Raw genomic sequence first — 57,671 nt, 5'->3', positions numbered from 1 at the left:
TCCTATCGAGCTTATCGAGCTCGCCGCCGCCATAGCCTATCTGCTCGCCGCTGGCATCCAGCAACCTGCCGCCCAGCGCCTGAACCATGCCGGCGCCGCCATCATTGGTCGCGCTGCCGCCGATACCGATAATGCAGTGCTCTACCCCTCGGTCCAGTGCGCTTTTAATCAGCTCGCCGGTACCAAAAGACGTAGTAAGAAGCGGGTTTCGGTCGCCGGAGCGAACCAGTTCCAGTCCGCTGGCCGCCGCCATTTCAATAAAAGCGCACTGTTTGTCGCCCGACAAGCCAAAGAAACCGTCTACCGGTTCGCCCAACGGACCAGTAACCCGGACATTGACTATCTCGCCGCCGGTGGCGGCGACCATCGCCTCCACAGTACCCTCTCCGCCATCGGCGACTGGCAGTTTGACGTAAAGGGCATCGGGAAATACCTCGCGAAATCCATTTTCAATCTGCGTCGCGACTTCCAAAGCAGATAAACTCTCTTTATAAGAATCCGGTGCGATTACTATTTTCATAAACTACCTGCGCCTGTTGAGCCTGAGCCGGCGAAATGGCATCTTCGCCGGCTGATAGAGCGCCCGTCAGGCGCCCAGCCGGATTAATGACGTTTGACTTCTACCTTGGCCAGCTTTTCATAATAACAGGCGAGAGCACTGTGATCCGCGGTACCCAGGTCGTCTTGCTTCAGGGCCTGCATCATTTCCATGACCGCCGCGGTCAGCGGCAATTGAGCACCGACGCCATGGGAGGTATCAAGGGCATTGGCCAGGTCTTTGATATGCAGATCAATGCGGAACCCGGGCTTGAAGTTGCGATCGAGCACCATCGGCGCTTTGGCTTCCAGTACGGTACTGCCGGCCAGTCCGCCGCGAATCGCCTGGAACACCAGTTCAGGATCCACACCGGCTTTGGTTGCCAGCACCAGCGCTTCGGACATCGCGGCGATGTTCAGCGCCACAATCACCTGGTTAGCCAGTTTGGTCACGTTACCGGCGCCAATGTCGCCGGTATGCACTACCGATCCGGCCATTGATTTAAGCAGATCGTAGTAACGATCAAATATCGCTTTATCACCGCCGACCATCACCGACAGGGTGCCATCGATAGCTTTAGGTTCACCGCCGCTGACCGGCGCATCCAACATCAGAATCTGTTTTTCAGCCAGTGCCGCGGCAATTTCACGGCTGGCCAGTGGGGCGATGGAGCTCATGTCGATCACTACGGTGCCGGCTTTAGCGCCTTCAATAACGCCGCCCTCACCCAGCACCACTTCTTTAACGTGAGGGGAATTCGGCAGCATGGTGATGATAACGTCAACCTGTCCGGCCACTTCACTGGCGCTTTGGGCCGCTACGGCACCTGCGGCGACAACTTCAGCGACCGCTTCCTGGTTGCGATCAAGTACCACCAGAGAATAGCCCGCTTTGAGCAGGTTTTTGCTCATTGGTTTTCCCATGATGCCCAAGCCAATAAATCCAATTTTCATGTCGCTTACCTCATTCTTTTCTGATGAAGCGCGCCAGGGCGCGCCAGTTACATTATTGCTTGAATTTGTCGCACAGCGCCTGCGTCGAGCTTCTGAATACGCCCAAATCGCTACCTACCGCGACAAAACGCGCGCCCCACTCCAGATAACGGCGGGCATCGACTTCAGCCGGGGCCAGAATGCCGCTGGGTTTCCCCTGGGCTTTGGCGCGGGCAAAGATATGGCGGATGACGTCCTGTACTTCAGGATGGTTTGGCTGTCCCAGATAACCCAGCGCCGCAGATAAATCGCCCGGTCCGACAAAAATACCGTCCACGCCGTCTACCGCCGCGATGGCGTCAATATTGTCCACCCCTTCCTGGCTTTCGATTTGGGTCATGACGGTGATATTTTCATCAATGATGGAGAAGTATTCCGGTACCGTACCGTAGTTGTTGCAACGATGAGAAACCGAGACGCCGCGGATGCCCGCCGGCGGATAACGGGTAGAAGACACCGCACGCAATGCCTGCTCTTCGGTTTCAATAAACGGAATCAGGAAATTATAAAAACCGATATCCAGCAGGCGTTTAATAATCACCGGCTCATTGGTCGGCGGCCTGACTACCGGCGCGCTATGGCTGCCCTTAAGCGCCATCAGCTGTGGTACAAATGTGGTGATATCGTTGGGCGCATGTTCTCCGTCCAGTACCAGCCAGTCGAACCCCGCCAGACCCAAGACTTCAGTTGATACCGGGTTCGCCAATGCGCACCAGCAACCAATCAGGGTATCGCCTGCCAGCAACTTCTGACGAAAACGATTTGGCAGTAATGGATTATTCATAATTGACCTCTTTGCAACATTACGTAAACGTTGGGACCCGGCCTGCAGGCCGGGTCTCCCCTATCAGGATTTAACCAGTACCAGGCGTTTGATTTCACCGACCACTACCAGGTAGCAGAACATTGCCGCCAGTGCTGAACAGCCGACGAAAATCAGCGCCGCGTTGAATGAATGTAATTCTTTAACCATATAACCGATGGCCAGCGGGGTCACGATTGACGCCACATTGCCGAACACGTTGAATACCGCGCCGCACAGGCCGACGATTTCTTTCGGCGCGGTGTCAGCGATAACCGGCCATCCCAGTGCGCCAAAACCTTTACCGAAGAAGGCCAGCGCCATCAGTGCAACCACTATTACCGTGTTGTCAGTGTAATTACACAGGATAATACTGGTCGCCAGCAGCATCCCCAGCACGATAGGAATTTTTCGCGCCACGGTCAGTGAATGGCCGCGTTTGAGCAGATAGTCGGATACCACGCCGCCCATCACGCCGCCGACAAATCCGCACAAGGCGGGAATCGAGGCGACCAGGCCAACTTTCAGGATGGACATGCCTTTATCCTGAACCAGATAAATCGGGAACCAGGTCAGGAAGAACCAGGTGATACTGTTAATGAAATATTGACCGAAGAATACACCCAGCATCATGCGGTTGGTCAGCATCTGCTTGACGTAGTCCCATTTAGGCCCGTCCTTGCGTTTGCCGGCCGATGGCGCATCCATATCCACAACCGCGCCGCCGGCGGCGATATAATCCAGTTCCGCCTGAGAGACGTGCGGGTGTTTGTTTGGGTTATGCAGGAATTTCACCCAGATGATGGTCAACACAAAACCCACAATACCCATCACGGTAAACACATGTTCCCAGCCCCAGGCATAGGTCAGCCAGCCCAGCAATGGCGAGAAAATGGCCAGGGCAAAGTACTGGGCCGAGTTAAAGATGGCTGAAGCGGTGCCGCGCTCTTTGGTCGGGAACCAGGCGGCAACGATACGGGCATTGGCCGGGAATGAAGGTGCTTCAGAGAAGCCCAGCATAAACCGCAGAATAAACAGCGTCATGGCCGCATAGGCTATCGGGAAAAAGCCGACAAAGCCCTGCAGGAAGGTGAAGAAAGACCAGAAGAACAGACTGTAGGTATAGACGCGTTTGGATCCGAAGCGGTCAAGCAGCCAGCCGCCAGGGATTTGCATAATCAGATAAGCCCAGCCGAAAGCCGAAAAAACCAGTCCCATCTGGCCGGCATCCAGGCCGAGGTCACGCGCGACATCAGTACCGGCAATTGACAGAGTGGCTCGGTCAGCATAATTGACCGCCGTTACCAGGAATATAATAAATAATATTATGTAGCGCACATGCGTTTTGGCGTTACTTTTTGTCTGAGTTGTAATGCTCATAGGATACGCTCTAGTAGAAGATGACAATGCCCGACAATATGGCCAGCTATTAAATGATTTGCGGGACATCATCATGGAATTAATGATTTCCTCCGAAGAGGCGTTTCATTTCACCGTATTGCCACTTTAATACTTATTTTCGATGGCAGGCATAGTTTAGGAAACCTGGTTTCAAATAGCATTATGCAAGTGACCAATGTTCCCATTGCTGAGGTGTCGTTTTTGCGGCATAAGCCCAATGCGACGCGACCTGTATCACGCTATTTCAACAGCATGAAACCATTAAAGGAAATTAGTGATGCAGGTCACTATTTCTTCAGCATTCGCCTGATAAATTCGCCCGCATCAGGGGTAAACTCAGTCACATGCACAATGAATGACCTTACTAATATGACTATAATACTGGCATTAACCGTGTTGTTATCGTCATCATATTGAGCAGTGGCGCAAAGAATTTTATTTTTTATTTCGGAGTGAGCTATGTCATCTACGATTATCACAACCGCTGAAAGAGCATTCTATATTAAAGTGCATGAAAGCGATAACGTCGCCATTATTGTAAATAATAACGGACTAAAGGCTGGCACCCAATTCCCGGATGGACTCACCCTTATTGAACATATTCCTCAAGGCCACAAAGTGGCGCTGACGGATATTCCCGCCGATGGCAATATCATTCGCTACGGCGAAATAATTGGCTATGCGCTGCGTGATATCAAACAAGGCAGCTGGATTGATGAGTCCCTGGTTAAACTACCCGAGGCCCCTGCCCTAGAGACCCTGCCGCTGGCCACTAAAGTCCCGGATCCGCTGCCGCCGCTCGAGGGCTATACCTTCGAAGGTTACCGTAATCCGGACGGCAGTGTCGGTACCAAGAATTTACTGGGTATCACCACTAGCGTGCACTGCGTCGCCGGAGTCGTTGAATATGTGGTCAAGCTTATCGAGCGCGACCTGCTGCCTAAATACCCCAATGTCGATGGCGTGGTTGGACTGAATCATCTGTACGGCTGCGGGGTGGCAATCAATGCGCCGGCGGCGGTGGTGCCGATCCGCACCATCCATAATATCGCCCTGAACCCGAATTTCGGCGGTGAAGTGATGGTGGTCGGCCTGGGCTGTGAAAAGCTGCAGCCAGAACGCCTGCTTGAAGGTACCCCTGACGCCATTCCTATCGCCCAGGAAGGCGCCAGCATTGTGCGCCTGCAGGATGAAAAACATGTGGGCTTCAAATCGATGGTTGACGATATCCTGGCGGTCGCTGAAAGCCACCTGCAGCGGCTGAACCAGCGCAAGCGTGAGACCTGTCCGGCATCGGAACTGGTGGTTGGCATGCAGTGCGGCGGCAGCGATGCGTTTTCCGGCGTCACCGCTAATCCGGCGGTAGGCTTTGCCTCCGACCTGTTGGTACGCTGTGGCGCCACGGTGATGTTTTCCGAAGTGACTGAAGTTCGCGATGCTATCCATTTGCTGACACCGCGCGCCGCCGATGAACATGTCGGACGCCGTCTGCTGGAGGAAATGGCCTGGTATGATGATTACCTGAGTGCCGGCCAGACTGACCGCAGTGCTAACCCCTCTCCAGGTAACAAGAAAGGCGGTCTGGCCAACGTGGTGGAAAAAGCACTGGGTTCGATCGCCAAGTCCGGTACCAGCGCTATTTCCGAAGTGCTTTCACCGGGCCAGCGCCCGACCAAGCGCGGCCTGATTTACGCCGCCACTCCTGCCAGCGATTTCGTTTGCGGCACCCAGCAATTGGCCTCAGGCATTACCGTGCAGGTATTTACCACCGGGCGCGGCACCCCTTACGGACTGGCGGCGGTACCGGTTATCAAGATGGCGACCCGTACCGCATTGGCGGACCGCTGGTATGATTTGATGGATATCAATGCCGGTACCATTGCTACCGGCGAAGCGACCATCGAGGACGTGGGCTGGCAGCTGTTCGAATTTATCCTGGATATTGCCAGCGATCGTAAAAAGACCTGGTCTGATCAATGGGGCATTCATAATGCGCTGTCGGTGTTCAACCCGGCGCCAGTGACCTGAGAAAACGTCAGTCACGCGGGTGCAGCAGCAGCAAAAAGCCGGCAATATGCCGGCTTTTTGCTGTGTCGTCTGGGGTACTGCGGTTGCGGTTACCCTCTGCCCTGTTAACGCACCAGCGCCGGACGCTTGTTATCGAAGGACCAGCCCGGGACCAGGTATTGCATGCCGATAGCATCATCCCGCGCCCCCAGTCCATGCTGCTGGTAAAGCGCATTGCCTTTCATCAGTTGGTCCTGGTCAAGCTCTATCCCCAGGCCTGGTTTTTCAGGCACCTTCACTTTGCCGCCTTGAATGCGCAGCGGTTCGCGGGTCAGACGCTGATTGCCCTCCTGCCAGATCCAGTGAGTATCGATAGCGGTGATTTTTCCCGGTGCCGCCGCCGCGACCTGGGTGAACATCGCCAGGGAGATATCAAAATGGTTATTGGAATGCGATCCCCAGGTCAGTCCCCATTCATGGCAGAGCTCGGCGACGCGCACTGAGCCCTGCATGGTCCAGAAATGCGGATCGGCAAGCGGAATATCGACCGATTGCAGCGCCAGGGTATGGCCCAGTTGGCGCCAATCGGTGGCTATCATATTGGTGGCGGTCGGCAGGCCGGTGGCACGCTTGAACTCGGCCATGATTTCGCGGCCAGAGAAACCTTGCTCAGCGCCGCAGGGATCTTCGGCATAGGCCAGTATTCCGCGTAACTGCCTACCCAGGGTAATGGCTTCATCGAGCGACCAGGCACCGTTGGGATCAAGGGTAATGCGTGCCTGGGGAAAGCTGTGCGCCAGCGCGGTTACCGCTTCGGCTTCTTCTGCACCAGCCAGTACGCCCCCTTTAAGTTTGAAATCATTGAAACCATACTTTTCCTGGGCAGCCTGTGCCAGCCTGACTATCGCCTCAGGCGTCAGCGCAGCTTCATGGCGCAGTCGGTACCATTCGCAACGCTCATCGGGCTGCTGCCGATAGGGCAGGTCCGTTTGGCGGCGGTCGCCGATATAAAACAGATAACCCAGCATATCGACTTCGCTGCGCTGCTGGCCATCGCCCAGCAGGGCCGCCACCGGCACCCCTAAAAATTGGCCCAGCAGGTCGAGCATGGCCGCTTCTATGCCGGTGACTACATGAATGGTGATCCGCAGATCGAAGGTTTGGCTGCCGCGACCGGCGGCGTCGCGACCGGCAAACTGCGAGCGGACCGCCTGCATGACGTTTTTATACTCGGCAAGCGTTTTACCGACAACCAGTGGGGCGGCTTCCTCCAGCGTGCGGCGAATGAGCTCCCCGCCGGGGATTTCCCCGACTCCCTGCTGGCCGGCGTTGTCGGTCAGCACGACGATATTGCGGGTAAAGAACGGCGCGTGGGCGCCGCTGAGATTTAACAGCATGCTGTCATGGCCGGCGACCGGAATCACCTTCATGGTTTTTATGACGGGTGTCATGTACATTCCTCAGGCTGATAAAGCCTGGCTGATCCGTGGGATTGGCTGCAATCAGTCAGGGAAGAGATAATCGACTGTAGCGCTGCGCGGTAATGCTGTCATTGTGCAGCCGTCATAGGGTTATTATGCAGACGACCAATATCAGCGGTTGAGTCAGCGGTTGTCAGCGGGCAGGCGGGCCCTTTCTCCGCAGATGCCTCCTGCCTTTTTTTATCGGTAATGTGACCTTGCCTGCAAACTTGGAATGATATCCTTCGAGATTGTGCGTTTGCACAATGTATGACAACGCATCGCTGAGTATGCTGAGAGTCAGATCGATTATCATGGGATGAGCGGGGATGGCGACGTATCATCTTGATGCCAGGTTGGCTCAGGAAATTGTAGCAAGAACAATGCAGATTATTGATAGTAATATCAATGTGATGGATGCCCGCGGCCGGATCATTGGCAGTGGGGATCAAGAGCGTATCGGTGAGCTGCATGAGGGCGCCCTGCTGGCGCTGTCCCAGGCCCGTATAGTCGAGATCGATGAAGGCGTCGCCAGGCATTTGCATGGTGTTAGGCCGGGCATCAATCTGCCGCTGAAGATCGACGGGACGATAGTCGGGGTTATCGGTTTGACCGGTAATCCCGGCCAGTTGCGTACCTATGGCGAGCTGGTGTGCATGACGGCGGAGATGATGCTGGAGCAGGCCAGGCTGCTGCATATGCTGGCACAGGACAGCCGGCTGCAGGAGGAGCTGGTGTTGAATCTTATTCGCGCGGAGGAGGTGACGCCGGCGTTGAGTGAGTGGGCGCAGCGATTGGGGATTGATATTCATCAGCCGCGGGTGGCCGCGTTGGTTGAGGTGGACAGCGGTCAGTTCGGGGTGGACAGCGCAATGGCAGAGCTGCAGCAGTTGCAGAATCTGCTGACCACGCCGGAGCGTAACAACCTGATTGCGATTGTGTCGCTGACCGAGATGGTGGTGCTGAAGCCAGCGTTGAACAGTCACGGTCGCTGGGATGCTGAGGAGCATCGGCGGCGCGTGGATACGCTGTTTTCGCGAATGACCGAGAGCGGCAGGCTGCGGGTGCGGATTGCGTTGGGCAATTTTTTTACCGGCCCCGGCGGGATAGCCCGTTCATGGCGCACCGCCTGTACGACGATGGCGGTCGGTAAGCAGCGTTTGCCTGAGGAGCGGCGTTATTTTTATCCTGACTTGATGCTGCCGGTGCTGCTGGACAGTTTAAGAGGCGGATGGCAGGCGAATGAGCTGGTGCGTCCGCTGGCGAAGCTTAAGGCGATGGATGGTAATGGGTTGCTGAGACGGACGCTGATTGCCTGGTTCAGGCATAATGTGCAGCCTACTCCGACGGCCAAGGCGTTGTTTATTCATCGTAATACGCTGGAATACCGGTTGAATCGCATTTCGGATATGACCGGGCTGAATCTGTCCAATTTTGACGACCGGTTGCTGCTGTATGTGGCGCTGCAGCTGGATGATGACGCTTGACAGCCCGCGTTGGCTTGCGCCGATTCGACCCATTCGGGAGGTTTGCCGTTTAAACCGACATAGCCCGGCCTAAGACGCCGGGCTATGTCGGGCACGCAGTATTTACTGGGCCAGCAAGTAGAGGCTGGCGTCTCCGCGCTTGATGTTGAGCGCCAGGACAGCGGGTTTGCTGTCCAGGACTTTGCGCAGCTCGGCGATATTTTGTACCGGCTGCTGGTTGAGTCCGAGGATGATGTCGCCTTTTTTCAGGCCGATGCGTTCGGCCTTACTGCCGGCTTTGACGTTGTCGACCTTGACGCCTTTTTCGCTGCCGGTTTCGGTGTTGCTGAGTTCAGCGCCTTCGATACCGATATAGACGGCGGCGGAGTCGAGCTGGGATTGGGTGCTTTGTTCCAGGGTAACGGTGACATTGACCGGTTTGCCTTCGCGCAGCAGGCCGAGCACCATTTTGGTTCCGACCGGCTGGGAACTGACTTCTGCCCGGAAGGCGGCAAAGCTGGAGATGGCTTTTCCGTTCATGGTGACGATAACGTCACCTGCTTTGACGCCGGCCTTGGCTGCAGCGGAGTTCGGCAATACCTGACTGACGAAGGCCCCGCGTTGAGCATCGACTTTCATGGCTTTTGCCAGGTCGGAGGTGAGCTCCGCACCGAGGATGCCAATTTCACCGCGGCGTACTTGACCGTAAGCCACCATTTGCGTAGTCAGGTTTTTTACCATGTTGCTGGGGATGGCGAAGCCAATGCCGATATTGCCGCCGCCGGGGGCGAGGATGGCAGTATTGATGCCGATGAGTTCGCCATTAAGGTTCACCAGGGCGCCGCCCGAATTGCCGCGGTTGATGGCCGCATCGGTCTGGATGAAGTTTTCGTAATTTTCGATATTCAGTCCGCTGCGCCCCAGGGCTGATACGATGCCTGAGGTGGCGGTTTCGCCCAGGCCGTAGGGGTTGCCGATCGCCACGGTATAATCGCCTACCCGTAACTGGTCGGAGTCGGCCATTTTGATGGCGGTCAGGTTTTTGAAGTCTTTTAACTGTACCAGCGCGATATCGGAACGCGGATCTTTGCCGATGACGGTTGCGTCAAAGCGGCGGCCATCGCCGAGCTGGACCTGGATTTTTGTGGCGTCATTGACCACGTGGTTGTTGGTGACCACATAGCCTTTGGCGGCGTCGATGACCACCCCGGCACCCAGGGCCTGAAACTGCTGGCGAGCGGGTGCGTTCTGGGCGCTATCATCACCGCCATCGGAACCCTCAGTACCGTCCCCTCCCTCTGCGCCGCCCTGGCACAAGGGTGAGGCTTGAAAAGGCGATCCATCCTGGCACAGGGGCGAGTTCTGGCCGAAAAACTGCTGGAATTGTTCGGGGATACCGGCGGGGCCGGCACTGGCCGCCGGCAAGCTGCCCTCAACGCTGATGCTCACCACGGAAGGCATGACTTTCTCCAGCATCGGTGCCAGCGTCGGCATCTGCTGACCGCCGGTCGGCGCCTGACCCGGCGTTTGTTGCCCACCCATGGGTGCCTGACCCGGCGATGGCTGACCGCCGGTGGGGGCCGGCTCTGCCGCTGGCTGGCCGCTGGCGGCGGAGGCGGTTTCGGCCGCTGAGGCCGGCAGCAGATTCATCGTCAAACCTAAACTTAATACCAGCGCACTCAGGACTAGATTTGCTTTTTTCATTAGTGATTATCTCGATTAATCGTGCAGGCCAGACTCTGGCCGATCGCAATGGTTTATGATGAGATTTATCAATTAACCCTAAGTTCATTGTCAAAAAAGCGGCAAAGGTAAAAAATTATTGGCGGCCTTTACAATTCATCATGCTGCTTGACGGTCAGTCCGCCGCCATCAGACGGCGGTATTCATCCCAGGCGTAGAGGTCGGTCATACCGCTGATATAGTCCTGGATAAGCCGCGCCCGATAATAGAACTCCAGCATCTCCCATTGCGAGGTCGGTCGGGTCTTGATGCTGTCCATTCCCTCAGTGTAGGCCATACGGTGCTTGGTTGGCAGTTTATGGAGCAGTCTGGTCGCTATCGGGTAGCCACGGTGATAATCGTTTTCCATCAGCGAACGGAATTCAGTCTGCGGCATTTCCATTAATGGATTGTAGATTTCCAGCAGTCCGCTGATAACCCGATATCCCTGCAGCTCAAGCAGTTCCACTTCCGGGTGGTTAAACACATGCTTGAAGGCCACATTCTTGAATATTTTCAATAACCTGTATGCCGGACTGGAGTCCTCCAGCAGTGCCTGGTTAAAGCATCCACTAAAGATAGGCTCCAGGTTGTCCAGAAAACGATCTGCCGCGTGCGGCACCAGGCGGGCAACCGCATTCACCCGCAGAAACATGAAGAATTGATCGCCGCTGCGCAGACCCCGGTTGCGCTGGATCTTGTCATAGGCCTGGGTGACTACGCGATCGAACAGATCATTTTTTTCGTCCCTGCCCCACTCTTGCTGCAGGTGCAGATAGAGTTGTTCGACGGTGAATATTTTCTTCTCCACCGCATCTTCCAGGTCGGCGATGCAGTAGGAGATATCATCGGCGGCTTCCATTATGTAGGTCAGGGGAAAGCGGTGAAATTCACCCAATGACAATTGCTGGCGCAATGTTTTGACATACTCCTCTTCCGCCAGGTAGTAGCCCGGTTTCTTCATCAGGTAATCAAAGGCGGGCGGAATCGCTCCCTGCCAGTAGGCCGGACGGGTGTACTTGAGAATGCAACCGACCTGGGCATAGGTCAGATTAAGCTTAAGCAGGCTGTGCACCATGCGGATAGCCTGGGCATTGCCCTCGAAATGGCAAAGGTCCATGCGGATCCTGCTGCGCAGCAGATTGTCCTGATCCTCACCGGCGCGCAGGCGCAGGCATTCGATCTGGCAGCGGTCATTACCCGGGGTGATGCTGTCCAAGCCTGCGCTGTCCAGCCGCTGATTGAACCAGTTATTGATCGCTGACTCGCCAAAGTGGCCAAAGGGAGGATTACCGATGTCGTGCATCAAACAGGCCATTTCAACAATGCTTTCAAACGGCGCCTCCAGTTGAGCCAGTCCCAGGGCGCCAAGTCGGTTGTCGCGTCTGAGCCGGTAGAGTACCTCTTTGGCGATATGGCGGCCGACCTGCTGAACTTCCAGCGAGTGGGTCAGGCGTGAGCGCACCGCGGCATTACGCTCCAAGGGAAAAACCTGGGTTTTCTGCTGCAGGCGCCGTATGGCGGCGGAGTTGATGATCCGCCCTCGATCGCTCTCGAACTGGCGAATGATGGCATAATCATCCTTTGCCGAGATAGTGGCGCTGTAAGGGCGCTGGTAGCTGATTTTCTGGCTAAAGTCGATGGCGGACATCATTTTCCCTCGGATAAATTCCCTGGCTACCGTGATACCAATACCACCGGTTAAACGCAACTGCATTGGCAATTATTTCCCCGCCTCAGGCATAATAGGGATACGCGCCTGGAAAGCTGTGTATTTCTTCGTTACCCTCCAGGCATCAATTTATAAAGTCAGTAATGGGAATAATTATGAGAGTAGGCATCATCGGCGCCATGGAAGAGGAAGTCACTCTACTGCGGGACCAGATTTCCGATCGGCACACCTGGCAATGCGCGGGCTGTGAAATCTACAGCGGCAAACTGAATGGTGTGGACGTCGCCCTGCTGAAATCCGGTATCGGCAAGGTGTCGGCAGCGTTGGGAACTACCCTGCTGCTGGACCACTTCAAACCTGACATGGTGATCAATACCGGTTCCGCCGGCGGCCTGGATCCCTCGCTGAAAGTGGGCGATATCGTGGTTTCCCATGAGCTGCTCTACCATGACGCAGACGTCACCGCATTTGGCTATGCCCCCGGCCAGATGGCCCAGTGTCCGGCAACCTTCCCGGCCGCCTCTTCGCTAGTGGTTGTGGCAGAGGAATGCATAGACCGGCTGGGTCTGCATGCGGTTCGTGGTCTGGTGGTCAGCGGCGATGCGTTTATCAACGGCGCCGAACGGCTTAACCACATCCGCACCACTTTCCCCGAGGCAATCGCCGTTGAAATGGAAGCGACCGCCATTGCCCATGTCTGCCATCAGTTTGCCGTGCCGTTTGTGGTCGTACGTGCCATTTCCGACGTTGCTGATCAGGCATCCCACCTGAGTTTTGAGGAATTTCTCACCGTAGCCGCCAGGCAATCGACCGCCCTGGTGATGGCGATGCTGCAGGAATTGGCCGGCCAGCAATAATGCGCAGGGTGTCCCGCCTGTTGCTGGCGCTGGGGCTACTTGCGGCGGCCCTGCCGACTCTTGCGGCGCATCGGGTCATTAGTCTTGCCCCTCATACGACTGAATTAGCCTATGCCGCCGGGATGGGCGATGTCCTGGTGGCCGTTAGCGCCTGGTCAGATTACCCGCCGCCGGCCCGGCAACTTGAGCAGGTTGCGTCCTGGCAGGGGGTGAATATTGAGCGGATCATGGCGCTTAAGCCGGATCTTATCCTGGCGTGGCGAGGAGGTAATCCACAGCGGGCCATGGAACAACTGGCGGCGTTTTCTATTCCCGTAGTCTATATCGACCCGGGCAGCATCGCCGATATTGCCCGAGCGCTGGATAACCTGGCGCGTTACAGTCCCCATCCGGAACAGGCGCACCAGGCAGCCAGGCAGTTACTTAAAGGTGAAGCCGAGCTTAAACAGCGTTATGCCGGCCTGCGCCACAGGCGGGTATTTATGCAGTTTGGCACCCAGCCGCTGTTTACCGCCGCCGGCGATACGCTGCAAAGCCGGGTACTGTCGCTGTGCGGTGCCACCAATGTGTTCAGCCACAGCCCAGTTCCCTGGCCCCAGGTTGGCCGCGAACAGGTGCTGCTGCGTAAGCCAGAGGCTATTGTGACCATCGGTAATCAGGACCGAAGCGAAGCCATACGGCAGTTTTGGGCACCTCATCTCAAGGTGCCGGTGATTACGATAAAAGAGGACTGGTTCAGTCGCGCCGGCCCGCGCATGCTTGACGGGGCGGAACAACTTTGTCAGGGCATGGCGGCACTGGACGGTTCCACGCTTGATGCCAAAAAGACAGAGGAATAAACATGCTGTACTGGCTTGATGTGCTGGGCACCGCGGTATTTGCGATTTCCGGCGTTTTGCTCGCCGGCAAGCTGCGCATGGACCCTTTCGGCGTGCTGGTGCTGGGGGTAGTGACCGCTATCGGCGGAGGAACGATCCGCGACATGGCGCTGAACCACGGCCCAGCCTTCTGGGTCAGGGATCCTACCGATCTGGTGGTGGCGATGGTCACCTGCTGCGTGACTATCATGGTGGTCCGCCATCCGCGTCGACTGCCGAAATGGATACTGCCGGTATTAGATGCCATTGGACTGTCGGTATTTGTCGGTATCGGCGTCGACAAGGCATTCCTCAGCGGAACCGGTCCGCTGGTGGCAATTTGTATGGGCGTCATCACCGGCGTAGGCGGCGGCATCATCCGTGACATATTGGCCCGGGAAATCCCGATGATCCTGCGAACTGAAGTCTACGCGACCGCCTGTATTGCCGGCGGCATCGTTCACGCCACCGCTTTTTACCAGTTTGGTATCAGTTCGATAGATGCAATGGTAATGGGGATGGGAGTGACGCTTGCGATTCGCCTGGCGGCGATCCGCTGGCACCTGAAATTACCGACCTTCGAACTGGACTCGTCCAGCCAGGACAGCAAACAGCGTTGAACGATGAAACAACCAGCCGATGTTACCGGCGCGTCCGTACCGCACCGGAAGCCATTGCTGGGAGCAGAGCAGATTCAGATACTGAACGAAGAACCACACCCACAGGTGGTTTTGGCGTTCGGATTGGTGACGATAAAGCGCGAACCTTCCAGGCCTTCGGTGTAATCAACCGAACCGCCCAGCAGATATTGCAGGCTCATCGGGTCAACCACCAGGGCAACGCCCTGTTTTTCAATGGTCAGGTCATCTTCGTTGATATTATCATCGAAGGTAAAGCCATACTGAAAGCCGCTACAACCGCCACCGGTAATGTAAACCCGTAACTTCAGGTTAGGATTTTCTTCATCCGCAATCAGATTTTTAACTTTGCTCGCCGCTGAATCGGTGAATTGTAAGGGTAACGCTGCAGTTTCACTCATCTAAGTACTCCAACCATGATTATCAGGACCGGAAAACATCACCTGATAGAGAGTAGTATTATCCCCCACCAACCGGCTACGTTCAAGTATTGCTCATTACGCCAGGCTTTTTTGCCGACGCGTGCTGTTCTTTCCGCATCTTTTGTCATTTCCCCACCGGCCGGCAGGCGATGACGCCGGCGCCAATCGGCTAACAAACAGTGCTTATTGCCGGTCAGTTTATTACACTAGACTCATCAGCATTGTTGTTTTCAGCCAGGAGCCCTGTAATGAGTCATTCCGAAAGTCTGTACGCCAAAGCGCGTGAAGTTATCCCCGGCGGCGTCAATTCGCCGGTGCGCGCCTTTAGCGGTGTCGGCGGTACGCCGCTGTTTATCGAACGGGCGGACGGTGCCCGCCTGTATGATGCCGATGGCCAGGGCTATATTGATTATGTCGGTTCATGGGGGCCGATGGTGCTGGGGCATAACAATCCGGTGGTACGTGAAGCTGTTATCGAGGCGGCGGGGCGAGGCCTGAGTTTTGGCGCGCCCACCGCCAAAGAAGTGGACATGGCCGAATTGGTCACCCGTCTGGTGCCTTCCATGGACATGGTACGGATGGTCAACTCCGGCACCGAAGCCACTATGAGCGCTATCCGCTTGGCCCGAGGTTATACCGGCCGGGACAAAATCATTAAATTCGAAGGCTGCTACCACGGCCATGCCGATGGGCTGCTGGTGAAAGCCGGATCGGGCGCGCTTACCCTCGGGCAACCCAGCTCACCCGGCGTACCGGCCGATTATGCCCGCCATACGCTGACTTGCACCTATAACGATCTGACCAGCGTCGGTCAGGCGTTTGAACAATATCCGGCCGACATCGCCGCTATTATTGTTGAACCGGTAGCCGGCAATATGAACTGCGTGCCGCCGCTGCCGGAATTCCTGCCCGGACTGCGTAAGCTGTGCGATGAGTTCGGCGCTCTGCTTATCATTGATGAAGTGATGACCGGCTTTCGCGTGGCCCTGGCCGGCGCGCAGGCCTATTATGGCGTAACGCCGGACCTGACCTGCCTGGGAAAAATCATCGGTGGCGGCATGCCGGTTGGCGCGTTTGGCGGACGTCGTGAAGTGATGGCGGCCCTGGCCCCCACCGGGCCGGTTTATCAGGCCGGTACGCTTTCGGGTAACCCGATCGCCATGGCGGCCGGCTTCGCCTGCCTGACCGAAGTGGCCCGTCCGGGAGTACATGCTCGACTGACGGCGTTAACCGACCGTCTGGCCGAGGGGCTGCTGTCAGCCGCAGAGCAGCAGGGCATCCCGTTGGTGGTGAACCATGTGGGCGGCATGTTCGGAATTTTCTTTACCGATTCACCGACCATTACCTGCTATCAAGATGTCATGTCCTGCGACGTCGAGCGCTTCAAAACCTTCTTCCACCTGATGCTGGCGGAAGGGATTTATTTAGCGCCCTCGGCGTTTGAAGCCGGCTTTATGTCGCTGGCGCACACTGAAGAAGATATCGACCATACCGTGGCCGCCGCCAGCCGCAGCTTCGCTGCACTGCAGCACGCATAAAGTTATCACTGGCGGCACAGTCGCTGATTGACGCCGCCCCCGATTATCTGCCGACCGGCTTTAGGGGGCGTTCAGCAGATTCAGGACTGCCGACGCAGCAGATAGATAAAATACGGCGCACCGATAAATGTCGCCAGCAAGCCCGCCGGTATCTGGTCAGGGAACATAATCATTCTGCCGCACCAGTCGGCGAACACCATCAGTACCCCGCCGATCATCGCCGCCAGCAGCATCTGTGGTATCGGCTTGTGCATGCCCAGCATTCGCGCCATATGCGGCGCCATCAGGCCGACGAAGCTCAGCGGTCCGACCGCCAGCGTCGCTCCGGCGGTTAGCACTGCCGCCAGCAGCAGCATGGTCAGACGGGAGAAGGTCAGCCCCAGACCCAGCGAACGGGCGGCAGCCCCCCCGAGCGGCAGTAGGGTCAGCCAGCGCCGGCACAGCGGCACCGCCAGCATCAATACCAGCGCCAGCACCGCGGTCAACACCGCCTGCGGCGCCTGGATGCCATAGGTCGATCCGGAAATCCAGGTCAGCAGGCTGCCCAGGCGCGGATCACCACTTATCATCAGCAGGGTAATCAGCGTGGTAAACAGCGTACTGAGTGCAATGCCGGCCAACAACATGCGCTGGGCCGAGAAATGCCGCTGTCCCGACACCAGAATAATCAGGCCAAGAGTAATAGCCGCACCCAGGCTGCCTGCCGGCAACAGCCAGGCAAAGGCATCTCCAGGCACCAGGAACAGCATCAGCACAATGCCGGCGGAGGCACCGGCGCTAATACCCAGCACTTCCGGGCTGCCCATCGGGTTGGCGGTAAGCCTTTGGATCAAAGTACCGGCAATCGCCAGCATCACGCCTGAGCTCAGGGCCGCCAGAATGCGCGGCCAGCGCCAGGGAAGCAAGCCCCTCAATTCACTGCCGCCGGCCCAATGCCAGCCATAGCCATTACGTCCCAGCATCAGGGCAGTCATCACCACTGCAATAAGCAGTATCAGACCGGCGGCCATCCACAGCAGCGACCATTGCGATCGGGAACTGCCCTCAGCGGCGGCAGGGCTCACCGCCGTAGCGGGGGCGACGCTATGGCGTAATCGCGGCAACAGCCACAGCAGCAGTGGTGCGCCAATCACCGCAGTCGCCGCGCCGGTGGGCACTTCACGCCACACACCGGCCAGCCACACCAGAGCCTGGTCGGCAAACCACAGCAACAGTGCGCCGATAAGCGGCGCCAGCAACAACCGGTGTATCAGCCGCCGGGCCCCCAGTAGTTTGGCAATCAGCGGCGAGAACAGGCCGATAAACCCGACGATGCCCACCGCATTGACCAGTTGCGCGCTCAACACAATCGCCAGCGCCAAGGCCGCCAGACGCGCCACATTCAGCCCCAGCCCCAGGTTCCGCGCCACCCCATCGTCTACGCCCAGCAGGATCATCGGGCGCACCAGCAACAGCGCCAGCAGCAGGGCAATGCCGAGTCTGGGCAGCAGGAAACCTACCGTTTGCCAGTCCTGCTGATTCAGGGCGCCGCTGCTCCACAGGAACAGATTTTCCAACTGCTGGTAATGGAATAGCGTCAGCAGGTTATTGACCGCACTGCCGTACAGGCTTAATACCAACCCGGCCAGAATGAGCGTCACCGGCGACATACGCCGCCCCCAGGCAATACCAAACACCAGCAGGCTGACAATAATGGCGCCCGCCATGGCGGCCATCTGCTGACTGATTTCGCCCCCCGGCAGCATGCCTAAAGTGACCACCGTCACCCCAAGCTGGGCGCCGGTAGCCACGCCAAGCGTCGCCGGTTCGGCAAGAGGATTACGCAGTACTTGCTGAAACAGCACCCCCACCAGCCCCAGACCTGCGCCAATCAGGATTGCGACCGCCATGCGCGGCAGCAGACTGTAGTAAAACAGAATCCTGCCGACATCGGTCCCGGGCGGCTGGCTGATGGCGTCCAGCCAGCGTTCGGCCGGCAGCACCTGGCCGGCGTTATAGCCGCTCAGAGCCAGGGCGGCCAGCAACAGTAGTGTAAGCATCGTCACCGGCAGCGCTCTGGAGGGGGTTTTTAACGGCATCGAGCCGGCCGTCTTAGCGCCGGATTGATGGGATAGATTCACACTCATGACCAGCGCCCTTCCAGTTGTTCCAGCACCCGGGCAAAACGCAGCGCCGCAAACGTGGCGCCGTAAAGCCAGACCGCCGGCGCCTGCTGGAAGCTGTTTTCTCTGATGAACGGCATTGCCTGCCATAAAGGCGTGCGGGATACCCGCTCAAGCCGCTGGCGATCATCATGTTGAAAATAAATCGCGCGGCAGGATGGCAGCGTGACCAGCCGCTCGATGCCGACAATTGCCGACCCCCAGAAATTGGTTTCTCCCTGCCAGACATTGTCGATAGCCAGTTTATCCAGCACCTGCTGGAACAGGCTGTTATTGCCCAGCAGCAGCACATGCCTATCGTCCAACAGGGAAAACATCAGCAGCGGCTGACGACGATAAGAGGCCAAAGCCGGCACCAGCGCATCCATCTGCCGGTCAAAATCGGCCAGATGATGACCGGCTGCGTCAGGAATACCCAATTTTTGAGCCAGCGAAGCCAGCGATAGGCGTGCCATATCCAGCGGTTTTCCTTTATCACTGGAAAACGAAAAACTCATGGCGGGGGCAATCGACGACAGGACCGCCGGACGCGGGCCATAACCTTGGGAGTACAGAATCAGGTCAGGTTTGAGGGACGTAATCAGTTCCAGATTAGGTTCGGTACGTTTACCCACGTCGAGAATATCCGCCGACAGCGCCGGTTGCTGCACCCATATCCGGTAGTCAACCTGCTCGGCAACCGCCAACGGCGTTACGCCCAGCGCATACAGCAGTTCTACCGGCAGCCATTCCAGGGCAATAATCCGCTGGTAAGCGCTCTGTGCCGACGCCTGGCGGCTGCCCAGGCCCAGCATCAGCGGTGACAGCGCCAGCGCCGTCAGCAGGCGGCGGCGAACCAGGTCAGGTGGCAAGAAAGGTAAATTCATCAGTAGACAAAGCTCACCGGTGCGCCGCCGCTCGGGTGCGGCAGAGTCCCCATCGGGATACCGTAGATTTGCTCTAGCACCTCACTCTGCATTAACTGATCCGGGCTGCCGCTGGCAATGATTTTCCCCTGACGTAGCGCCGCCAGACTGTCACAATAACGCGCGGCCATATTGATATCGTGCAGCACGGCAATCACCGTCAGGCTGCGTTCCCGACTCATGCGTTTGATAAGCGCCAATACATCGACCTGATGAGCGATATCCAGCGCCGAGGTGGGCTCATCCAGCAGCAGGCAGCGGCTGTCCTGGGCGACGGTCATCGCCAGCCAGGCACGCTGACGCTCGCCACCGGACAGGCTGTCCACCAGCCGTTGGGCGAAAGGACGCAACCCAACCAGGTCGATGGCATCCTCTACCTGCTGTCTATCGGCCGGAGTGAAGCGGCCCAAGGCGCCGTGCCAGGGATAGCGGCCCAGGGCGACCAGTTCGCGCACCGTCATGCCTTCGGCCGCCGGCAATTGCTGGGGCAGATAGGCCACCTGACGGGCAAAGGCCTTGCTGTCCCATTCTCCGGTCGGTTTGTTATTGAGTAATGCCGCACCGCTGCTGGCGTCCTGCTGGCGGCCGAGAATCTTCAGCAACGTTGATTTGCCTGAGCCATTATGGCCAATCAGCCCGCAGACCTTACCGGCGGGAAAATCAAAAGTTAGCGGATGCAGCAGCACCCGGCCGGGTACCGCGAAACTGACCTCTTTCAGCGAGAAGGTAGCCGTCTGAAGTGATGTTGAATCATGCATAAGTCAAAGGATCTTCCGCCGGTCTGTTCAGGCGCAGGTATCAGAGCGGATCGACTGATGCTGACGCAGATCTGGCCTGAAAGCCGCTGAAGTTTTCCGAATTAAGTAAATGATAATTATTCAAAACGACAATGATAGGCGTAATGGAAGAGTGACTGCAAGAGGAAAAACGGCCCCGATTAACGGGGCCGTTGAATTACTTACCGAACATGTCCTTGATCCAGCCGGCAACGCCTTTGCCATCCTCTTCCTCTTCCTTGGGCGGCGGCTGCTGACCGGCAGGCTGCTGGCCCTGGGACTCGAAGGGATTCGCCTCTGGGGTCGGAATCACTTCACTGGCCTGGCAAAGGGACTGAGGGTCCTCGGTCCATACCGGAATAGTTCGCAGACTACTGCCGCCGTTGCAGATAAAATTACCTGCATAGTCGATAGTCATCTGATTGATACCTTCAGGCGGAACCAAGTCCAGGGCTAACGGCGTCTGGTTTTCCAGATAGCGGCGGTAAAGCGTTAGCGCACCATTGGCGCCGGTCAGTTTAGCCGGACCATAGTTATCGCGTCCAACCCACACCACCGCCACTTCTTTACCATCGACGCCGGCGAACCAGCTGTCGCGCAAATCATTGGTAGTGCCGGTTTTGGCCGCCAGGTGATAGGAAGGAAACTTGACTGACAGGGAGCGGGACGTGCCGCGCGCCACACCCTGCTGCATGCTGTATAGCGTCAAATAAGCCGCCTGGGCGGGTACCACGCGTTCAGCCTGAGGGAAGCTCTGGTACAGCACCTGGCCGTCTTCACTGATCACCGACCGCACCGCCGACAGCGTCGCCCGGTTACCCCCTCCGGCGATAGTCTGATACTCCTGCGCCACTTCCATCGGCGTAAGGCTGATAGCGCCCAGCAGCATCGAAGGCATCGGATGAATCACCTCATTGGGAATACCCAGGTTAAGCAGTGTCTTGGTGATGTTGTCGAGGCCGACCGACATGCCCAAATTGACCGTCGGCACGTTAAGCGATTGCGCCAGGGCATCCACCAGCATCACTTTGCCGCGGAACTGGCGATCATAGTTTTTCGGCATCCAGTCAGAGCCGTTGGGCTGCTTGAGTGAAATCGGCTCATCGGCAATCCAGGTATTCAGGCGATAACGGTCAGGTTCACTTAAGGCGGTCAGATAGGTCGGCGGCTTAGCCAGCGAGCCGACCGGGCGACGCGCCTGGATGGCGCGGTTGAAGCCGGCGAACTGTGGCTGGGAACCGCCGACCATCGCCCGCACTTCGCCACTGAAGCGATCAACCACAACCATGGCGGTTTCCAGATCGTTCACGCCGCGCCCGGCCCGCAGTGCCGGCACCCCGACTTCGACTGAGCGTTCAGCGGCGTCCTGGGAAACCGGATCCAGCGTGGTGAAAATTTTCACCCCGGACAAATCGTTAACCTTATCGCCCAGCTTATCCTGCAATTCCTGGCGCACCATCTGCATGAACGCCGGCTGCGGCGTAATCACCCCGCCGCGGGGCTGCACCCCGAGCGGACGAGCGCTGAGCATATTATAAAGTTCGGTATCGATAACTTGCTGGTTCTGGAGTAATTTCAGCACCAGGTTACGACGCTCCAAAGCAAGTTTGGGATTGCGCCATGGGTTATAGAGCGAAGCCCCTTTCACCATGCCGACCAGCATCGCCTGCTGATCCAGGCTGAGTTCATCCACCGGACGACCAAAGTAATAGAGGCTGGCCAGCGGGAAACCGCGGATCTGATCGCTGCCGCTCTGGCCCAGGTACACCTCGTTCAGGTAAAGCTCAAGGATCCGATCTTTGCTGTAGCGATAATCAAGGATGATCGCCATATACGCTTCGTTGATTTTGCGCCACAGCGAGCGTTCATTGGTCAGGAACAGGTTCTTGACCAGCTGCTGGGTCAGCGTACTGCCGCCCTGAACCGCGCGGCCCGCGGTGACATTGGCCAGGAATGCGCGCCCGATAGACATGACGCTGATACCGTCATGCTGGTAAAAATGGCGGTCTTCGGTGGCAATCAGCGTATCCACCAGCAGATCCGGGAAGCCGGCGCGCGGGACAAACAGCCGCTGTTCGCCTTTGGGCGACTGAAGCATGGTAATCAGTCGCGGATCCAGCCGGAAGAAACCGAAACTGCGCTGATTTTCCTGATTCTGGATCTGCATCAAGCGATCTTTTTCGAACAGCAGCCGGGCATGGATCTGCCCTTCTTTGCCATCCGGGAAATCGAATGGCCGGCGCAACATCTCTATGCTATTGGCTTTAACGGTAAACTCGCCCGGACGGGTAATGCGGGTGACCTGACGGTACTGCATGCCCTCCAGCAAATTGACCATTTCGCTTTGACTGTAGGCCATACCGGGTTCGAGGTTGACCATCCGGCCATATACCGCCGCCGGCAGCTGCCATACCTTGCCGTCGATGCGGCTGCGCACCTGGGCATCCAGGTAAAAGCCGTAGATCACCAGCAAAATGACCAGCACCACAAACACTTTGATTATCAGTCCCAATAGGCGACGGCGCTTGCGCGGCGGGCGAGCGCTTCCTTTTTGACGTGGCACTACGGCTTTCTCCTCATGAACATAGTCATCATCATCCTGAAAATCGTGATTATTGCGGTCATAGTCATCCTGCCTTTTACGCCCAAAGAATGGCTTGCGGGTCGGTTTACGGGCCGGCGGTTTTCCATGACGTCCGATAGGTTCGCGGTCATCCCCAGACATCGTTGTGATTCTCCATACTGCTGACGGCTGCGCCGTCCACTCTGGTCCCCTGCCGAAAACGTCGGAACAGGAAACCTCTTAAATTAGCGCTGCAGATACTTTTTGGTCCGGCGGGTGGGCAATGCCTCCGCCGGGTTATCCGGCCAGGCATGCTTGGGATAACGTCCTTTCATTTCTTTTTGCACCTGCCGATAGGCTCCCTGCCAGAAACCGGCCAGATCGCCGGTTATCTGCAGCGGATGCTGAGCGGGCGAGAGCAGCTCCAGCACCAGGGCTACGCGCCCCTGCGCCACTGAAGGACTCTGCTTTTCACCGAACATCTCCTGCATCCTGACCGCCAGTACCGGCGGCTGGCCATGCTGGTAGCGTATCGGCAATCGACTGCCGGTGGGCACAGTGTAGTGGCTTGGCAGCTCACTATCCAGCCGTTGACGTGAAGACCAGTCCAGCAGCCCTGCCAGCGCCTGGCTGATATTGACATTTTTAAGTCCGCGCACATCATGCACCCCGTCAAGCCAGGGCATCAGCCAGCGCGGCAACGCCGCCAGCAAAGCGGCATCATCCACCGCCGGCCACGGGTCTTCGGGCAACCAGTCCCGGGCGCACAACAGACGCTGGCGAAGCGAGAGCGCCGGGGCATCCCAGTTGAGCACCGACAGCCCCTGCTCTTCTATCCAGTTCAGCAGCGCCTGCTGCATCACCTCGGCCGACGGCCTGGCCTGGGGCTGCTCGCGCCAGACCAGCCTGTCCAGCTGTTCGCGCCGCAAGACCCGCAAGCTACCCTTCTCCCGATCCCATGCCATGGTGGTGCTTATCGTCAGCCAATCGGGAAACGCCGCTATCAGTTTATCGATATCCAGCGGTACCGCCAGACGAATACGGGCGTCTGGCGCCTGGCTCTGCTGCAACAGCCCGGGGGCAATCAACCACTCCATGCCGGCCAAGGCTTCATCGGCAGACAGGGCCGCGCCAAGGCCGCAAGCCAACTGGTAACGGCCATCGGCATCACGCCGGCGGGCGATCCGGTCGCGAAATCCCCGGGCCAACAGCGTCTGCAGCAACTCCCCGTCGTCAGTATGCGGCAAATCGGACCGGGGGGATGACCGGCCGGCCAGTTGTCTGGCGCGCCGCTGCCAGTGCGGCAATGGCTGGGCCAGATGATCGCGCAGATCAGTTGAGCCACTGCGCGGCGGCTCTTCCAGAATGGCCGCCAGCAAAGCAGCACTGGCGCGATGCTGCCGGTTATCGCCGGCATAATACAACATCGCCGCCAGCCGCGGATCGCAGCCGAATTGAGCCATCGCCCGCCCGGCTGCGGTCAGCCGGCCTTCGCCGTCCAGAGCGGTCAATGTTTTCAAAAGCGAAATCGCCGCTGCCAGCGCCGGGGCCGGCGGCGAGTCAATCCAGGCCAGGGAGCTTACCTGTGGACATCCCCACAGCAGTAATTCCAGGTAAAGCCCCCCAAGGTCGCTTTGCAAAATTTCCGGCTGATGATGTTCCGGCGCGCGCTCCGCATGGGACTGGCTATACAGATGCCAGCAGACGCCGGCGCTGAGGCGGCCGGCGCGGCCGGCTCGCTGAATCATCGATGCCTGGCTGATGCGCCTGGTCTGCAGCCTGCTCAGGCCGCTGCGGGCATCGAATTCAGTCGCCCGTTCAAGACCACTATCGGCCACCAGTGAGATGCCATCAATGGTCAGGCTGGTTTCGGCAATATTGGTCGCCAGAACCACCTTGCGACGGCCCGGCGGCGATGGGCGAATCGCCCGCTGTTGATCTTCCAGCGACAGCGCACCATAAAGCGGACAAAGATCGACATCATCGCCGATCCGCGATGCCATCAGCCCCTGGATCCGATGAATCTCCGCCACCCCCGGCAGGAACAGCAGCAGTGATCCCTGATGCTGGTCCAGCATGGCGCAGACCGCCGATGCGATGGCTGCGTCAGGTCTTGCCTGCGCAGGCAACGGATGATAAACCCGCTCGACAGGGAAACTGCGGCCTTCAGAGCGAATAATCGGCGCGTCGGGCAACAGATCGAGCAGGCGCCGATCGTCCAGCGTTGCCGACATGATCAAGATTTTCAGATCAGCCCGCAGCCCCTGCTGCACATCAAGCAGCAGCGCCAGCGCCAGATCGGCCTGCAGGCTGCGCTCGTGAAATTCATCCAGAATAACCAGCGAGACGCCGCCGAGCTCCGGATCTTGCTGCAGCATACGCGTCAGGATACCTTCGGTCACCACTTCCAGGCGGGTCTCGGCGCCGCTGCGGCTTTCGGCGCGCATCCGATATCCCACCGCCTGGCCGGGGGCTTGGCTGAGCTGGGCCGCCAAGCGAAGCGCCACGTTTTTAGTCGCCAGCCGGCGCGGTTCCAGCATGACTATTTTACCGGGAAGCCCGGCGCGTCGCAGGATTTCCAGCGGCAGCCAGGTGGATTTGCCCGCGCCGGTGGGCGCATGCAGCAGCACTTGGGGCGCGCGCTGCAATGCATCCAGCAATTCCTCTACTACGGCACTGACCGGTAATGACGCCACGCTATCTCCGTTAAAAGGATTAACATTCTGGGGCGGGCATTGTAGCATCGCTTCTTTGTGAAACAGAATCATTGCAGCCTGCAGCGACATTGGCGCCACAGGCCCGAGCGGAGTCAGAGGATGGTTCCCGACCACAGAAATCGGCAGATGACCGCCAGACGTTTGTTTTTCGCCCTGGCGCTGCCCGAACCGCTGCGCCAGAACATCATCGCCTGGCGCGCCGATGCATTTCCAATCAGTGCCGGCAGACCGGTGGTCTGCGCCAATTTGCATCTGACGCTGGCATTTCTGGGCGACACCAGCCCCGGACAGGAGAAGGCCCTGCGTCAGGCTGCAACACGACTGACACAACCCTGCTTTAGTCTGCAGTTTGACGATTGCGGGCACTGGCCTCGTTCGGGGGTGATCTGGCTTGGCATGCGGCGGGCACCGCGTGAACTGCTGCAGCTGGCTGGCTGGCTGCGTGCACAGGCGGCACGCCAAGGCTGTTATCAAAGCCCGCTGCCTTTTCACCCCCATGTGACGCTGCTGCGCCAGGCCAACGAAGCGGTTGCCCTGCCGCCCGCAGCGCCGGGCTGGTTGGCTCAAGCAGTCAGTTTTGGTCTTTATGCTTCTGAGTTTGACAAAGGCCGTCCCCGGTATAAGCTGCTGGATAGCTGGCCATTGCAACGGACATGTCGTCAACCGGCCGATTAATGGAACACCATGGAATTCAGTCCTGAGTTAAAGCCAGCCCGGCTGGTGCAGCGTTATAAACGCTTTCTGGCCGATGTGATCACCGCTGAAGGCGAGGAACTGACCATACACTGCGCCAATACCGGCGCGATGACCGGCTGTGGAGCTCCGGGAGATACCCTGTGGTATTCCACATCGGACAATCGCAAGCGCCGTTATCCCCATACGTGGGAACTGACCGAGACCGCTGCGGGTCACCGGATCGGGGTAAATACCGGCCGGGCTAATGCCTTGTTGGGCGAGGCGATAGCCCTTAATCGCATCCCGGCATTGTGCGGTTATGAAAACTATCGTTCCGAAGTGAGGTATGGCGCAGAAAATAGTCGGATAGATTGGTTATTATCAGCGGAAAATCGTGCCAACTGCTATATTGAGGTCAAATCCGTCACATTACTGCAACAACAATGGGGTTATTTTCCAGATGCAGTGACGTTGCGGGGCCAAAAACATATACGTGAATTACAAGCAATGACGCAACAGGGGCATCGTGCAGTGCTTTTTTTCGTGGTGCTGCACTCGGGCATTGATCGAGTCGCTCCCGCAAGGCACATTGACCCGCGTTATGCAGAATTGATATTGCAGGCACAGCAGAACGGCGTTGAGATTATGTGTTACGGGACGCAGTTATCACCGCACGGTATCCGGCTTGACGCCCCATTACCGTTATTTATTTCGTGAGTGCCAATCGGTGAAAAGCGCACTAAAATGCTCAACTTTTCCACAGGTTACCACTTCGCCAAATACGCCTTTACTGATGCACTTGTCAAGTAGGCGACGGGAATAATTGCCATCCTAGGCGTCATCTGTTATTTATAGCGGCCTGTTTTTTCCCCACGTTGGGGATCGATAGTGCGTGTTAAGAAGGAGAAGCAACATGCAAGAAGGGCAAACCCGTAAGACATCCTCCTTGAGCATTCTCGCCATCGCAGGGGTGGAGCCATACCAGCAGAAGCCTGGCGAAGAATACATGAATGATGCTCAGCTTGTGCACTTCAGGCGTATTCTCGAAGCATGGCGTAATCAATTAAGAGATGAAGTAGGACGTACCGTTTCCCACATGCAGGACGAGGCAGCAAATTTTCCCGATCCGGTCGATCGTGCCGCTCAGGAAGAAGAATTCAGCCTCGAATTGCGTAACCGAGACCGAGAACGCAAGCTGATCAAGAAGATCGAAAAAACCCTTAAGAAAGTGGAAGACAAAGATTTTGGCTACTGCGATTCTTGTGGGGTTGAAATCGGTATTCGCCGCCTGGAAGCGCGGCCGACCGCCGATTTGTGCATCGACTGCAAAACCCTGGCCGAAATCCGCGAAAAGCAGATGGCTGGGTAATCATCATCCGGGATTGCTGCGGTTCCGCCCAGGGACCGGCTCAACGGGGCTGCAGTAAACCGAGCGGAAAGCCTTTCCAGATTAATGTCTGTACACAGCTCATATAAGGGGCGTTTCGCCCCTTCTCCCTCCGGCGCGCTTCATTTCGGCTCGTTGGTCGCCGCTCTGGGAAGTTATCTCCAGGCCCGCAGCCAACAGGGGCAGTGGCTAGTGCGTATCGAAGATATCGACCCGCCCCGAGAAGTCCCCGGCGCCTCAACAACCATCCTGCGTCAGCTTGAACACTATGGCCTGCACTGGGACGGCGAGGTTTGGTATCAGTCTACCCGCCATCAGGCCTATCTTGCTGCCCTGGACGATCTCAGGCGTCGTGGCCTCAGCTACTGCTGTCGCTGCACCCGCAGCCGGATACAGCAACTGGGCGGCTTCTATGACGGCCACTGCCGCAGCCTTCGCCTGCCGCCTGAACAGGCGGCGATACGCTTGCGCCAGATAAGGCCGGTATATCGCTTTCACGATCGGTTGCGCGGCAGTATCGAGGTGTGCCCACAATTGGCCGATGAAGATTTTATTATCCGCCGCCGCGATGGTCTGTTTGCCTACAACCTGGCGGTAGTGGTTGATGATGCCGCCCAGGGAGTTACCGAGATCGTTCGCGGAGCCGATTTGATTGAACCGACGGTACGCCAGATGGCGCTCTATCAACAATTGGGTTATAACGTACCGGGATATGTGCATTTACCCCTGGCGATGGCGGCAACCGGCGGCAAGCTTTCCAAGCAGAACCACGCGCCGGAACTGCCGCTGGACGATCCACGCCCGGTGCTGGCTGCCGCCCTGCGTTTTTTGAATCAACCCGAGCCGCAAGGCTGGCGCGATATAACGACCGGGAGTATGGTAGAATCGGCGATAGCGAACTGGTCCCTTGAAGCGGTACCGTTTTCGCCTTCACTTGATAAGGACAACCTACCCGCCCATTCTCAAAGGTCGCGGGGTGAGCTATGATTAGCCGCTATTTTTAGTTGCTCCTGTTTATTTGTTACTATTGAGGTGTACTATTTTTACCCGAGTAGCCAACTTCTGCCGCAAGGTGCTTCATCGCGAAAGCACAGAAGCGGCACCAGAGGATAGACGCCCTTTGACGATTATCCCCCGAGACCAACACTCCATCTCGCGTAAAGAGATCAGTGAAAATGCATTAAAGGTCCTTTACCGTCTGAACAAGGCCGGTTACGAGTCCTATCTGGTTGGCGGTGGCGTCCGCGATCTGCTGCTCGGCAAAAAGCCGAAGGATTTTGACATCACCACCAACGCCACCCCCGAGCAAATGCGGAAGTTATTCCGTAACTGCCGCCTGGTTGGCCGGCGTTTCCGCCTGGCCCACGTGATGTTCGGCCCTGAAATCATTGAAGTTGCCACCTTTCGCGGCCACCACATGGGCCAAGAAGCGGAAAATACCGCAAGCGAGATCAAGGTGCCGGCGGCGGCGGTACAGGCACAGAACGGCATGCTGCTGCGCGACAACATCTTCGGCTCTATCGAGGAAGATGCCCAGCGCCGCGACTTTACCGTCAACAGCCTCTATTACAGCGTGGCGGATTTCAGCCTGCGCGACTATACCGGCGGCCTGCGCGATTTGCAGGAAGGTGTTATCCGCCTTATTGGCGACCCGGAAACCCGCTATCGCGAAGATCCGGTGCGGATGCTGCGCGCGGTGCGCTTTGCCGCCAAGCTTGGCATGACCATCAGCCCGGAAACCGGCGAGCCTATTCCGCGACTGGCCTCGCTGCTGCATGATATTCCCCCTGCCAGGCTGTTTGAAGAATCCTTGAAAATGCTGCAGGCCGGATACGGCGAATCAACTTACCGGCTGCTGTGCGAGTATCAGCTGTTCCAGCCACTGTTTCCGCTTATCAGTCGGAATTTCACCGAAAGCGGTGACAGTTATATGGAACACATGGTCACCCGGGTGCTGCAAAATACCGATCAGCGTTTGCATAACGACATGCGCGTTAATCCGGCCTTCCTGTTCTCTGCGATGCTGTGGTATCCCCTGCTGGAACATGCCCAGAAGCTGACTCAGGAAAGCGGTCTGACCTATTTTGATGCCTTTGGCCTGGCGTTGAACGATATTCTGGATGAACAATGTCGCTCATTGGCTATTCCCAAGCGGCTGACCACCCTGATGCGCGATATCTGGCAACTGCAGTTGCGCCTGTCCCGCCGCCAGGGCAAACGCGCCTACAAGCTGATGGAACACCCGAAATTCCGCGCCGCCTATGATCTGCTGGCGCTACGCGCCGAAGTGGAAAATAACGGCGAGTTGCTGCGTCTGACCCAGTGGTGGGGCGAATTCCAAGTCGCGCCGCCGCCGCGCCAGAAGCATATGCTCAATACGCTGGGCGATGACGGCCCTTCCCGCCCAAGACGCCCGCGCCGCCGCACGCCGGTGCATCGTGACCCGGCCTGAATCCAGGGTCTGGTTGGCGCTGGGCAGCAATCTTGCCCAGCCGCTCAATCAGGTCGATGCAGCCTTATCCGCCCTGGCGGCATTGCCCGCTACCCGCCTATCTGCCTGCTCCTCCTATTACCGCAGCCGTCCGCTGGGTCCCCAGGATCAGCCTGCTTATCTAAATGCGGTGGTAGAACTGCACACCTGTCTGGCGCCGGAAATCCTGCTCGACCACACCCAGGCCATCGAGCTTTCCCAGGGCCGCGTCCGCAAGGCCGATCGCTGGGGTCCGCGTACGCTGGATCTGGATATCCTGCTGTTTGGCGAACAGGTTATCGACACCGCCAGGCTGACGGTGCCGCATTACGATATGAAAAACCGCGAGTTCATGCTCTATCCCCTGGCGGAACTGGCGGCTGACCTTCATTTTCCCGATGGAGAAGCGCTGTCTGACCGGCTGGCCCGGGTGCCGCTGAATGGCCTTGAATTCTGGGATGATCAGCATCGACTGCAGCGGTGGTAATCCCGCCTGCCTATTAAATCATGCCCTTAAAACGGCTATTATTGCGGCAACGCTACCACCGCCTCCATCATTCCATTAGAATAACGCGCCTTGCTTGTAACTTCACTTTTGCCGCTACCGGCCCGAGGTGTGATGACAATGACTACCCTTATCCAACTGCGTCAATGGAAACAGCAACAGAAAAAATTTGCTTCGCTTACCGCCTATGATGCCGGCTTCGCCCGACTGTTCGAACAACAGGGCGTCAAGGTGATGCTGGTGGGCGATTCACTGGGCATGACCATGCAGGGCCACGACTCGACACTGCCGGTCACTCTTGAAGAGATGGCCTATCATACTCGCTGCGTCCGGCGGGGAGCGCCTGACTGCCTGTTGCTGGCCGATCTGCCGTTCATGACCTATGCCACCCCCAAGCAGGCGTTCGACAGCGCGGCACTGCTGATGCGGGCCGGTGCCAACATGGTCAAAGTCGAGGGCGGCAGTTGGCTGACGCAAACCGTGCAGCAACTGACGGAACGTGCGGTGCCGGTATGCGGACATTTGGGGCTGACCCCGCAATCGGTTAATATCTTTGGCGGTTATAAGGTGCAAGGGCGAGACGAAGAGAGCGCTGAGCGACTGTTGCTGGATGCCCTGGCGCTTGAACAGGCCGGCGCCCAGTTGCTGGTGCTGGAATGCGTACCGGTTTCACTGGCCGCCAGAGTGACCGAATCGCTGTCGATACCGGTTATAGGCATCGGCGCCGGCAGCGTAACCGACGGCCAGATTCTGGTGATGCAGGATGCGCTGGGCATTACCGGTGAAGGCGCGCCCCGCTTCTCAAAAAACTTCCTGACGCAGGACAGCGATATTCGCGCCGCCGTTCGCCAGTATGTACAGGACGTTGAACAGGGCGTCTTCCCAGACGCTGAACACAGTTTCCAATAGCTGACGGTCAAGGAGATCGGACGGTGTTAATCATTCAGAACCCGGTAATACTTCGGCAGACCGTCAAGGACTGGCGGCAGGCGGGTAAACGTATCGCCCTGGTGCCGACCATGGGCAACCTGCATGACGGCCATATGACGCTGGTGGATGAAGCCCGCGCCAGGGCCGATATTGTCGTCGTAAGCATTTTCGTCAATCCGCTGCAGTTTGACCGCCCTGAGGATCTGGCCGCTTATCCCAAGACGCTGCAGGAAGACTGTGAGAAGTTGACCCAGCGCGGCGCGGATATGGTTTTCGCCCCAACGGCTGCGGTAATTTATCCTGCCGGGCTCGACAGCCAGACCTTCGTCGATGTACCACGCTACTCAGGCATCCTGGAGGGCGAAAGCCGGCCCGGGCATTTTCGCGGCGTGTCTACCATTGTCAGTAAACTGTTTAATCTGGTGCAGCCGGATCTGGCCTGCTTCGGGCAAAAAGACTATCAGCAATTGGCGCTGATTCGCCAGATGGTGGTCGATTTATCCTATGATATCGAGATTGTCGCCGTGCCGACGGTGCGGGCCAAAGATGGTCTGGCGCTGAGTTCACGCAATGGATACCTTACCGCTGAACAGCGGGCGCTGGCGCCTGCGTTGGCGGCCGTTATGAACCGGCTGGCGGGGCTGCTGCGGCAGGGCGAACGCCATATCGATGAATTGCTTGAACAGTCAGCCAGTGAGCTGGCAAAAGCCGGATTACAGGCCGATGCACTGCATATCTGCGATGCCGAAACACTCAGGCCACTGACCGTCGATAGCACCCGCGCGGTAATACTGTTTGCCGCCTGGCTGGGCAAAGCCAGACTGATTGATAATGTGATAGTCGACCTGACTGAATAACAGCCCCCAGCTATCACAATTTTCGTTAACATCCCCTTTGGGGAGTACCGAGGCCACGTTTTATGATACGCACCATGCTACGCGGAAAGCTGCACCGGGTTCACGTCACTCAGGCGGATTTGCACTATGAAGGCTCCTGCGCTATCGATCAGGATTTTCTCGATGCGGCGGGGATTCTGGAGTATGAAGCTATTGATATTTACAATGTCACTAACGGCATGCGCTTTTCCACCTATGCCATTGCCGCCGAGCGAGGCTCGCGGATTATCTCGGTCAATGGAGCTGCCGCACGCTGCGCCTGCGTGGATGACCTGTTGATTATCTGCGCTTACGTACAGCTGAGTGACAGCGAAGCACGCAGCCACAAGCCCAGCGTGGCCTACTTCGACGCCGGCAATATCCTTAGGCGCACCGCCAAGGCCCTGCCGGTGCAGGTGGCCTGAGATTTTCGCTCACATATGGTGGGGTCAGTTGATATGGGGCCAGTTGATGGTGGGGCCAGCTGATGGTGGGGCCAGCTGATGGTGGGGCCAGCTGATGGAGGGGCCAGCTGATAGTGGGGCCAGCTGATGGTGGGGCCAGCTGATAGTGGGGTCAGCTGATAGTGGGGTCAGCTGATAGTGGGGTCAGCTGATAGTGGGGTCAGCTGATAGTGGGGTCAGCTGATAGTGGGGTCAGCTGATAGTCTGGTCAGCTGTTAGCCTTATCTGCTGATGGTCCGGCGGCTATCTGGCTGATGATCTGGCACATAGAGTATCAGAGGGCCGGTGACCATGCATGGTGACTGAAGCTGAGCGGCGGCTGGGCTAGTCCAGGGGACCTGAGGGTCCCCTGGTTGCTTGCTCAGGTACGCAACCCGCTACCGCGCTGGATCAGATACCAGCACAGCAGGTAAAACACAATAATAAATCCGACCAGGACCGACAGGGTAAACGCCAGCGGCACATCGCTGATGCCGAGGAAACCGTAACGGAAGCCGCTTATCATGTAGACTACCGGGTTCAGCTTGGAAACCGCCTGCCAAAACGGCGGCAGCAGCGTCAGGGAATAGAATACCCCGCCCAGATAAGTCAGCGGTGTCAGCACAAAGGTCGGGATAATGCTGATGTCATCAAAGCTTTTGGCAAAGACCGCATTCAGCAGACCGGCAAGTGAAAACAGCACTGCTGTCAGTACCAGCGTCACCGCCACCATCCACCAGGCATGGACCTGGAACGGCACAAAGAACAGCGAAATCGCCGTCACCAGGATCCCCACGCAGATGCCCCGGGCCACGCCGCCGCCGACATAACCGGCGATGATCACATGGGTCGGCACCGGCGCCACCAGCAATTCCTCAATGTTTCGCTGGAATTTTGCGCTAAAAAATGACGAGGCCACATTGGTATAGGCATTGGTGATTACCGCCATCATTATCAGTCCCGGCACGATAAACTGCATATACGTAAAGCCGTGCATATCACCGATGCGTGAACCGATAAGGTTGCCGAAGATAATAAAATACAGCGTCATGGTGATGACCGGCGGCACCAGGGTCTGGATCCAGATACGGGCAAAACGGTTGATTTCTTTACGCCAGATACTCTTAAGGGCAATCCAGTACAGCTGCATCATGCTTTCAAACTCCGGGTGGCTCGGTCATCCTTAACCAGGGTGACAAATAATTCTTCCAGACGGTTGGCTTTGTTTCTCATACTCAACACCTGAACCCCTTGGGCGCTGAGCTGGCTGAACAGACTGTTCAGGCCCTGCTCACGCATCACTTCCACCTCCAGGGTACTGGTATCCAATAACTGGTTGCGATAACCATTCAGTTTAGGCAGCGCGCTTTTGGGGGCCAGATCTAGGATAAAGGTCTCGGACTTAAGCTTGCCCAGCAGCTCGCGCATAGAGGTATTTTCCACCAGCTCGCCATGCTGGATGATGCCGATATTGCGGCACAGCATCTCGGCCTCTTCCAGATAATGGGTGGTGAGGATAATCGTGGTTCCGCTTTGGTTCAATTCGCGCAGAAATCCCCACATCGAGCGACGCAGCTCGATATCCACCCCGGCAGTCGGCTCATCAAGGATCAAAAGCTTAGGCTCATGCATCAGCGCTCTGGCTATCATCAACCGTCTTTTCATACCGCCGGACAGCATCCGGGCCCGTTCATCGCGCTTATCCCACAGGTCCAACTGACGGAGGAATTTCTCCGCTCTGTCCGCGGCGGCTTTCCGTTCTACGCCATAGTAGCCGGCCTGGTGAACCACTATCTGGTAAACCGTTTCGAACTGATCGAAATTGAATTCCTGCGGTACCAGGCCGAGCTGGCGCTTAGCGTTGACGATATCTTTATCGATATCGTAGCCAAACACTTTTACCTTGCCGGCTGATTTGTTGACCAAGGCGCTGATGATGCCAATGGTGGTGGATTTCCCCGCGCCATTCGGCCCCAGCAGGGCATAAAAATCACCTGCTTCCACGTTCAGGTCGATGCCTTTCAGCGCCTGTACGCCGCCTGCATAGACTTTGGTCAGTTTCTCCAGTTCAAGTGCATATGTCATAACTGAGGGGTTGCCTTATTCATAATGGGTTTTACGAATTTATTTTAAAAATTGCGTTGTTGGCCTATATTAACCCATCGCAATACGCTAGTTATGGGCTATTAATAGCAATGAAAGATATCGATACACTGATAAGCAACAACCAAAACTGGTCCAATCTTCTGGTGGAAGAGGACCCGGGATTCTTTGAACGTCTGGCATTAGCCCAAAAACCCCGCTTTCTGTGGATTGGGTGTTCCGACAGCCGCGTTCCCGCAGAAAGGCTGACCGGACTCGAGCCCGGTGAGTTATTTGTCCATCGTAACGTCGCCAACCTGGTCATTCATACCGACCTTAACTGCCTGTCTGTCGTTCAGTACGCGGTCGACGTGCTGGAAGTCGAACATATTATTATCTGCGGTCACTATGGCTGTGGCGGCGTACAGGCCGCTATCGACAATCCCGAACTGGGGCTGATTGACAACTGGCTGCTGCATATCCGTGATTTGTGGTACAAGCATAGCTCACTGCTGGGAGAGCTACATCCTGAAGATCGCATTAACAAGCTTTGTGAGATTAACGTTATCGAGCAGGTCTACAATCTGGGGCACTCCACCATCATGCGTTCAGCCTGGCATCGTGGACAGAAGGTGACGATCCACGGCTGGGTATACGGTATCCAGGATGGCCTGCTGCGCAATCTGGATGTCTCCGCCACCAGCCGGGAAACGCTAGAACAGCGCTACCGGCAGGGCGTCGCCAACCTGCAGCATAATCACCGCTGAAAGCCTCAGGCGTGCCCGGCCGGCACGCCATTATCCGCTGCGGACCCTACTGCCAGCCGACCCGATCAGTCCTGCGCGACCAGCATTGTCACTTTACCCACATAGGGTAAATGACGGTAGCGTTGAGCATAATCTATGCCGTAGCCCACAACGAACTCATCAGGAATGGCAAAGCCGACCCACTCGACATGCACATTGACCTCACGGCGGTCAGGTTTGTCCAGCAAGGTGCAGATAGCCAGGGATTTCGGCTGGCGCAGCTCAAGAATTTCACGCACCTTACTCAGGGTGTTGCCGGAATCGATAATATCTTCGACGATGAGCACGTCCTTGCCGCGGATATCTTCGTCCAGATCCTTGAGGATTTTTACATCACGGCTGCTGCTCATGCCGCTGCCGTAACTGGAGGCGGTCATGAAATCTACCTCGTGGGGCACCGTCACTGCCCGGCACAGATCAGCCATAAACATGAATGAGCCTCGTAACAGGCCAACCAGCACCATTTCACTGCCGCTGTCGCAGTAGTGGTCACTGATTTCCTTTCCCAGGGCGGCGACTCGGCGGGCGATTTCCTGTTCGGAAATCATCACTTCCACGGTATGTTTCATTATGGATACACATCAACTCAATTCATTCGGGATAACCGATTCTACCATATCCGGCAGGCTCAATGCGATTGTCGCCAGGCTGGCGGGACAGCGGCTGAAACCTGTTCCATACTTGATAGTGTATTGACGCGAAATCCGTCCGCCGACAACAATCTCTAGGGCGGAAATCATGAATCATGATAACGTTTAATTCCATTGAGTGATCGGGTCTTTTGCTATGAAGAAAACTGCGTTAGTCATGCTGCTGTTGGGATTGCTGGGTTTACCCATGGCATCGCAGGCATTAACAGAATCCGAGGCAGAAGACATGGCGGATCTGACCGCTGTATTTGTTTACTTGAAAAATAACTGTGGCTACAGCGATATGCCCAATGAACAAATTCGCCGCGCCATCCAGATTTTTGCCCTGCAGAACAAATGGGACATGACCAATTATGGCGCTTACGACATGCGCGCGCTCGGTGAAGCCAGCTATCGCGATTTAAGTGGTATCGCCATTCCCACACCGAACAAATGCCGGTCACTGGCCAGCAACTCATTGAGTTTACTGGCTTACGCTCGCTAACCAGACTACTGCCGCAGTTGGACGAAATTTAACCGTGCATCCCGGCTTAGAGTCCGCTATTATACCGCGCCGCTTTTTCACGGCAGTTTGCCCCAAGGAGCAGCCTGATATGTCACAAAAAGAAACCTGGTTTGAAACACTGCATGACCATTTCGGTCAGTACTTTACCGTAGATAATATCCTTTACCGGGAAAAAACCGATCACCAGGATTTGGTCATTTTTGAAAATGCCGCTCTGGGTCGCGTCATGGCTCTGGATGGCGTGGTTCAGACCACTGAACGCGATGAATTCATTTATCATGAAATGATGGCCCATGTGCCGCTGACAGCGCATGGCAATGCCAAGAACGTGCTGATCATCGGCGGCGGCGATGGCGGCATGCTGCGCGAAGTCAGCCGCCATCCGGGCGTTGAGCAGATTACCATGGTAGAAATCGACGCCGGCGTGGTGTCATTTTGTCGTCAGTATTTACCCGGCCACAATGCAGGATCATTTGATGATCCGCGTTTTGAACTGGTGATTGATGATGGCGTAAATTACGTTTGCCAGACGGCTAAAAAATTCGATGTGGTGATCTCCGACTGCACCGATCCTATCGGTCCGGGCGAGAGTCTCTTCACTTCTGATTTTTATCAGGGGTGCGCGCGAATTCTCAATGAAGGCGGTATTTTCGTTGCCCAGAACGGCGTATGCTTCCTTCAGCAGGACGAAGCGGTAAACAGTCATCGCAAGCTCAGCAATTACTTTGACGATGTCAGTTTTTATCAGGCCGCCATTCCGACCTATTATGGTGGGATCATGACCTTTGCCTGGGCAAGCCAGAACCCGGCCCTGCGCCAGCTGGACAGCGCAACGCTTGATAAGCGGATTAATGCTCTGGGCCTTAAATGCCGTTATTATAATTCGGCAATCCACACCGGCAGCTTTGCCTTGCCGCAATATCTACTGAATGCCCTGTCAGCATCATGCTGAATGTCATTTATAAGGGGGTGAACCAAATTGCAGAAGCTAAAACTACACGGCTTTAACAATCTAACCAAGAGCCTGAGTTTTTGTATTTACGATATTTGTTACGCCAAAACGGCTGATGACCGTGACGGGTATATCGCGTACATAGACGAACAATATAATGCCAACCGGCTTACCGAAATCCTCAGCGAAACCTGCTCAATGATAGGCGCTAATATCCTGAACGTCGCGCGCCAGGATTATGAACCGCAGGGTGCCAGCGTGACCATACTGGTCAGCGAAGAGCCGATTGACCCGCAGAGCATCGATAAGTCAGAGCATCCCGGGCCATTGCCTGAATCTGTGGTCGCGCATCTGGACAAAAGCCATATCTGTGTACACACCTATCCGGAAAGCCATCCCGAAGGCGGATTATGCACTTTCAGGGCTGATATCGAAGTATCGACCTGTGGCGTGATTTCGCCGCTAAAAGCGCTCAACTATCTGATTCACCAGCTTGAATCAGATATCGTCACCATGGATTATCGGGTACGTGGATTTACCCGCGACGTCAACGGCGTTAAACATTACATCGACCACGAAATCAATTCGATCCAGAACTTCATGTCGCGGGATATGAAAGCCCTCTACCACATGATGGACGTGAATGTTTACCAGGAAAACATCTTCCACACCAAGATGATGCTGAAGGACTTCGATCTCAAGCATTACTTGTTCAATGCCAAACCGGAAGATCTCAGCGCTGACGAGCGCAAAGCCATTACCGATCTGCTGTATAAAGAAATGCAGGAAATCTACTACGGCCGTAACCTGCCGATAGTCTGATGCCGGTTGAATCGGGCCCGACGTTGGGCCCGTCTTTTCTAGCGATGGTTAACAATAAAGTCTCGGTAGTGCTGCAAAGCGGTCAGAAAATCCTCGGTGCCGCAGCTGGCCATACTCTCCTCATCGTAGTAATTCATGCCCTCCTCAAGCTCCTCATTGACATAATCAAGACTGTTAGCGCCGACCCTGACCTCTTCACTGTCAATCCACAGCGTATATTCATGACCAATCTGTCGCCAGTGAGGCTGGGTGCCTTTTCCGGCAATCTGCTGCTGCAGCACATTTTCTATCTGGTCCAGTTGGCTCAGGTTGCCTTTAAGCTCTTCATTGATCCAATGCCCTATCGCCTCATGGCCCATTGAAAAGGTGACCATTACCTGGCCGGTAATGTCTCGCAGGAACTCGTAGTCCATATTATTTCTTTCCAGAGAATAAGCGTTGAAAGCGTCAGCCTCGTCCAGCAGCAGACACTCCGATATAATTCAATGTTACCTGTTCCTGCGCACAAGATCGTTACTCATTACTGATTTTCGCCCCTTTCCGGGTAATCACCGGCGGCCCAGCGGTTAAAGCCGATACAGCAAAAAAAAACCGGTCGGGGTTAACCGACCGGCTTGTTGCCATTGAGCATAAACGCCCTGGTGATTAGTTAGACCGCGGTCTGAAAAATCACCTGATCAGCCTTGTCGGTATATTCGCTTAACCGATCAAAGTTGAGATAGCGGTAGGTATCAGCTGAGGTCTGATCGACCAGCGTGATAGCTTCCAGGTATTGCTCAGGCGAAGGCAGATAACCCAGTAGCGACGTCACCGCCGCCAGTTCAGCCGAGGCCAGATAAACGTCGGCCCCGTTGCCCAATCGGTTCGGGAAGTTGCGGGTCGAGGTAGACACTACCGTCGCGCCCTCTGCGACCCGGGCCTGGTTGCCCATGCACAGCGAACAGCCTGGGATCTCTACCCTGGCGCCGCTCTTGCCGAAAATGCTGTAGTAGCCCTCCTCGGTCAACTGGGCGGCATCCATCTTGGTCGGCGGCGCAACCCACAGACGGGTAGGCAGCTGGCCGGTATGCTGGTCCAGCAGTTTACCGGCGGCACGGAAATGACCGATATTGGTCATACAGGAACCGATAAACACTTCATCGATTTTGCTGCCGGCCACATCAGACAGCAGGCGGGCGTCATCAGGATCATTCGGCGCACAGAGAATAGGCTGGTTGATATCCGCCAGATCGATGTCAATCACCGCAGCATATTCAGCATCGGCATCAGGCTCCAGCAGCTCGGGATTAGCCAGCCAGTTTTCCATGCCGGTTATGCGGCGCTCCAGGGTACGACGATCGCCATAGCCTTCGGAGATCATCCACTTGAGCAGCACGATATTAGATGACAGATATTCAACGATCGGCGCTTTATCAAGCTTGATGGTACAGCCGGCAGCGGAACGTTCAGCCGAGGCATCGGCCAGTTCGAATGCCTGCTCTACCTTCAGCTCAGGCAGGCCTTCAATTTCCAGGATACGGCCGGAGAAAATGTTTTTCTTGCCTTTTTTCTCCACCGTCAGCAGCCCTTGCTGGATGGCGTAATAGGGGATGGCATGCACCAGATCGCGCAGGGTAATACCCGGTTTCATCTTGCCTTTGAAACGCACCAGCACCGATTCAGGCATATCCAGCGGCATCACGCCGGTCGCGGCGGCAAATGCCACCAGGCCCGAGCCGGCAGGGAATGAAATGCCAATAGGGAACCGGGTATGGGAGTCTCCGCCGGTCCCAACGGTATCGGGCAACAGCATCCGGTTCAGCCAAGAGTGAATGATGCCGTCGCCCGGACGCAGCGATACGCCGCCACGGTTCATAATGAAGTCTGGCAGCGTATGGTGGGTCTGCACATCAACCGGCTTCGGGTAGGCGGCGGTATGGCAGAACGACTGCATCACCAGGTCGGCAGAGAAGCCCAGACAGGCCAGATCCTTCAGCTCGTCGCGGGTCATCGGCCCGGTGGTGTCCTGGGAGCCGACCGAGGTCATTTTAGGTTCGCAGTATTGCCCCGGACGGATACCGGTCACGCCGCAGGCGCGGCCAACCATCTTCTGCGCCAGGGTAAAACCTTTATCACTCTGGACCACATCCCGTGCATGACGGAAAATCTCGCTCGGGGGCAGCCCCAGGGATTCGCGCGCCCGGGTGGTGAGGCCGCGACCGATAATCAGCGGAATACGTCCGCCGGCCCTGACTTCGTCAATCAGCACCTCGGTTTTCAGCGCGAAACTTGCCAGCAGTTCCTGGCTTTCATGGCTGCGCACTTCGCCCTTGAACGGATAGATATCAATGACGTCGCCCATGTTCAACAGGGACACGTCCACTTCAATCGGCAGCGCCCCGGCGTCTTCCATGGTATTGAAGAAAATCGGCGCAATCTTGCTGCCCAGCACCACTCCGCCGCCGCGCTTATTCGGTACGTGAGGAATATCATCGCCCATAAACCACAGCACCGAGTTGGTGGCTGATTTGCGCGATGAACCGGTGCCGACCACATCGCCGACATACGCCAGCGGGAAGCCCTTGGCATTTAGCGCTTCGATCTGCTTGATCGGGCCGACTGCGCCCGGCTGGTCGGGATTGATGCCTTCACGGGCATTTTTCAGCATTGCCAGGGCGTGCAGCGGGATATCCGGACGCGACCAGGCATCCTGCGCCGGAGAGAGGTCGTCGGTATTGGTTTCGCCGGTGACCTTGAACACCGTCACGGTGATTTTATCGGCCAGTCCCGGACGCGACAGGAACCACTCAGCGTCCGCCCAGGCATGCATTACCGCCTTGGCATGGGGATTGCCGGCCCGGGCTTTCTCTTCAACATCAAAGAAGTTGTCGAACATCAGCAGCATCGATTTCAGCGCGTTGGCGGCAATCGGCGCCAGTTGTTCATTGTCCAATGCATCCACCAGCGGTTGGATGTTATATCCCCCCTGCATGGTGCCCAGCAGCTCTACCGCTTTCTCAGCACTGACCAGAGGCGAATAAGCCTCACCTTTAGCGATGGCTGCGAGGAAACCGGCTTTAACGTAGGCTGCTTCATCTACGCCCGGGGGGACACGGTTAATCAAGAGATCCAATAGGAACTGTTCTTCGCCGGCAGGCGGGTTTTTCAACTGCTCAACCAACGCGGCCATTTGTACGGCATCGAGAGGCTTAGGGACGATACCCTGTTCAGCACGCTCGGCAACGTGCTTACGATATTCTTCTAGCACGACGTTCTCCTCGCTTTCATTGTCATAGGTAGTGCCTGGCTTTCCTTCGTCACCGGGGAGATGTTCATTTGGCTATAAGAGTAATGACCCGGTTCCGGGCAGGCAGTTTATCAGTATTTAACCGCTTTGTTAATTTGTTTACATATAATTAACATAGTTTTTAGCTGAATGGTTTAAGCCGGACAGCATAATTAACGGGGCGGGAAACATGAGCTCACACAGTTAATTTACCAAGTTTTTATCGCTGGAGGTTACAATTTCGCAATTTTTTTAACGTTGCTGAGCGGACTGGCGGGAGAGGATAAGCAAGGAAACAATTGTCGCCGCCGAAGCGACGACAATGTGCGGACAGGCTCCGGCTAGCGCCTGCCAACCGCACCGGCAGAGTAGCGCCGGCAACGGGAATTACTTTCTCTTCTTGGCTTTCGGGTTCGGCAGGTCGGTAATGCTGCCTTCAAACACTTCCGCCGCCAGGCCGACCGACTCATGCAGGGTCGGGTGGGCGTGGATGGTCAGCGCGATGTCTTCAGCATCACAGCCCATTTCGATAGCCAGGCCGATTTCACCCAGCAGCTCGCCGCCGTTGACACCGACTACGGCGCCGCCGATGACGCGATGGGATTCTTTATCGAAAATCAGCTTGGTCATGCCATCCTGGCAGTCAGAAGCGATAGCACGGCCTGAGGCTGCCCACGGGAAGGTGGCCACTTCATAGCTGATGCCTTTTTCTTTTGCTTCTTTTTCAGTCAGGCCAACCCAGGCAACTTCCGGCTCAGTGTAGGCGATGGACGGAATAACCTTCGGATCGAAGTAATGTTTCTTGCCGGAGATGACTTCAGCCGCAACGTGGCCTTCATGCACCCCTTTATGCGCCAGCATCGGCTGACCGACGATATCGCCGATGGCGTAGATATGCGGCACGTTGGTGCGCATTTGCTTGTCGACGCGGATAAAGCCGCGATCGTCAACTTCTACACCGGCTTTACCGGCATCCAGCGATTTACCGTTAGGCACACGACCGATGGCCACCAGCACTGCGTCATAGCGCTGCGGTTCGGCAGGCGCTTTCTTGCCTTCCATGGTCACGTAGATGCCGTCTTCTTTGGCTTCTACCGCTGTGACCTTGGTTTCCAGCATCAATTCGAACTGCTTGCTGATACGCTTGGTGAAGACCTTGACGATATCTTTATCCGCCGCCGGGATAACCTGATCGAACATTTCGACCACTTCGATTTTAGAGCCCAGAGCGTGATAAACCGTCGCCATTTCCAGGCCGATGATACCGCCCCCCATGACCAGCAGACGTTCCGGTACGGTAGTCAGTTCCAACGCGTCGGTGGAATCCCATACGCGCGGGTCATCATGAGGTATGAACGGCAGCTGAATCGGACGTGATCCGGCAGCGATGATGGCATTGTCGAAGTTGATGGTGGTCGTACCCTGTTCACCTTCAACCGACAGGGTGTTGGCGCCGGTAAACTTGCCCAGGCCATTAACCACGGTGACTTTGCGCGCTTTCGCCATGCCGGCCAGACCGCCGGTCAGCTGATTGACGACTTTCTCTTTCCAGGTACGCACCTTGTTGATATCGGTTTTCGGTTCGCCGAAAACGATACCGTGCTCGCCCAATGCCTTGGCTTCTTCAATCACCTTGGCAACGTGCAGCAGGGCTTTGGAAGGGATACATCCAACATTCAGGCAAACGCCGCCGAGAGTGGCATAACGTTCGACCAGCACGGTTTCAAGACCTAAATCCGCGCAACGGAAGGCCGCAGAGTATCCCCCCGGGCCCGCCCCAAGTACCACGACCTGAGCTTTAATTTCGTTACTCATCATGACCTCTTAGTTGTTTGTCCGGCGGGTCAGACGTCAATTTTCTGGCGTGTTAAGTGCATAACGCGCTGTATCCACCGGGCCGCATCCATCGCAGATAGTTTACAGAAATGTTAACAAACTGCAAAGCTCGTTGATAAGACGCATGTTCTGATTGCCGTGCCGCTACGCTTTGCGGCAGCGTCACGCGAAACAATGAGGCCGGCCAGACGGCCGGCCCCGGGCTTACATCACCAGGCGACGAATGTCGGACATTACGTTGTTGATGAAGGTAATAAAGCGTGCACCGTCTGCACCGTCAATGACGCGATGGTCATAGGACAGCGACAGCGGCAGCATCAGACGCGGCGTAAACTCCTTGCCGTTCCACACCGGTTTCATGGCTGACTTGGACACGCCAAGGATAGCCACTTCAGGGGCGTTAACGATAGGGGTAAACGCTGTTCCGCCGATGCCACCCAGGCTGGAAATGGTAAAGCACCCGCCCTGCATATCAGACGAGGTCAATTTACCTACGCGCGCCTTTTTGGAGATTTCGGCCAGTTCACGTGAAAGCTCGAAGATGCCTTTCTTGTTCACATCGCGGAATACCGGAACGACCAGGCCGTTAGGCGTATCAACCGCTACACCAATATTGATGTATTTTTTCAGCGTCAGTTTCTGTCCATCTTCAGACAGGGAGCTATTGAAGCGAGGCAGTTCTTCCAGCGCCTTGGCAACGGCTTTCATGATGAACACCAGCGGGGTGATCTTCACGTCCAGTTTTTTCTTCTCGGCTTCCACGTTCTGCTGCTTGCGGAAAGCTTCAACTTCGGTGATATCCGCGTCATCCCATTGGGTGACGTGGGGGATCATCACCCAGTTGCGATGCAGGTTGGCACCGGAAATTTTCTGGATACGGCCCAGTTCGACTTCTTCGGTCTGGCCGAATTTGCTGAAGTCCACTTTTGGCCATGGCAGCAGGCCAGGCAACGAACCGCCGGTAGCTGCGCCGGCCGGAGCCGCTTCAGCACGTTTGACGGCATCTTTAACGTAGGCCTGGATATCTTCGCGCAGGATACGGCCTTTACGTCCGGTGCCCTTCACTTTGGCAAGGTTGACGCCAAACTCGCGGGCCAGGCGACGGATAACCGGGGTCGCATGCACGTAGGCATCGTTTTCGGCAAACTCAGTTTTACCGGTGGCGGCAGCGGCGTTTTTATTGGCGCTGGAAGCCGGTGCCGGCGCAACGGCGGCAGAGGACTCGGTTTTCTCATCTTTAGCCGGAGCGGCGGCGGCCGGAGCGGCGCCTTCAACTTCAAACACCATGATAAGCGAGCCGGTGCTGACTTTGTCGCCGGTGCTGATTTTGATTTCTTTCACGGTACCGGCAAACGGTGCCGGCACTTCCATTGAAGCCTTGTCGCCTTCAACAGTAATCAGTGACTGCTCGGCGTCGATCTTGTCGCCGACCTTGACCATCACTTCGGTTACTTCGACTTCATCACCGCCGATATCCGGTACGTTGACTTCTTTGCTGCCGCCAGCCTGGGCAGGCTGGGCAGCAGATTCGGCCGCTGGCTTGCTGTCGCCCGCCGGCGCAGCGGTTGCACCGCTGCCTGCCACTTCAAATACCATGATAAGCGAACCGGTGCTGACTTTGTCGCCGGTGCTGATTTTGATTTCTTTCACCGTACCGGCAAACGGCGCCGGGACTTCCATTGACGCTTTATCGCCTTCAACGGTAATCAGCGATTGTTCGGCTTCAACCTGGTCGCCGACCTTGACCAGCACTTCGGTCACTTCGACTTCGTCGCTGCCGATATCCGGTACGTTGACTTCTTTGCTTTCGCTCACACCGCCGGCGGCGGGTTTTTCTTCGGCCTTGGCGTCGCTTTTGGCTTCTTCTTTGGCCGGGGCGGCAGTTGAAGCGCCTTCGGCATCATCAAAGATCATGATCAATTTGCCGGTTTCGACTTTATCGCCGACCGCAACTTTGATCTCTTTGATAACCCCCGCCTGCGGCGAGGGAACTTCCATCGAGGCTTTATCGCCTTCAACGGTAATCAGCGATTGCTCGGCTTCAACTTTATCACCGACCTTGACCAGCACTTCGGTGACTTCAACTTCATCTGCACCGATATCCGGTACGTTAATTTCAATAGCCATTGATTTTTTAACCTCTTATGCCAAACGTGGGTTTACTTTGTCAGCATCGATGCCGAACTTGGTAATAGCCTTGGCTACCACGTCAGTACCGATATCGCCACGTTTAGCCAGTTCACCCAGCGCTGCCACGACCACGTAGGCTGCGTCTACTTCGAAATGATGACGCAGGTTTTCGCGGCTGTCGGAGCGGCCGAAACCATCGGTACCCAGTACACGGAAATCGCTGGCCGGGACGAAGCTGCGGATTTGCTCGGCGAACAGTTTCATGTAGTCGGTGGACGCAACGGCCGGCGCATCGTTCAGCACCTGCGCGACATAAGGCACGCGCGGGGTTTCGCTCGGATGCAGCATGTTCCAGCGCTCACAATCCTGGCCATCGCGGGCAAGTTCAGTGAACGAGGTCACGCTGTAGACGTCAGAACCGATACCGTAGTCTTTAGCCAGGATGTCAGCGGCTTCACGTACATGACGCAGGATGGCGCCGGAACCCAGCAGCTGTACCTTGCCTTTGCTGCCTTCGATGGTTTCAAGCTTGTAGATACCCTTACGGATACCCTCTTCCGCGCCTTCAGGCATGGCAGGCATATGGTAGTTTTCGTTCAGCGTGGTCAGGTAGTAATACACGTTTTCCTGCGCTTCGCCGTACATACGTACCAGGCCATCATGCATGATAACCGCGACTTCATACGCATAAGCCGGATCGTAGGAGATACAGTTCGGGATAGTCAGCGACTGAATGTGGCTGTGGCCGTCTTCATGCTGCAGGCCTTCGCCGTTCAGGGTGGTACGACCGGAGGTGCCGCCGATGAGGAAGCCGCGCGCCTGCTGATCGCCCGCCGCCCAGCACAAATCGCCGATACGCTGGAAGCCGAACATTGAATAATAGATATAGAACGGGATCATCGGCAGGTCATTGGTACTGTATGACGTAGCCGCTGCCAGCCAGGAAGAGGCGGCGCCCAGTTCGTTGATGCCTTCCTGCAGAATCTGGCCTTTCTCGTCTTCACGGTAGTAAGCAACCTGCTCACGGTCCTGCGGCGTATACTGCTGGCCGTTCGGGCTGTAGATACCGATCTGACGGAACAGACCTTCCATACCGAAAGTACGCGCCTCATCGGCGATGATCGGCACCAGGCGATCCTTGATGGACGGGTTCTTCAGCATCACGTTCAGAACGCGGACGAAAGCGATGGTGGTGGAGATTTCTTTCTTCTGCTCTTCCAGCAGCGAACGGAAATCTTCCAGCGCCGGCAGCTCAAGCGGTTTGGTGAAGTTCTTCAGACGAGTCGGCAGGTAGCCGTGCAGCGCCTGGCGGCGTTCATGCAGGTACTTGTACTCTTCAGAACCTTCTTCAAAGGTGATGTACGGCAGTTTTTCAATGGTGTCGTCGGTGATGGTGTTCAGATTGAAACGATCACGGAAGTAGCGCACGCCATCCATGTTCATTTTCTTGACCTGGTGGGCGATGTTCATGCCTTCCGCGGTCACACCCATGCCATAACCTTTGATAGTGTGGGCCAGGATGACCACCGGCTTGCCAGTCGTCTTACGGGCTTTATCCAGCGCGGCGAAGACTTTCTTCGGATCGTGGCCGCCACGGTTCAGCGCCCAGATGTCGTCATCGCTGAGATCTTTAACCAGCGCAGCGGTTTCCGGATATTTACCGAAGAAGTGTTCACGCACATAGGCGCCGCTCTTCGATTTGAAAGTCTGGTAATCGCCGTCGACGGTTTCGTTCATCAGTTGGATAAGCTTGCCGCCGGTATCTTTACGCAGTAGTTCGTCCCAACGTCCACCCCAGATGACTTTCAGTACTTCCCAACCGGCGCCGCTGAAAATACCTTCCAGTTCGTTGATAATTTTGCCGTTGCCGGTCACCGGGCCATCAAGACGCTGCAGGTTACAGTTGATGATGAATACCAGGTTGTCCAGCTTCTCACGGGTAGCGATGGTGATGGCGCCCTTGGATTCCGGCTCGTCCATTTCACCGTCGCCAAGGAACGCGTAAACAGTCTGGGCAGTGGTGTTTTTCAGGCCACGGTGGTTCAGATACTTGAGGAACTTAGCCTGGTAAATGGCGCTGATCGGGCCCAGACCCATGGATACGGTCGGGAACTGCCAGAACTCAGGCATCAATTTCGGGTGCGGGTAAGAAGACAGGCCCTTGCCGTGCACTTCCTGACGGAAATTATTCATCTGATCTTCAGTCAGGCGGCCTTCAAGGAAAGCGCGGGCATAAACGCCTGGAGAGATATGACCCTGGAAATACACCAGATCGCCGCCGTCCTGGTCGTTACGGGCGCGGAAGAAATGGTTGAAGCACACTTCATAAACCGTTGCGGAAGATTGGAAGGATGCCATATGGCCGCCCAGGTCCAGGTCTTTCTTGGAAGCACGCAATACGGTCATGACGGCATTCCAGCGAATGGCTGAACGAATACGGCGCTCAAGTTCCAGATTACCAGGATATTCAGGCTCGTCTTCCACCGGAATAGTGTTGATGTAGTTACGTCCTGCAGCGCCGGCGGCAATGCTGACTCCGCCTTTGCGGGCACCGTCAAGCACCTGATCAATCAGGAACTGCGCGCGCTCAATACCTTCTTCACGGATAACCGATTCGATCGCCTGTAGCCAGTCGCGTGTTTCGATCGGATCCACGTCATTGTATAAACGTTCTGACATGGTGGTGTTCCTTATCTATCTCTAATATTGGTTTAATTGGAGCCTGTCTTCCTGTGCTCTTGAAAAAAACACACGAAGACAGGCCCATAGCTTTCGTTGCCGCGTTTAGTGCCTCAAATCAGGCGCTCAATCCTTGCGTTGCTGGAGTCGGCGTAGTGAACGTTCACGCCGGCTATGTTCCCGACCAAGGTCCAGCAAGATTTCCTCAATAAACGCCAGATGGCGGTGTGATGCTTCGCGGGCCGTTTCGGGTTCGCGTGCAACAATCGCCGCAAAAATCCCGGCGCGATGGCTGCTTACCTGCGCCAGCATTTCACGGCGCGAGTAAAGCAATTCAAAGTTCTGTCGGACGTTGTTCTCGAGCATCGGCCCCATACAGCGGACCAAATGCAATAAAACCGCATTATGGGCGGCTTCGGTTACGGCAATTTGATACTGCATGACGGCATCGGCTTCGACATCAAGATCGCCGCTGGCCTGCGCCTGCTCAATGGCCTCGTGGCATTCGCGGATACGGTTGAGATCTTCCTCAGTGCCACGCAATGCGGCGTAGTAGGCGGCGATACCTTCCAGCGCGTGTCGCGTTTCCAGCAAATCGTATTGTGACTCAGGATGTTCGGCCAATAATTCAGCCAACGGATCGCTGAAGCTCTGCCACAGGTTGTTTTGCACATATGTTCCGCCGCCCTGACGGCGCGAAAGGAGACCCTTCGCTTCCAGACGCTGAATAGCTTCTCTTAAGGAAGGACGCGAGACATCAAACTGCTTTGCCAGTTCGCGCTCGGGAGGCAGTTTTTCGCCGGGGCGCAACGTCCCTTCAAGGATCAGATATTCCAATTGCTGCTCGATGACATCCGATAATTTTGGCTGTCGGATTTTACTATAGGCCATTTATAGTCTTCTCAGCAAAAGCGCGGAGTCAATTGGTAATACCAATTTAATAAACGTGCCGCTAAAGTAACAAAGTATTCACCTTATGTCCATATTGGCATTGACCTAAATCATCAAAAGCTGCACATTCAAGCATATGCACGACACATATGCTGCATGAGGACAAATACTCAGCATAACCGCCCATTGCCTGCCTGCAGAGAATTTAACGTAGTTGAAACGTTTAGACGCAAGCTGAACCGATTAGCCTGTTATTAAAGTGAATATTCATTCAATTAATTGAATATTCATTCAATTAATTTCTTCTTGCCGTCCCGCCCGGAGACGCTCATCTGCCTCGTCGCGGGAAATTAATGCGCTCGATCATTCCCTCAATATTTTATCCCGTCCGGAGGCATAAATCAGGTGCAAACTTTTTTCCATAACACTATTCTTGTGCCAGTGACACTCACTGGAAAGATTATTCATTATCGGCTGCCGTAAAAAAAAACTTACAAAATTCGTATCTACTGGCTTACACATGGCAGTTAGTGCTGTGAACGGCCATCTTGTCCCAATAACAGAGGATTTTTAAATGGATGGGAAACAGCGCTCACAGACGCTGAAGCGCGGCCTGAAAAACCGGCATATTCAGCTTATTGCTTTAGGCGGCGCAATTGGTACCGGGCTGTTTCTGGGTATTGCCCAAACGATCCAAATGGCCGGTCCGGCGGTTATCCTGGGCTATGCCATTGGCGGTTTTATCGCTTTTCTTATCATGCGCCAGCTGGGTGAGATGGTGGTGGAAGAACCCGTTGCCGGCTCATTCAGCCATTTTGCCTATAAATACTGGGGCAATTTTGCCGGCTTTGCTTCGGGCTGGAATTATTGGGTACTGTACGTCCTGGTCGCCATGGCTGAGCTGTCGGCGGTGGGGATCTACATGCAGTACTGGTGGCCCGATCTGCCTACCTGGGTCTCGGCAGCGGTATTCTTCGTGCTGATCAATGTCATCAACCTGGCAAACGTCAAGGTGTATGGCGAAATGGAGTTCTGGTTTGCCATTATCAAAGTGGTGGCAATAATCGCCATGATCCTGTTTGGCGGCTGGCTGCTGCTCAGCGGCAGCGGCGGACCGGAAGCCTCGGTCAGTAATCTGTGGAACAACGGTGGCTTCTTTGCAAAAGGCATCGGCGGGCTGGTCATGGCGATGGCGGTGATCATGTTCTCGTTTGGCGGCCTTGAGCTGGTAGGTATCACCGCTGCCGAAGCGGACAACCCTGAGCAAAGCATTCCTAAAGCCACTAACCAGGTCATCTACCGTATCTTGATTTTCTATATCGGTTCTCTTACCGTGCTGCTTTCTCTTTATCCTTGGGGTAAAGTGGTTGAAGGCGGCAGCCCATTTGTACTGATATTCCATGCCCTTAACAGCAACATTGTGGCGACAGTGCTCAATATTGTGGTACTGACGGCGGCCCTGTCGGTCTACAACAGCTGCGTCTTCAGCAACAGCCGCATGCTTTACGGTCTGGCAAGTCAGGGCAACGGCCCTAAATCATTGATGAAAGTCGACAGCCGCGGCGTACCGGTACTGGCCATAGGCGTTTCAGCGCTCGCTACCGCTCTGTGTGTGCTGATCAACTATCTGATGCCGGGCAAGGCGTTTGGACTGCTGATGTCACTGGTGGTATCTGCACTGGTGATCAACTGGGGCATGATAAGCCTGGCACACCTGAAATTCCGCCGCTCCATGACGCGCCAAGGCATTACCACCAAATTTGGCGCGCTGTGGTATCCGTTCGGCAACTATCTTTGTCTGGCGTTTATGGCCGGCATCCTGGTGGTAATGGCCAAAACGCCCGGCATGGATATTTCGGTTTACCTGATCCCGGTCTGGTTGATCGTGCTGGGGATAGGCTTTGCCTTCAAGCGTAAAACCCAGTCTACAGTTAACTGACTGCCTGCATAACCCCTGACTCATAACCCAGCGCTACCTGTTACAGCGGGCGTCTGGGTCATGACTCACATTGCCCTGCCTACTGTTACAGCGGTGCCTGTTCATGCCGCCTTGCTAAACCAGCGTGCCGTATATAGTCAGCAATGCCACCACCACCACAATCACCAGGGTAATTTTTTTGGCAAGCGCTACCGCAGCCCGCGGCGTCTGGACGTCATCCAGGTGCGGCTCCCGCGCCAGCGAAAACTGGGCCAGTCGGGTCAGCACGCCATATTGGCCGCTGTGTATATCGGCCAGAGAGGCAAACCAGGCCGGCAGCGCTCTTTCGCCGTGCCCCAGCAGGGCATAGGCCACGCCGGCCAGACGCACCGGAATCCAGTCCAGCCAGTGCAGCAGAGCATCAATTCCAGACTGTGAACGTTTCAGCGGGGTCGAATGCCTGGCAAGCCAGGTCTGCCACGCGCGCAGGAATCCATAGCCGGCCAGCAGCGCTGGACCATATGGCCCCCCCACGACCAGCCAGAACAGCGGCGCCAGGTAAAAACGGAAATTGATCCACAGTAGGGCATTCTGCAGTTCGCGCAGCCGCTGCTCTTTATCATAATCCACCGGCAGACCGTGAATCAGCGCCAGCTCCTCGCTCATCGCTTCGGTGGCGTGACTGTCGCCGCGGCCGGCAGCCATCAGATACGCCCGATAGTGGCTGCGGATGCCACCTGCGCCGATACACAGCGTGCAAACCACCAGCCACAGCGCCAGCAGGGGAATGCCGAACAACCAGCCGGACGCCAGGCGCAGGCTCACGCCCACCAGCAGCATCCAGCAAATGCTAATCAGTAGGGTTTGTATCAGGGAAGTCTGGCGCAGGCGGGTAAACAACCGTGCCAGTATGTGGTCCAGCTGCCAGCGATCGCCGGTTTTAAACAGGCGCTCCCAGGCCAATACCACAAGCAATGTAAACAGCGTCATGTCAAGTCCCTCTCCCCATAATGAGCATCGATGGAGGTTCCAAGCAGTTGGCGGTAATGATGCCACAGAAATGCGCGGCCGGGATCGGTCTTGCGCTCCGGCGCAATATCGCTGTGACCGGTGATACGATCTGGCGTGACCGGATAGGAACGCATGATGAGCTGCGTGACGTCCGCCAACTGACGATATTGAGCCTCGCAGTAGGGCAATTCATCGGTGCCCTCAAGCTCGATACCGATAGAAAAATCATTGCATCGCTCCCGGCCCTGATAGCAGGAGATGCCGGCATGCCAGGCCCGGCGGTCAAAAGGGACATACTGCACTATTTCACCGTCGCGGCGGATAAGGCAATGGGCCGACACACGCAGATGGGCAATACCGGTGAAATAGGGATCTGCCTCCTTTTCCAGGGTGCCGGTAAACAGTTGGTCGATATAGGGCCCGCCAAATCGACCCGGCGGCAAGCTGATATTATGCACCACCAGCACGCTGGGCTGTTCATTGTCTGGACGGTCGTCGCAATGGGGTGATGGAACACGCTTAGCCCCTGAAATCCAGCCATTTTCCAAATGCATACTTCACCTCTCCGGTCCGGCAGTGGTACTTATCCCGGCAACAGGGTAGCATGTTTGCCAGTGACCTTTATCCGCTATTTTCGGAGTTTTTTATGGCAACTCGCCGATACGATGCCGACCTTCGCCGGGCCCAATTGCTGGCCCGGATCGATCAAGATATTCCATTATCCGTTACGCTGGCCCTGCGTGAAGATCTGGGCGGAGAGGCTGATGCCGATGGGGATATTACCGCCCGTTTGCTGCCTAGGGAGCGACAGGCGACCGCCACCATCATTACTCGGGAAAACGGTGTGTTTTGCGGTCAGCGTTGGCTTATCGAAGTATTCCATCAGCTTGGCGGCAATGTGTGCATTGACTGGCAGGTGAGCGATGGCGACGTCGTCAGGGTCAACCAGCCCCTCTGCCACCTTTCCGGTCCGGCCCATATCCTGCTGACCGGCGAAAGAACGGCGCTCAACTTTGTTCAGACACTGTCTGGGGTGGCGACCGAGGTCAAACGGTATGTCGGCGAGCTGGCAGGTACCGGCACCCAGCTGCTGGATACCCGTAAAACACTGCCTGGCCTTCGCACCGCGCTGAAATATGCGGTGCTGTGCGGCGGCGGCAGTAATCACCGCCTGGGCCTGGCTGACGCTTTTCTTATCAAGGAAAACCATATTATGGCCGCCGGCTCGATTGCCGCGGCGGTGGCCAATGCAATCAGCCTGCGTCCCGACGTACCGGTAGAGGTAGAGGTGGAAAGCCTCGATGAACTGAGACAGGCGCTGGACGCCGGCGCTGATATCGTCATGCTGGACAACTTCTCCCTGGCCGACATGCGGCGGGCGGTGGCGGCCACCGGCCAGCGCGCCCTGCTGGAAGTGTCAGGCAATGTGACGTTTGAAACGCTGCGTGAATTCGCCCTCACCGGGGTGGATTATATTTCAGTCGGTGCGCTGACCAAACATGTGCGGGCGATGGATCTTTCGATGCGCTTTGACTGAAAGGGCACAGGCGCGCAATAAATCTTTCGATGCGCGGTGCCTGAGAGAGCACCGGCGGGCAAGGGTGTTGCCGACAGGTTTTGCTGCCCAGCCAGTCCGAAGTTTGGCCGGGGCGCTATTGCAGTTTGCCGGGCGTCCATCGACGGAGTTTCTTGGCGGGATATGTATGAAGGGATTGCAATCATGTAAGCCCATTATCTTATCTGCCGCGCTGATTCCACTCCCACAGGTCCATGCTGGTCAACAGTCCGAGCAGTCGCCAGGATAGCTCTCACGGTCATCCTGGTGCTTTCCTCTCATGAACAGACAAGCGGGTTTTACTCTGGTGGAGCTGATGGTTGTTATCGCCATCATCGCCACGCTCGGCGCAATTGCCCTGCCGGGCTATCAGCGTTATATCATTCATGCCGCGCTCATCGATATGCTGCAGTTATCGGCGCCTTATCGCTCTGCTGTCGAACTTTGCGCTCTGCAGCAGGGAAGCCTGGATCAATGCCGGTCGGGCCGGCATGGCATTCCAGCAGTCATGACGTCGCGTTATGTCAGTGCCAGTTCGGTGCAGCAGGGGGTAATTAGCCTATCCGGCCAGCTTTCGCTTCAGGGCCTGACGGTAGTAATGACGCCGGTGATGCAGGCGCAGGGCCTGAGGTGGGCCAGGCAGTGTCGGACCGAAGATCAGCAGGAGCATCTGTCCGGACCGTGCCGGTCGGTATTTCATTCGGATGAAACCGGAGACCAGCAATGATTGCCACGCGTGATGATCACCTTACAGCAGAAGAATTTATCGATCAAATGCTCAGCCAGGCTATAGCGGTGGGCGCCTCAGATATCCATCTGGATCCCTGCCCTTCCCAGGGATACCGGCTGAGAATGCGCATAGATGGCCTGATGCAGCAAAGCCGCCCCTGTCCGGCCGGCCTGGCAACGATGCTGGCGGTCCGGCTCAAAATCATGGCCCGGTTGGATATTGCCGAACGCCGCCTGCCCCAGGACGGGCAATTTATTATCCCTCTCCCGGCGCCGGGCTGTTCTTTTCGTTTATCTACCCTGCCCGCGCTCGGCGGAGAAAAGATAGCGCTGCGCCTGCTGCCCGGCGAGCAGAGTGGCCTATCCCTGCGGCAGTTGGGCATGACTGAAAGCGTGCTAAATAACTTCCTGCAGCATTTGCAGGCTCCGCAGGGCATGATCCTGCTGACCGGACCGACCGGCAGCGGCAAAACCATGACGCTGTATGCGGCACTGGTTCATCTGCGCCAGAGGCCGCTGCATATCTGCAGCGTGGAAGACCCTGTTGAAATCCCGTTGTCAGGTATCACCCAATGCCAGGTAAATCTCAAAGCCAGGCTGGATTTCCCCCTGTTGCTGCGTGCCCTGTTGCGTCAGGATCCCGATGTGATCATGGTGGGAGAAATACGTGATGCCCAAACCGCTGCCATTGCCGCCCATGCGGCGCGCAGTGCTCATCTGGTGCTGGCGACCCTGCACTGCGCCACTCCACGGGAAGCGCTGGCCCGGTTATCCCAGTTGGGCCTCTCCCCTGACAGCATCGAGCCGGTTCTCAGGCTGGTGATGGCCCAGCGCCTGGTCAGGCGTTTATGCCCGCATTGCCGTCGCCTTGAATCGGCACCTCATAATGCCGTCTGCAGTCGTTCCCCTCCCTCAGCCTTGCCTCACTATTGGCAGGCGGTGGGGTGTGGACGATGCCACGGCGGCTACGAAGGTCGTTGCGGGCTGTTCAGCCTGTCCGATAAATCACCTGGCGAATTATCACATTCGCGCCATTCCCTAATGGAACCTGCCGCCGCCGATGCTGATGGGCTGTGGCAGGCGGGTCTTAGCCTGGCGGCGGCAGGCGAAACTACCGTCAGTGAACTGTGGCGTGTGCTGGGATAATGGCTAAGCATGATAAACAGTCAATGGCTGTTCCGATGGCGGGGGCTTTCAAAAACAGGCGAACCCTGCGAAGGCGAACGCATCGGCACTAGCCGGAAGGCAGTCTGCCGGCTGTTGGTGCGTGAAGGCCTACAGCCATTCAGCGTGCATCTGTCAGGTTATCTGCCGGCGTCTTATTGGCAGCGGGCCGCACTTATCGAATTATCTCTGCAGCTTGCCTCGCTGCTCGGCGCGGGATTGCCTTTACGTGATAGCCTGCATCTGCTGGCGGAAGACCATCCTGGCGCCGGCTGGCGCTGTGTATTGGCATCCCTGGCGGCCCGCATTGAACAGGGACAGTCGCTCTCAATCGCCCTGACGGCGTTTCCCCAGGTATTTCCGGCAACCTGGCCGCCGATGGTAACCCTGGGCGAAATGACCGGCCGGCTGGATCAATGCTTCAGCCAGCTAGCCGACAATGAGGGAAACGTGCAACTGTTGAAGCAGCAGGTGATACAGGCACTGCGGTATCCGTTATTTGTCTGTTTCACCGCTGTCCTGGTACTGGTGGGCATGTTCACCTTGGTGCTGCCGGAGTTTGCCCGCCTCTATCAAAGTGCCGGAGCGGTATTGCCGGGCCCGACTCGGGCGCTGCTGACGCTGGCTGAGGTGCTGGAGCGCTATGGCCTGCTCTTGCTGGCAATGATGTCGCTGCTGGCGATGGTTTATCGGCGCACATTAAGGCAAAACCCTGTCTGGCGACAGGTCACAGGCAGGCTGCTGCTGCGTCTGCCTATGCTCGGACGGGTCATCAGGCACCATAATATCTACCTGCTGTTCAGGACACTTGCCATGACACATCCTGCGGGCATCACCCTGGATAACGGCCTGGCCCTGGCGGCAGCCACCGCCAGCCATCAGGCCTATCATCTGGCCATTATCGAATTTATTACCCATATCCGTCATGGCCATGCTTTCAGTCAAGCCCTGTTGAACCACAAACTCTTCCCGCCCCAGTGCCGGCTGCTAATAAAAACCGCCGAGTATGCCGGTACACTCGACGACATTTTCGGGCAACTTGCCGGTCTTCATGAGCAACGCACCCGGCAACTGGCCAGAGCATTGACGCAATGGGCCGAACCGCTGCTGTTGCTTATCGTTGGCGGTATGGTATGCGGCCTGGTGTTCGTTCTTTACCTGCCGCTACTGGATCTGGGAGAGGTCATGGGCCATTTCTGAACCCTGGATCCCCTGGCTCATCATGATAGGAAAAAGCAGATTTCAGATTAAGATCTCAGATAAGCAAGTAAGCAGGTAAGCAGGTAAGCAGGTAAGCAGGTAAGCAGGTAAGCAGGTAAGCAGGTAAGCAGGTAAGCAGGTAAGCAGGTAAGCAGGTAAGCAGGTAAGCAGGTAAGCAGGTAAGCAGGTAAGCAGGTAAGCAAGAAGCCTGAGCTCCCTGCTTATCTTTAGCAAGCGTTAAAGCTGGGTAAATACCCGGTTTTCCTGCTCGGCCACCCGTATGAAGGTGGTCCGCTTGGTCAGTTCCTTAAGACGGGATGCACCCACATAAGTACAGGCAGAGCGCAAGCCGCCCATGATATCCCGGAGGGTATTTTCCACCGGCCCGCGCAGCGGCAGCTTGACCGTCTTGCCTTCGGCCGCGCGGTATTGCGCAACACCGCCGACATGGCGGTTCATGGCGGATTCAGAGCTCATACCATAGAACAGCATGAATTTTTCGCCATTCTCTTCGACCAGGGTGCCTTCGCATTCATCATGGCCGGCCAGCATGCCGCCGAGCATTACAAAGTCCGCTCCGCCGCCGAACGCCTTGGCGACATCGCCAGGTACCGAACAGCCGCCATCGCTGACGATCTGGCCGCCAAGGCCGTGAGCTGCATCCGCACATTCAATAACCGCTGACAATTGCGGGTA

Annotated in this window: 49 protein-coding genes (2 of these 49 cut by a window edge); 24 read left to right on the top strand and 25 right to left on the bottom strand. The window is 56.5% G+C overall.

Going from position 1 to position 57,671, the window contains the following annotated elements:
* The 4 genes from EDC52_RS06875 to EDC52_RS06860 form a co-directional block, all read right to left on the bottom strand.
* On the bottom strand, window positions 1–520 hold the start of the coding sequence (locus EDC52_RS06875; protein ID WP_131864574.1) for a glycerate kinase. Its footprint begins 623 nt before the window's first position; 520 of the gene's 1,143 nt are visible here — the first part of the coding sequence; the start codon lies at window positions 518–520; its stop codon lies beyond the left edge, outside the window.
* Between the two features lie 83 nt (window positions 521–603).
* A complete protein-coding gene (gene garR, locus EDC52_RS06870; RefSeq protein WP_131864573.1) occupies window positions 604–1,599 on the bottom strand; it encodes a 2-hydroxy-3-oxopropionate reductase in 996 nt (331 codons plus the stop codon).
* A complete protein-coding gene (gene garL / locus EDC52_RS06865) occupies window positions 1,544–2,314 on the bottom strand; it encodes a 2-dehydro-3-deoxyglucarate aldolase (protein WP_131864572.1) in 771 nt (256 codons plus the stop codon). The genes garR and garL overlap by 56 nt, the downstream gene beginning before the upstream one ends.
* A 63-nt stretch (window positions 2,315–2,377) precedes the next feature.
* Complete coding sequence (locus EDC52_RS06860; protein WP_131864571.1) at window positions 2,378–3,712, bottom strand: MFS transporter; 1,335 nt, start codon at window positions 3,710–3,712, stop codon at window positions 2,378–2,380.
* 480 nt (window positions 3,713–4,192) lie between these two features.
* Here EDC52_RS06860 and garD point away from each other — a divergent pair, with 480 nt between their 5' ends.
* The gene (gene garD, locus EDC52_RS06855; protein ID WP_131864570.1) at window positions 4,193–5,761 is read left to right on the top strand and encodes a galactarate dehydratase; all 1,569 of its coding nucleotides are present in this window, start codon (window positions 4,193–4,195) and stop codon (window positions 5,759–5,761) included.
* 104 nt (window positions 5,762–5,865) lie between these two features.
* On the opposite strand, the gene gudD is transcribed toward garD, so the two are convergent.
* Window positions 5,866–7,197 (bottom strand): glucarate dehydratase, encoded by a 1,332-nt coding sequence (gene gudD / locus EDC52_RS06850; protein ID WP_131864569.1) that lies wholly within the window; start codon window positions 7,195–7,197, stop codon window positions 5,866–5,868.
* 332 nt (window positions 7,198–7,529) lie between these two features.
* Here gudD and EDC52_RS06845 point away from each other — a divergent pair, with 332 nt between their 5' ends.
* A complete protein-coding gene (locus tag EDC52_RS06845) occupies window positions 7,530–8,687 on the top strand; it encodes a CdaR family transcriptional regulator (RefSeq protein ID WP_131864568.1) in 1,158 nt (385 codons plus the stop codon).
* 102 nt (window positions 8,688–8,789) lie between these two features.
* On the opposite strand, the gene degP is transcribed toward EDC52_RS06845, so the two are convergent.
* Window positions 8,790–10,370 carry a serine endoprotease DegP gene (gene degP / locus EDC52_RS06840; protein WP_407924198.1) on the bottom strand — a complete coding sequence of 527 codons (1,581 nt, stop codon included), beginning with the start codon at window positions 10,368–10,370 and terminating at the stop codon, window positions 8,790–8,792.
* Window positions 10,371–10,524: 154 nt separating this feature from the next.
* A complete protein-coding gene (gene dgt / locus EDC52_RS06835; RefSeq protein ID WP_131864695.1) occupies window positions 10,525–12,039 on the bottom strand; it encodes a dGTPase in 1,515 nt (504 codons plus the stop codon).
* Between the two features lie 176 nt (window positions 12,040–12,215).
* Here dgt and mtnN point away from each other — a divergent pair, with 176 nt between their 5' ends.
* The 3 genes from mtnN to EDC52_RS06820 are packed head-to-tail and all read left to right on the top strand — an operon-like array spanning window position 12,216 to window position 14,394.
* Window positions 12,216–12,917, top strand: coding sequence for a 5'-methylthioadenosine/S-adenosylhomocysteine nucleosidase (mtnN, locus tag EDC52_RS06830; RefSeq protein ID WP_131864567.1), 702 nt, complete (start codon window positions 12,216–12,218; stop codon window positions 12,915–12,917).
* The gene (gene btuF / locus EDC52_RS06825) at window positions 12,917–13,756 is read left to right on the top strand and encodes a vitamin B12 ABC transporter substrate-binding protein BtuF (protein ID WP_131864566.1); all 840 of its coding nucleotides are present in this window, start codon (window positions 12,917–12,919) and stop codon (window positions 13,754–13,756) included. Before mtnN ends, btuF begins: the two co-directional genes overlap by 1 nt.
* Before the next feature lie 2 nt (window positions 13,757–13,758).
* Window positions 13,759–14,394 (top strand): TRIC cation channel family protein, encoded by a 636-nt coding sequence (locus EDC52_RS06820; RefSeq protein ID WP_131864565.1) that lies wholly within the window; start codon window positions 13,759–13,761, stop codon window positions 14,392–14,394.
* 74 nt (window positions 14,395–14,468) lie between these two features.
* Here EDC52_RS06820 and erpA read toward each other — a convergent pair whose 3' ends face one another.
* On the bottom strand, window positions 14,469–14,813 hold the full coding sequence (erpA, locus tag EDC52_RS06815; RefSeq protein WP_131864564.1) for an iron-sulfur cluster insertion protein ErpA: 345 nt from the start codon (window positions 14,811–14,813) through the stop codon (window positions 14,469–14,471).
* Between the two features lie 269 nt (window positions 14,814–15,082).
* Between erpA and hemL the strand changes: the two genes are divergently transcribed.
* Window positions 15,083–16,372, top strand: a complete 1,290-nt coding sequence (hemL, locus tag EDC52_RS06810) for a glutamate-1-semialdehyde 2,1-aminomutase (protein ID WP_131864563.1) — start codon at window positions 15,083–15,085, stop codon at window positions 16,370–16,372.
* 80 nt (window positions 16,373–16,452) lie between these two features.
* Here hemL and fhuB read toward each other — a convergent pair whose 3' ends face one another.
* The 5 genes from fhuB to hrpB all read right to left on the bottom strand — a co-directional run bounded on the left by fhuB (window position 16,453) and on the right by hrpB (window position 25,522).
* On the bottom strand, window positions 16,453–18,450 hold the full coding sequence (fhuB, locus tag EDC52_RS06805; protein WP_131864694.1) for a Fe(3+)-hydroxamate ABC transporter permease FhuB: 1,998 nt from the start codon (window positions 18,448–18,450) through the stop codon (window positions 16,453–16,455).
* A 44-nt stretch (window positions 18,451–18,494) separates the two neighbouring features.
* A complete protein-coding gene (fhuD, locus tag EDC52_RS06800) occupies window positions 18,495–19,400 on the bottom strand; it encodes a Fe(3+)-hydroxamate ABC transporter substrate-binding protein FhuD (protein WP_131864562.1) in 906 nt (301 codons plus the stop codon).
* Window positions 19,400–20,197, bottom strand: a complete 798-nt coding sequence (fhuC, locus tag EDC52_RS06795) for a Fe3+-hydroxamate ABC transporter ATP-binding protein FhuC (RefSeq protein ID WP_131864561.1) — start codon at window positions 20,195–20,197, stop codon at window positions 19,400–19,402. Before fhuC ends, fhuD begins: the two co-directional genes overlap by 1 nt.
* A 196-nt stretch (window positions 20,198–20,393) precedes the next feature.
* Window positions 20,394–22,940 (bottom strand): bifunctional glycosyl transferase/transpeptidase, encoded by a 2,547-nt coding sequence (mrcB, locus tag EDC52_RS06790; RefSeq protein WP_131864560.1) that lies wholly within the window; start codon window positions 22,938–22,940, stop codon window positions 20,394–20,396.
* Between the two features lie 83 nt (window positions 22,941–23,023).
* Window positions 23,024–25,522, bottom strand: coding sequence for an ATP-dependent helicase HrpB (hrpB, locus tag EDC52_RS06785; RefSeq protein WP_131864693.1), 2,499 nt, complete (start codon window positions 25,520–25,522; stop codon window positions 23,024–23,026).
* A gap of 99 nt (window positions 25,523–25,621) precedes the next feature.
* Between hrpB and thpR the strand changes: the two genes are divergently transcribed.
* The 9 genes from thpR to panD all read left to right on the top strand — a co-directional run bounded on the left by thpR (window position 25,622) and on the right by panD (window position 32,762).
* Complete coding sequence (gene thpR, locus EDC52_RS06780; RefSeq protein ID WP_131864559.1) at window positions 25,622–26,170, top strand: RNA 2',3'-cyclic phosphodiesterase; 549 nt, start codon at window positions 25,622–25,624, stop codon at window positions 26,168–26,170.
* A gap of 9 nt (window positions 26,171–26,179) precedes the next feature.
* Complete coding sequence (gene sfsA / locus EDC52_RS06775) at window positions 26,180–26,887, top strand: DNA/RNA nuclease SfsA (RefSeq protein WP_131864558.1); 708 nt, start codon at window positions 26,180–26,182, stop codon at window positions 26,885–26,887.
* Window positions 26,888–27,083: 196 nt separating this feature from the next.
* A complete protein-coding gene (dksA, locus tag EDC52_RS06770; RefSeq protein ID WP_131864557.1) occupies window positions 27,084–27,539 on the top strand; it encodes an RNA polymerase-binding protein DksA in 456 nt (151 codons plus the stop codon).
* A gap of 84 nt (window positions 27,540–27,623) precedes the next feature.
* Entirely contained in the window at window positions 27,624–28,544 is a 921-nt protein-coding gene (gene gluQRS, locus EDC52_RS06765; RefSeq protein ID WP_131864556.1) for a tRNA glutamyl-Q(34) synthetase GluQRS, read from the top strand.
* Window positions 28,545–28,596: 52 nt separating this feature from the next.
* Window positions 28,597–30,009, top strand: a complete 1,413-nt coding sequence (gene pcnB, locus EDC52_RS06760) for a polynucleotide adenylyltransferase PcnB (RefSeq protein WP_196237748.1) — start codon at window positions 28,597–28,599, stop codon at window positions 30,007–30,009.
* Window positions 29,996–30,514, top strand: coding sequence for a 2-amino-4-hydroxy-6-hydroxymethyldihydropteridine diphosphokinase (gene folK, locus EDC52_RS06755; RefSeq protein WP_230467968.1), 519 nt, complete (start codon window positions 29,996–29,998; stop codon window positions 30,512–30,514). The genes pcnB and folK overlap by 14 nt, the downstream gene beginning before the upstream one ends.
* A 132-nt stretch (window positions 30,515–30,646) precedes the next feature.
* Window positions 30,647–31,441 (top strand): 3-methyl-2-oxobutanoate hydroxymethyltransferase, encoded by a 795-nt coding sequence (gene panB, locus EDC52_RS06750; RefSeq protein WP_131864553.1) that lies wholly within the window; start codon window positions 30,647–30,649, stop codon window positions 31,439–31,441.
* A 23-nt stretch (window positions 31,442–31,464) separates the two neighbouring features.
* A complete protein-coding gene (gene panC, locus EDC52_RS06745) occupies window positions 31,465–32,319 on the top strand; it encodes a pantoate--beta-alanine ligase (RefSeq protein WP_131864552.1) in 855 nt (284 codons plus the stop codon).
* A gap of 62 nt (window positions 32,320–32,381) precedes the next feature.
* Window positions 32,382–32,762, top strand: a complete 381-nt coding sequence (panD, locus tag EDC52_RS06740) for an aspartate 1-decarboxylase (protein ID WP_131864551.1) — start codon at window positions 32,382–32,384, stop codon at window positions 32,760–32,762.
* A 400-nt stretch (window positions 32,763–33,162) separates the two neighbouring features.
* On the opposite strand, the gene EDC52_RS06735 is transcribed toward panD, so the two are convergent.
* Window positions 33,163–33,933, bottom strand: a complete 771-nt coding sequence (locus tag EDC52_RS06735) for an ABC transporter permease (protein ID WP_131864550.1) — start codon at window positions 33,931–33,933, stop codon at window positions 33,163–33,165.
* Window positions 33,930–34,865, bottom strand: a complete 936-nt coding sequence (locus tag EDC52_RS06730) for an ABC transporter ATP-binding protein (protein ID WP_131864549.1) — start codon at window positions 34,863–34,865, stop codon at window positions 33,930–33,932. Before EDC52_RS06730 ends, EDC52_RS06735 begins: the two co-directional genes overlap by 4 nt.
* A 110-nt stretch (window positions 34,866–34,975) precedes the next feature.
* On the opposite strand from EDC52_RS06730, the gene can reads away from it, so the two are divergent.
* Entirely contained in the window at window positions 34,976–35,629 is a 654-nt protein-coding gene (gene can / locus EDC52_RS06725) for a carbonate dehydratase (protein ID WP_165911669.1), read from the top strand.
* Between the two features lie 65 nt (window positions 35,630–35,694).
* Here can and hpt read toward each other — a convergent pair whose 3' ends face one another.
* Window positions 35,695–36,237, bottom strand: a complete 543-nt coding sequence (gene hpt, locus EDC52_RS06720; RefSeq protein ID WP_131864547.1) for a hypoxanthine phosphoribosyltransferase — start codon at window positions 36,235–36,237, stop codon at window positions 35,695–35,697.
* A 217-nt stretch (window positions 36,238–36,454) separates the two neighbouring features.
* On the opposite strand from hpt, the gene EDC52_RS06715 reads away from it, so the two are divergent.
* The 3 genes from EDC52_RS06715 to speD all read left to right on the top strand — a co-directional run bounded on the left by EDC52_RS06715 (window position 36,455) and on the right by speD (window position 38,597).
* The gene (locus EDC52_RS06715) at window positions 36,455–36,802 is read left to right on the top strand and encodes a YacC family pilotin-like protein (RefSeq protein ID WP_131864546.1); all 348 of its coding nucleotides are present in this window, start codon (window positions 36,455–36,457) and stop codon (window positions 36,800–36,802) included.
* Window positions 36,803–36,911: 109 nt separating this feature from the next.
* Complete coding sequence (speE, locus tag EDC52_RS06710) at window positions 36,912–37,775, top strand: polyamine aminopropyltransferase (RefSeq protein WP_131864545.1); 864 nt, start codon at window positions 36,912–36,914, stop codon at window positions 37,773–37,775.
* A gap of 27 nt (window positions 37,776–37,802) precedes the next feature.
* Window positions 37,803–38,597 carry an adenosylmethionine decarboxylase gene (gene speD / locus EDC52_RS06705; RefSeq protein WP_131864544.1) on the top strand — a complete coding sequence of 265 codons (795 nt, stop codon included), beginning with the start codon at window positions 37,803–37,805 and terminating at the stop codon, window positions 38,595–38,597.
* Between the two features lie 38 nt (window positions 38,598–38,635).
* On the opposite strand, the gene EDC52_RS06700 is transcribed toward speD, so the two are convergent.
* The 6 genes from EDC52_RS06700 to pdhR form a co-directional block, all read right to left on the bottom strand.
* Window positions 38,636–39,010: a YacL family protein gene (locus tag EDC52_RS06700; protein ID WP_131864543.1), complete on the bottom strand. Its 375-nt coding sequence runs from the start codon at window positions 39,008–39,010 to the stop codon at window positions 38,636–38,638.
* A gap of 236 nt (window positions 39,011–39,246) precedes the next feature.
* Window positions 39,247–41,844, bottom strand: coding sequence for a bifunctional aconitate hydratase 2/2-methylisocitrate dehydratase (gene acnB, locus EDC52_RS06695; protein WP_131864542.1), 2,598 nt, complete (start codon window positions 41,842–41,844; stop codon window positions 39,247–39,249).
* Between the two features lie 405 nt (window positions 41,845–42,249).
* Window positions 42,250–43,677, bottom strand: coding sequence for a dihydrolipoyl dehydrogenase (gene lpdA, locus EDC52_RS06690; RefSeq protein WP_131864692.1), 1,428 nt, complete (start codon window positions 43,675–43,677; stop codon window positions 42,250–42,252).
* 225 nt (window positions 43,678–43,902) lie between these two features.
* Window positions 43,903–45,825 (bottom strand): pyruvate dehydrogenase complex dihydrolipoyllysine-residue acetyltransferase, encoded by a 1,923-nt coding sequence (gene aceF / locus EDC52_RS06685; RefSeq protein ID WP_131864541.1) that lies wholly within the window; start codon window positions 45,823–45,825, stop codon window positions 43,903–43,905.
* A 15-nt stretch (window positions 45,826–45,840) separates the two neighbouring features.
* Window positions 45,841–48,507, bottom strand: coding sequence for a pyruvate dehydrogenase (acetyl-transferring), homodimeric type (aceE, locus tag EDC52_RS06680; protein ID WP_131864540.1), 2,667 nt, complete (start codon window positions 48,505–48,507; stop codon window positions 45,841–45,843).
* Between the two features lie 126 nt (window positions 48,508–48,633).
* Window positions 48,634–49,398: a pyruvate dehydrogenase complex transcriptional repressor PdhR gene (gene pdhR / locus EDC52_RS06675; RefSeq protein ID WP_131864539.1), complete on the bottom strand. Its 765-nt coding sequence runs from the start codon at window positions 49,396–49,398 to the stop codon at window positions 48,634–48,636.
* Between the two features lie 574 nt (window positions 49,399–49,972).
* On the opposite strand from pdhR, the gene EDC52_RS06670 reads away from it, so the two are divergent.
* Complete coding sequence (locus EDC52_RS06670) at window positions 49,973–51,337, top strand: amino acid permease (RefSeq protein WP_131864538.1); 1,365 nt, start codon at window positions 49,973–49,975, stop codon at window positions 51,335–51,337.
* A gap of 114 nt (window positions 51,338–51,451) precedes the next feature.
* Here EDC52_RS06670 and ampE read toward each other — a convergent pair whose 3' ends face one another.
* Both ampE and ampD read right to left on the bottom strand, forming a co-directional pair.
* The gene (ampE, locus tag EDC52_RS06665) at window positions 51,452–52,306 is read right to left on the bottom strand and encodes a beta-lactamase regulator AmpE (protein WP_131864537.1); all 855 of its coding nucleotides are present in this window, start codon (window positions 52,304–52,306) and stop codon (window positions 51,452–51,454) included.
* Window positions 52,303–52,881, bottom strand: a complete 579-nt coding sequence (ampD, locus tag EDC52_RS06660) for a 1,6-anhydro-N-acetylmuramyl-L-alanine amidase AmpD (protein ID WP_131864536.1) — start codon at window positions 52,879–52,881, stop codon at window positions 52,303–52,305. The genes ampE and ampD overlap by 4 nt, the downstream gene beginning before the upstream one ends.
* A gap of 92 nt (window positions 52,882–52,973) precedes the next feature.
* Between ampD and nadC the strand changes: the two genes are divergently transcribed.
* The 4 genes from nadC (at window position 52,974) to hofC (ending at window position 56,975) form a co-directional block, all read left to right on the top strand.
* The gene (nadC, locus tag EDC52_RS06655; protein ID WP_131864535.1) at window positions 52,974–53,864 is read left to right on the top strand and encodes a carboxylating nicotinate-nucleotide diphosphorylase; all 891 of its coding nucleotides are present in this window, start codon (window positions 52,974–52,976) and stop codon (window positions 53,862–53,864) included.
* Between the two features lie 298 nt (window positions 53,865–54,162).
* A complete protein-coding gene (ppdD, locus tag EDC52_RS06650; RefSeq protein WP_131864534.1) occupies window positions 54,163–54,609 on the top strand; it encodes a prepilin peptidase-dependent pilin in 447 nt (148 codons plus the stop codon).
* The gene (locus EDC52_RS06645; protein WP_131864533.1) at window positions 54,606–55,757 is read left to right on the top strand and encodes an ATPase, T2SS/T4P/T4SS family; all 1,152 of its coding nucleotides are present in this window, start codon (window positions 54,606–54,608) and stop codon (window positions 55,755–55,757) included. Before ppdD ends, EDC52_RS06645 begins: the two co-directional genes overlap by 4 nt.
* A 9-nt stretch (window positions 55,758–55,766) precedes the next feature.
* Entirely contained in the window at window positions 55,767–56,975 is a 1,209-nt protein-coding gene (gene hofC / locus EDC52_RS06640) for a protein transport protein HofC (RefSeq protein ID WP_131864532.1), read from the top strand.
* A 237-nt stretch (window positions 56,976–57,212) separates the two neighbouring features.
* Here hofC and EDC52_RS06635 read toward each other — a convergent pair whose 3' ends face one another.
* Window positions 57,213–57,671 carry the 3' end of a GMP reductase gene (locus EDC52_RS06635; RefSeq protein ID WP_131864531.1) on the bottom strand. The gene runs 585 nt beyond the window's last position, so 459 of the gene's 1,044 nt are visible here — the last part of the coding sequence; its start codon lies off the right edge, out of view; the stop codon is at window positions 57,213–57,215.

Source organism: Biostraticola tofi (genome assembly GCF_004343195.1).
GTDB lineage: Bacteria > Pseudomonadota > Gammaproteobacteria > Enterobacterales > Enterobacteriaceae > Biostraticola > Biostraticola tofi.
The sequence above is the reverse complement of the archived record's forward strand: the minus strand, read 5'-3'. Positions and strand labels throughout refer to the sequence as shown.

Bases quoted from the DNA above. Each gene is read 5' to 3' on its own strand.
- gudD (WP_131864569.1), bottom strand. From the start codon at position 7,197: ATGTACATGACACCCGTCATAAAAACCATGAAGGTGATTCCGGTCGCC.
- EDC52_RS06670 (WP_131864538.1), top strand. From the start codon at position 49,973: ATGGATGGGAAACAGCGCTCACAGACGCTGAAGCGCGGCCTGAAAAAC.
- EDC52_RS06820 (WP_131864565.1), top strand. From the start codon at position 13,759: ATGCTGTACTGGCTTGATGTGCTGGGCACCGCGGTATTTGCGATTTCC.
- hrpB (WP_131864693.1), bottom strand. From the start codon at position 25,522: ATGCTACAATGCCCGCCCCAGAATGTTAATCCTTTTAACGGAGATAGC.
- mrcB (WP_131864560.1), bottom strand. From the start codon at position 22,940: ATGTCTGGGGATGACCGCGAACCTATCGGACGTCATGGAAAACCGCCG.
- hpt (WP_131864547.1), bottom strand. From the start codon at position 36,237: ATGAAACATACCGTGGAAGTGATGATTTCCGAACAGGAAATCGCCCGC.
- EDC52_RS06645 (WP_131864533.1), top strand. From the start codon at position 54,606: ATGATTGCCACGCGTGATGATCACCTTACAGCAGAAGAATTTATCGAT.
- speE (WP_131864545.1), top strand. From the start codon at position 36,912: ATGTCACAAAAAGAAACCTGGTTTGAAACACTGCATGACCATTTCGGT.
- dgt (WP_131864695.1), bottom strand. From the start codon at position 12,039: ATGTCCGCCATCGACTTTAGCCAGAAAATCAGCTACCAGCGCCCTTAC.
- ampE (WP_131864537.1), bottom strand. From the start codon at position 52,306: ATGACGCTGTTTACATTGCTTGTGGTATTGGCCTGGGAGCGCCTGTTT.
- EDC52_RS06735 (WP_131864550.1), bottom strand. From the start codon at position 33,933: ATGATGCAGCTGTACTGGATTGCCCTTAAGAGTATCTGGCGTAAAGAA.
- EDC52_RS06860 (WP_131864571.1), bottom strand. From the start codon at position 3,712: ATGAGCATTACAACTCAGACAAAAAGTAACGCCAAAACGCATGTGCGC.
- aceF (WP_131864541.1), bottom strand. From the start codon at position 45,825: ATGGCTATTGAAATTAACGTACCGGATATCGGTGCAGATGAAGTTGAA.
- EDC52_RS06700 (WP_131864543.1), bottom strand. From the start codon at position 39,010: ATGGACTACGAGTTCCTGCGAGACATTACCGGCCAGGTAATGGTCACC.
- fhuC (WP_131864561.1), bottom strand. From the start codon at position 20,197: ATGCATGATTCAACATCACTTCAGACGGCTACCTTCTCGCTGAAAGAG.
- garL (WP_131864572.1), bottom strand. From the start codon at position 2,314: ATGAATAATCCATTACTGCCAAATCGTTTTCGTCAGAAGTTGCTGGCA.
- btuF (WP_131864566.1), top strand. From the start codon at position 12,917: ATGCGCAGGGTGTCCCGCCTGTTGCTGGCGCTGGGGCTACTTGCGGCG.
- thpR (WP_131864559.1), top strand. From the start codon at position 25,622: ATGACCGCCAGACGTTTGTTTTTCGCCCTGGCGCTGCCCGAACCGCTG.
- ampD (WP_131864536.1), bottom strand. From the start codon at position 52,881: ATGCATTTGGAAAATGGCTGGATTTCAGGGGCTAAGCGTGTTCCATCA.
- sfsA (WP_131864558.1), top strand. From the start codon at position 26,180: ATGGAATTCAGTCCTGAGTTAAAGCCAGCCCGGCTGGTGCAGCGTTAT.
- ppdD (WP_131864534.1), top strand. From the start codon at position 54,163: ATGAACAGACAAGCGGGTTTTACTCTGGTGGAGCTGATGGTTGTTATC.
- fhuB (WP_131864694.1), bottom strand. From the start codon at position 18,450: ATGCCGTTAAAAACCCCCTCCAGAGCGCTGCCGGTGACGATGCTTACA.
- fhuD (WP_131864562.1), bottom strand. From the start codon at position 19,400: ATGAATTTACCTTTCTTGCCACCTGACCTGGTTCGCCGCCGCCTGCTG.
- EDC52_RS06845 (WP_131864568.1), top strand. From the start codon at position 7,530: ATGGCGACGTATCATCTTGATGCCAGGTTGGCTCAGGAAATTGTAGCA.
- hemL (WP_131864563.1), top strand. From the start codon at position 15,083: ATGAGTCATTCCGAAAGTCTGTACGCCAAAGCGCGTGAAGTTATCCCC.
- lpdA (WP_131864692.1), bottom strand. From the start codon at position 43,677: ATGAGTAACGAAATTAAAGCTCAGGTCGTGGTACTTGGGGCGGGCCCG.
- degP (WP_407924198.1), bottom strand. From the start codon at position 10,370: ATGAAAAAAGCAAATCTAGTCCTGAGTGCGCTGGTATTAAGTTTAGGT.
- can (WP_165911669.1), top strand. From the start codon at position 34,976: ATGAAAGATATCGATACACTGATAAGCAACAACCAAAACTGGTCCAAT.
- gluQRS (WP_131864556.1), top strand. From the start codon at position 27,624: ATGTCTGTACACAGCTCATATAAGGGGCGTTTCGCCCCTTCTCCCTCC.
- pdhR (WP_131864539.1), bottom strand. From the start codon at position 49,398: ATGGCCTATAGTAAAATCCGACAGCCAAAATTATCGGATGTCATCGAG.
- hofC (WP_131864532.1), top strand. From the start codon at position 55,767: ATGATAAACAGTCAATGGCTGTTCCGATGGCGGGGGCTTTCAAAAACA.
- panB (WP_131864553.1), top strand. From the start codon at position 30,647: ATGACAATGACTACCCTTATCCAACTGCGTCAATGGAAACAGCAACAG.
- EDC52_RS06715 (WP_131864546.1), top strand. From the start codon at position 36,455: ATGAAGAAAACTGCGTTAGTCATGCTGCTGTTGGGATTGCTGGGTTTA.
- EDC52_RS06730 (WP_131864549.1), bottom strand. From the start codon at position 34,865: ATGACATATGCACTTGAACTGGAGAAACTGACCAAAGTCTATGCAGGC.
- dksA (WP_131864557.1), top strand. From the start codon at position 27,084: ATGCAAGAAGGGCAAACCCGTAAGACATCCTCCTTGAGCATTCTCGCC.
- aceE (WP_131864540.1), bottom strand. From the start codon at position 48,507: ATGTCAGAACGTTTATACAATGACGTGGATCCGATCGAAACACGCGAC.
- mtnN (WP_131864567.1), top strand. From the start codon at position 12,216: ATGAGAGTAGGCATCATCGGCGCCATGGAAGAGGAAGTCACTCTACTG.
- erpA (WP_131864564.1), bottom strand. From the start codon at position 14,813: ATGAGTGAAACTGCAGCGTTACCCTTACAATTCACCGATTCAGCGGCG.
- garD (WP_131864570.1), top strand. From the start codon at position 4,193: ATGTCATCTACGATTATCACAACCGCTGAAAGAGCATTCTATATTAAA.
- panD (WP_131864551.1), top strand. From the start codon at position 32,382: ATGATACGCACCATGCTACGCGGAAAGCTGCACCGGGTTCACGTCACT.
- nadC (WP_131864535.1), top strand. From the start codon at position 52,974: ATGGCAACTCGCCGATACGATGCCGACCTTCGCCGGGCCCAATTGCTG.